Source organism: Streptomyces sp. NPDC050704 (assembly GCF_040654355.1).
Lineage (GTDB): Bacteria > Actinomycetota > Actinomycetes > Streptomycetales > Streptomycetaceae > Streptomyces.
This window is the reverse complement of sequence record NZ_JBFAHW010000011.1, coordinates 56854-113887: the sequence shown is the minus strand read 5'-3', so window position 1 is coordinate 113887 and position 57034 is coordinate 56854. Positions and strand designations below refer to the sequence as shown.

At 70.4% G+C, this 57034-nt stretch carries 48 protein-coding genes and 1 pseudogene (1 of these 49 cut by a window edge); 17 read left to right on the top strand and 32 right to left on the bottom strand.

Translation table 11 applies throughout. From position 1 onward, the window contains the following. From AB0I18_RS08755 to AB0I18_RS08720, 8 genes are all read right to left on the bottom strand, one after another. Positions 1–1809 carry the start of an amino acid adenylation domain-containing protein gene (locus tag AB0I18_RS08755; protein ID WP_363104671.1) on the bottom strand. It extends 2484 nt beyond the left edge of the window, so only the first 1809 of its 4293 coding nucleotides appear in the window; its start codon is at positions 1807–1809; its stop codon lies beyond the left edge, outside the window. Then, positions 1796–2053: a phosphopantetheine-binding protein gene (locus tag AB0I18_RS08750; protein WP_363104670.1), complete on the bottom strand. Its 258-nt coding sequence runs from the start codon at positions 2051–2053 to the stop codon at positions 1796–1798. Before AB0I18_RS08750 ends, AB0I18_RS08755 begins: the two co-directional genes overlap by 14 nt. A gap of 44 nt (positions 2054–2097) precedes the next feature. Beyond that, on the bottom strand, positions 2098–3690 hold the full coding sequence (locus AB0I18_RS08745; protein WP_363104669.1) for a long-chain-fatty-acid--CoA ligase: 1593 nt from the start codon (positions 3688–3690) through the stop codon (positions 2098–2100). 76 nt (positions 3691–3766) lie between these two features. Further along, positions 3767–4309: an FcoT family thioesterase gene (locus AB0I18_RS08740; protein ID WP_363104668.1), complete on the bottom strand. Its 543-nt coding sequence runs from the start codon at positions 4307–4309 to the stop codon at positions 3767–3769. Continuing rightward, positions 4306–5193 (bottom strand): TauD/TfdA family dioxygenase, encoded by an 888-nt coding sequence (locus tag AB0I18_RS08735; protein WP_363104667.1) that lies wholly within the window; start codon positions 5191–5193, stop codon positions 4306–4308. The genes AB0I18_RS08740 and AB0I18_RS08735 overlap by 4 nt, the downstream gene beginning before the upstream one ends. A 26-nt stretch (positions 5194–5219) precedes the next feature. Next, the gene (locus AB0I18_RS08730; RefSeq protein ID WP_363104666.1) at positions 5220–5456 is read right to left on the bottom strand and encodes an acyl carrier protein; all 237 of its coding nucleotides are present in this window, start codon (positions 5454–5456) and stop codon (positions 5220–5222) included. After that, complete coding sequence (locus AB0I18_RS08725) at positions 5453–6535, bottom strand: beta-ketoacyl-ACP synthase III (RefSeq protein WP_363104720.1); 1083 nt, start codon at positions 6533–6535, stop codon at positions 5453–5455. The genes AB0I18_RS08730 and AB0I18_RS08725 overlap by 4 nt, the downstream gene beginning before the upstream one ends. Before the next feature lie 120 nt (positions 6536–6655). Next, complete coding sequence (locus AB0I18_RS08720; protein ID WP_363104665.1) at positions 6656–8059, bottom strand: MFS transporter; 1404 nt, start codon at positions 8057–8059, stop codon at positions 6656–6658. Positions 8060–8933: 874 nt separating this feature from the next. On the opposite strand from AB0I18_RS08720, the gene AB0I18_RS08715 reads away from it, so the two are divergent. Continuing rightward, positions 8934–11279 (top strand): heavy metal translocating P-type ATPase, encoded by a 2346-nt coding sequence (locus AB0I18_RS08715; RefSeq protein ID WP_363104664.1) that lies wholly within the window; start codon positions 8934–8936, stop codon positions 11277–11279. Beyond that, the gene (locus AB0I18_RS08710; protein ID WP_363104663.1) at positions 11251–11781 is read left to right on the top strand and encodes a copper chaperone PCu(A)C; all 531 of its coding nucleotides are present in this window, start codon (positions 11251–11253) and stop codon (positions 11779–11781) included. The genes AB0I18_RS08715 and AB0I18_RS08710 overlap by 29 nt, the downstream gene beginning before the upstream one ends. Positions 11782–11798: 17 nt before the next feature. On the opposite strand, the gene AB0I18_RS08705 is transcribed toward AB0I18_RS08710, so the two are convergent. The 4 genes from AB0I18_RS08705 to AB0I18_RS08690 form a co-directional block, all read right to left on the bottom strand. Next, positions 11799–12551, bottom strand: coding sequence for an aspartyl/asparaginyl beta-hydroxylase domain-containing protein (locus tag AB0I18_RS08705; protein WP_363104662.1), 753 nt, complete (start codon positions 12549–12551; stop codon positions 11799–11801). Positions 12552–12747: 196 nt separating this feature from the next. After that, positions 12748–13386, bottom strand: a complete 639-nt coding sequence (locus tag AB0I18_RS08700) for a sigma-70 family RNA polymerase sigma factor (protein ID WP_363104661.1) — start codon at positions 13384–13386, stop codon at positions 12748–12750. 212 nt (positions 13387–13598) lie between these two features. After that, positions 13599–14282, bottom strand: a complete 684-nt coding sequence (locus tag AB0I18_RS08695) for a hypothetical protein (RefSeq protein ID WP_363104660.1) — start codon at positions 14280–14282, stop codon at positions 13599–13601. Positions 14283–14595: 313 nt separating this feature from the next. Beyond that, positions 14596–15036, bottom strand: a complete 441-nt coding sequence (locus AB0I18_RS08690) for a MerR family transcriptional regulator (RefSeq protein ID WP_363104659.1) — start codon at positions 15034–15036, stop codon at positions 14596–14598. A gap of 63 nt (positions 15037–15099) precedes the next feature. Between AB0I18_RS08690 and AB0I18_RS08685 the strand changes: the two genes are divergently transcribed. Then, complete coding sequence (locus AB0I18_RS08685) at positions 15100–16536, top strand: MFS transporter (RefSeq protein ID WP_363104658.1); 1437 nt, start codon at positions 15100–15102, stop codon at positions 16534–16536. A 669-nt stretch (positions 16537–17205) separates the two neighbouring features. Then, positions 17206–17451: a hypothetical protein gene (locus tag AB0I18_RS08680; protein ID WP_363104657.1), complete on the top strand. Its 246-nt coding sequence runs from the start codon at positions 17206–17208 to the stop codon at positions 17449–17451. Here the strand turns inward: AB0I18_RS08680 and AB0I18_RS08675 are convergent. The 5 genes from AB0I18_RS08675 to AB0I18_RS08655 form a co-directional block, all read right to left on the bottom strand. Next, positions 17436–18071, bottom strand: coding sequence for a response regulator transcription factor (locus AB0I18_RS08675; protein WP_363104656.1), 636 nt, complete (start codon positions 18069–18071; stop codon positions 17436–17438). The two genes, AB0I18_RS08680 and AB0I18_RS08675, sit on opposite strands and share 16 nt — an antisense overlap. Next, complete coding sequence (locus tag AB0I18_RS08670; RefSeq protein WP_363104655.1) at positions 18071–19291, bottom strand: sensor histidine kinase; 1221 nt, start codon at positions 19289–19291, stop codon at positions 18071–18073. Before AB0I18_RS08670 ends, AB0I18_RS08675 begins: the two co-directional genes overlap by 1 nt. Positions 19292–19359: 68 nt before the next feature. Beyond that, positions 19360–20022 (bottom strand): DedA family protein, encoded by a 663-nt coding sequence (locus AB0I18_RS08665; protein ID WP_363104654.1) that lies wholly within the window; start codon positions 20020–20022, stop codon positions 19360–19362. A gap of 430 nt (positions 20023–20452) precedes the next feature. Beyond that, positions 20453–21670 carry a multidrug effflux MFS transporter gene (locus tag AB0I18_RS08660; protein WP_363104653.1) on the bottom strand — a complete coding sequence of 406 codons (1218 nt, stop codon included), beginning with the start codon at positions 21668–21670 and terminating at the stop codon, positions 20453–20455. Positions 21671–22122: 452 nt separating this feature from the next. Continuing rightward, positions 22123–22812 carry a DJ-1/PfpI family protein gene (locus AB0I18_RS08655; RefSeq protein ID WP_363104652.1) on the bottom strand — a complete coding sequence of 230 codons (690 nt, stop codon included), beginning with the start codon at positions 22810–22812 and terminating at the stop codon, positions 22123–22125. A 97-nt stretch (positions 22813–22909) separates the two neighbouring features. Between AB0I18_RS08655 and AB0I18_RS08650 the strand changes: the two genes are divergently transcribed. From AB0I18_RS08650 to AB0I18_RS08635, 4 genes and pseudogenes are all read left to right on the top strand, one after another. Further along, entirely contained in the window at positions 22910–23878 is a 969-nt protein-coding gene (locus AB0I18_RS08650; protein ID WP_363104651.1) for a DJ-1/PfpI family protein, read from the top strand. A 148-nt stretch (positions 23879–24026) separates the two neighbouring features. Beyond that, a pseudogene (locus AB0I18_RS08645) lies at positions 24027–24234 on the top strand (site-specific integrase); the annotation flags it as partial. A gap of 539 nt (positions 24235–24773) precedes the next feature. Further along, the gene (locus AB0I18_RS08640; RefSeq protein ID WP_363104650.1) at positions 24774–25295 is read left to right on the top strand and encodes a hypothetical protein; all 522 of its coding nucleotides are present in this window, start codon (positions 24774–24776) and stop codon (positions 25293–25295) included. Next, positions 25292–26902: a multicopper oxidase family protein gene (locus tag AB0I18_RS08635; protein ID WP_363104649.1), complete on the top strand. Its 1611-nt coding sequence runs from the start codon at positions 25292–25294 to the stop codon at positions 26900–26902. Before AB0I18_RS08640 ends, AB0I18_RS08635 begins: the two co-directional genes overlap by 4 nt. 69 nt (positions 26903–26971) lie before the next feature. On the opposite strand, the gene AB0I18_RS08630 is transcribed toward AB0I18_RS08635, so the two are convergent. Further along, positions 26972–27787 carry an AfsR/SARP family transcriptional regulator gene (locus AB0I18_RS08630; RefSeq protein WP_363104648.1) on the bottom strand — a complete coding sequence of 272 codons (816 nt, stop codon included), beginning with the start codon at positions 27785–27787 and terminating at the stop codon, positions 26972–26974. Between the two features lie 278 nt (positions 27788–28065). On the opposite strand from AB0I18_RS08630, the gene AB0I18_RS08625 reads away from it, so the two are divergent. Then, the gene (locus AB0I18_RS08625) at positions 28066–28674 is read left to right on the top strand and encodes a response regulator transcription factor (RefSeq protein ID WP_363104647.1); all 609 of its coding nucleotides are present in this window, start codon (positions 28066–28068) and stop codon (positions 28672–28674) included. Positions 28675–28932: 258 nt separating this feature from the next. Here AB0I18_RS08625 and AB0I18_RS08620 read toward each other — a convergent pair whose 3' ends face one another. The 4 genes from AB0I18_RS08620 to AB0I18_RS08605 all read right to left on the bottom strand — a co-directional run bounded on the left by AB0I18_RS08620 (position 28933) and on the right by AB0I18_RS08605 (position 34255). Beyond that, entirely contained in the window at positions 28933–30114 is a 1182-nt protein-coding gene (locus AB0I18_RS08620) for a histidine kinase (protein ID WP_363104646.1), read from the bottom strand. Positions 30115–30208: 94 nt separating this feature from the next. Beyond that, on the bottom strand, positions 30209–31756 hold the full coding sequence (locus tag AB0I18_RS08615) for a SagB family peptide dehydrogenase (RefSeq protein WP_363104645.1): 1548 nt from the start codon (positions 31754–31756) through the stop codon (positions 30209–30211). A gap of 34 nt (positions 31757–31790) precedes the next feature. Beyond that, entirely contained in the window at positions 31791–34070 is a 2280-nt protein-coding gene (locus AB0I18_RS08610; protein ID WP_363104644.1) for a TOMM precursor leader peptide-binding protein, read from the bottom strand. Further along, entirely contained in the window at positions 34067–34255 is a 189-nt protein-coding gene (locus AB0I18_RS08605; RefSeq protein WP_363104643.1) for a hypothetical protein, read from the bottom strand. Before AB0I18_RS08605 ends, AB0I18_RS08610 begins: the two co-directional genes overlap by 4 nt. A gap of 393 nt (positions 34256–34648) precedes the next feature. Between AB0I18_RS08605 and AB0I18_RS08600 the strand changes: the two genes are divergently transcribed. Genes AB0I18_RS08600 through AB0I18_RS08590 form a run of 3 tightly spaced genes read left to right on the top strand, consistent with a single transcriptional unit; the run spans position 34649 to position 37080 of the window. Next, complete coding sequence (locus AB0I18_RS08600) at positions 34649–35008, top strand: SCP2 sterol-binding domain-containing protein (protein ID WP_363104642.1); 360 nt, start codon at positions 34649–34651, stop codon at positions 35006–35008. 5 nt (positions 35009–35013) lie between these two features. After that, entirely contained in the window at positions 35014–36621 is a 1608-nt protein-coding gene (locus AB0I18_RS08595) for an acyl-CoA carboxylase subunit beta (RefSeq protein WP_363104719.1), read from the top strand. A 27-nt stretch (positions 36622–36648) separates the two neighbouring features. Next, positions 36649–37080, top strand: coding sequence for a DUF3291 domain-containing protein (locus AB0I18_RS08590; RefSeq protein WP_363104641.1), 432 nt, complete (start codon positions 36649–36651; stop codon positions 37078–37080). 64 nt (positions 37081–37144) lie between these two features. On the opposite strand, the gene AB0I18_RS08585 is transcribed toward AB0I18_RS08590, so the two are convergent. From AB0I18_RS08585 to AB0I18_RS08545, 9 genes are all read right to left on the bottom strand, one after another. Then, on the bottom strand, positions 37145–37696 hold the full coding sequence (locus AB0I18_RS08585; RefSeq protein WP_363104640.1) for a hypothetical protein: 552 nt from the start codon (positions 37694–37696) through the stop codon (positions 37145–37147). Between the two features lie 4 nt (positions 37697–37700). Next, positions 37701–38447, bottom strand: coding sequence for an SDR family oxidoreductase (locus AB0I18_RS08580; protein WP_363104639.1), 747 nt, complete (start codon positions 38445–38447; stop codon positions 37701–37703). A 25-nt stretch (positions 38448–38472) separates the two neighbouring features. Continuing rightward, positions 38473–39348: a lysophospholipid acyltransferase family protein gene (locus AB0I18_RS08575; RefSeq protein WP_363104638.1), complete on the bottom strand. Its 876-nt coding sequence runs from the start codon at positions 39346–39348 to the stop codon at positions 38473–38475. Between the two features lie 7 nt (positions 39349–39355). After that, positions 39356–40375: a hypothetical protein gene (locus AB0I18_RS08570; RefSeq protein ID WP_363104637.1), complete on the bottom strand. Its 1020-nt coding sequence runs from the start codon at positions 40373–40375 to the stop codon at positions 39356–39358. 107 nt (positions 40376–40482) lie between these two features. After that, positions 40483–41391: a hypothetical protein gene (locus tag AB0I18_RS08565; protein WP_363104636.1), complete on the bottom strand. Its 909-nt coding sequence runs from the start codon at positions 41389–41391 to the stop codon at positions 40483–40485. A gap of 8 nt (positions 41392–41399) precedes the next feature. Then, complete coding sequence (locus AB0I18_RS08560; RefSeq protein ID WP_363104635.1) at positions 41400–44297, bottom strand: beta-ketoacyl synthase N-terminal-like domain-containing protein; 2898 nt, start codon at positions 44295–44297, stop codon at positions 41400–41402. Continuing rightward, positions 44284–45120, bottom strand: coding sequence for a 4'-phosphopantetheinyl transferase superfamily protein (locus tag AB0I18_RS08555; protein WP_363104634.1), 837 nt, complete (start codon positions 45118–45120; stop codon positions 44284–44286). Before AB0I18_RS08555 ends, AB0I18_RS08560 begins: the two co-directional genes overlap by 14 nt. Further along, positions 45092–49939, bottom strand: coding sequence for an SDR family NAD(P)-dependent oxidoreductase (locus AB0I18_RS08550; RefSeq protein WP_363104633.1), 4848 nt, complete (start codon positions 49937–49939; stop codon positions 45092–45094). Before AB0I18_RS08550 ends, AB0I18_RS08555 begins: the two co-directional genes overlap by 29 nt. A gap of 26 nt (positions 49940–49965) precedes the next feature. After that, the gene (locus AB0I18_RS08545; RefSeq protein WP_363104632.1) at positions 49966–51156 is read right to left on the bottom strand and encodes a pyridoxal phosphate-dependent aminotransferase family protein; all 1191 of its coding nucleotides are present in this window, start codon (positions 51154–51156) and stop codon (positions 49966–49968) included. Positions 51157–51413: 257 nt separating this feature from the next. Between AB0I18_RS08545 and AB0I18_RS08540 the strand changes: the two genes are divergently transcribed. From AB0I18_RS08540 to AB0I18_RS08520, 5 genes are all read left to right on the top strand, one after another. After that, the gene (locus AB0I18_RS08540) at positions 51414–52013 is read left to right on the top strand and encodes a sigma-70 family RNA polymerase sigma factor (RefSeq protein WP_363104631.1); all 600 of its coding nucleotides are present in this window, start codon (positions 51414–51416) and stop codon (positions 52011–52013) included. Positions 52014–52023: 10 nt separating this feature from the next. Continuing rightward, entirely contained in the window at positions 52024–53508 is a 1485-nt protein-coding gene (locus AB0I18_RS08535) for a DHA2 family efflux MFS transporter permease subunit (RefSeq protein WP_363104630.1), read from the top strand. A gap of 611 nt (positions 53509–54119) precedes the next feature. Beyond that, the gene (locus AB0I18_RS08530) at positions 54120–54329 is read left to right on the top strand and encodes an acyl-CoA carboxylase epsilon subunit (RefSeq protein WP_363104629.1); all 210 of its coding nucleotides are present in this window, start codon (positions 54120–54122) and stop codon (positions 54327–54329) included. Between the two features lie 272 nt (positions 54330–54601). Further along, entirely contained in the window at positions 54602–54949 is a 348-nt protein-coding gene (locus AB0I18_RS08525; protein WP_363104628.1) for a hypothetical protein, read from the top strand. Positions 54950–55521: 572 nt separating this feature from the next. Beyond that, positions 55522–55869 carry a hypothetical protein gene (locus tag AB0I18_RS08520; RefSeq protein ID WP_363104627.1) on the top strand — a complete coding sequence of 116 codons (348 nt, stop codon included), beginning with the start codon at positions 55522–55524 and terminating at the stop codon, positions 55867–55869. Positions 55870–55937: 68 nt separating this feature from the next. Here AB0I18_RS08520 and AB0I18_RS08515 read toward each other — a convergent pair whose 3' ends face one another. Next, entirely contained in the window at positions 55938–56318 is a 381-nt protein-coding gene (locus tag AB0I18_RS08515; RefSeq protein ID WP_363104718.1) for a pentapeptide repeat-containing protein, read from the bottom strand. Between the last annotated feature and the right edge of the window lie 716 nt (positions 56319–57034).

The window sequence follows — 57034 nt, the reverse complement described above, 5'->3', positions numbered from 1 at the left end:
TCGGCCGGTGGATCCCGAGGTGTGGATGACGTACGCCGGATCGTCCGCGGCGCCCGCGGCCGAGGCCGGTGCCAGGACATCGGCGTCCGGGGAGTCGAGCAGCAGCACGTCACGGTCCGGGAACCGGGCGGCGTACGCGCCGGTGGTGAGGACGAGGGCCGGTTTCGCGTCCTCCAGGAGCGCCGCCGTACGGGACTCCGGGGCGCCCGGGTCGAGCGGGCAGTACGCGGCCCCGGAGAGCAGGACGCCGAGGATCGCGGTGACGGCGTCGATGCCGCGCGGCAGGACGACGGCCACCAGCGCGTCCGGTCCGACGTGCTGGGTCGCGAGCCGCCGCGCGAGGTGCCGTGCGGAGCCGAACAGCTCCGCGTAGGTGATGTGCTGCCCGTCGTGTTCGACGGCGGTGGCGCCGCCCCGCCGGGCGGCGTGGTCGGCGATCAGGCTCAGCACCGGCCGGGCGGGCCGGGGGAGCGGTCCGCCGTCGAGCACGGTGACGGGCCGGTGCCCGCCGATCACCTGGGCCGGCGCGGCGACCGCCTCGCGCAGCAGGCCGAGCAACTCCTGTTGGTGTGCGGCCAGTTCCGCCTCGTCGTAGAGGTCCGGGTTGGCGTCGACGGCGATCCGCAGGCCCGAACCCCCCGCGCGGTCGTACACGTTGACCGCCAGGTCGTCGACCGGCCCCGCGGACACGTTGTGGACGGTGCTGCGGTGTCCGGCGAAGCGCAGGTCGTACTCGAACGGCATGATGTTGACGCCGGGCCCGGACAGCCGGCGCTTTCCGCCGACCAGCTTCAGATCGCGCCGCAACTGCTCGTAGCGGTACCGCTGGTGCGGCAGCCCGGCCCGCAGCTCGCCGGACACCCGCACCGCGAGGTCGCGCAGGCTGTCCTGCTCGTCGACGGCGACGCGCAGCGGCAGGATGTTGCGCACCATGCTCGGCACCCGCAGCGATACCGAGCCGAGGCGGCCCATGGCGGGCAGGCTGAGAACGATTTCGGGCGCTCCGGTGGCCCGCTGGACGTACGCCGCGGTGGCGGCAAGGACCACATCGGACCAGGACACCGAGAGCTCGCGGGCGACGGAGTGCAGCGCCTCCACATCACCCGGATCGAGGTCCGTGACACGGCGCAGGAAGTCCCGCCCCGGGAGTGCCTGTCCTTCGGCGAGGCTTGCCACCGCCGGGCGGTCCGCGAACCGCTCTGTCCAGTACGCCCGGTCTGCCGCGAAGCGCTTCGACTCGCGGTACGCGCGCTCCTCCTGCCGCACCGACTCCAGGGTTCCGAAGCCGCTGTCGCCGAGGGGCGCGCCTTCCACCAGGGCGGTGTAGACCTGCGCCACGCGCTGTGCGACCAGGGCGAGGCCGAAGCCGTCGAGTGCGATGTGGTGCACGCGGTGATACCAGAGGAACTCGTCGGGGGCCGTGCGCAGCAGAGCGTGGCCGAAGACGGGGCCGTGCTCCAGTTCGACCGGGCGGGCGATGTCGTCCGCCATCCAGTCGAGGGCGGCCTGGTGCGGGTCCGCGTCGGTGGTGAGGTCGGCGATGTGCGGGTGCCAGTCGATGCCGGGAACGCTCTGCTGCCAGGGCTGCCCGTGGCCGTCGACGACGAAGCGGACGTTCAGGGCCTCGACTTCGGCGACCGTGTGGCGCAGCGCCGCCTCGAAGGCGGCGGGGTCCACCGGTCCGTGGATCCGCACGTATTCGGCCGTGTTGTAGGCGGGGCTGCCCAGGTCGAGTTGCTGGCCGGTCCAGATGCCTTCCTGGCCGGCCAGCAGCGGGTGCCGCTCGCCGTGTGCGTCAGGCGTCGGCATGGGATGCTCCCGCCTGGCGTTCGGACAACAGTTGCCACCACTGGGCGAACGAGGTGCGTTCCGCGAGCTCCAGGAAGCTCACGTCCGCGCCGGCCTCCCGCCATCGTGCGGCCAGGGTGGTGATACGCAGCGAGTCCAGGCCCGCGTAGAGGGGGTTCTCTTCCAGGTCGACTTCGTCGGGTTGCTGATGCAGGAACTCCGCCAGGTCCGCACGGAAGCCCGCCGGCGTCAGGGGCTCAGACATGTCGCTCTCTCTTGGTCGGCTGGTGGGTCGCAGCTGTGTGCCGGTCAGTTGACCTTGCGTTCGGAGTCGTTCCAGAAGCGGTCGCGCAGCTCCCGGCGGAGGATCTTCCCGCTCGGGTTGCGCGGGACGTGGTCGATGAACTCGTACCGGGCCGGCAGCTTGAAACCGGCGAGCCGGTCGATGAGGAAGCGGTGCAGGTCCCGGGGGGCCGGTTGCTGTCCGGGAACCGCCACGACGAAGGCGTGGACGGTCTCTCCCCACTGCTCGTCGGGGGCGCCCACGATCACCGCCTCGGCCACGCCGGGGTGGTGCTCCAGCGCGTTCTCGATCTCGGCGGGGTAGACGTTCTCACCCGCGACGAGGATCGCGTCCTTGATGCGGTCGCGGATGAAGATGTAGCCGTCCTCGTCGACGTATCCGGCGTCCCCGGTGTGGATCCAGCCGTCGACCAGGGTCTCGGCGGTCTTGTCGGGCAGACCCCAGTACTCGACCATGTGGGCCGGGGTGGCCAGGCACACCTCGCCGATCGCGCCCGGCGGCAGTTCGCGGCCGTCGTCGTCGATCACCTTGCTGCGGACGCCGGGGTAGGGGTGGCCCGCTGCCTGCATGCGGGGGTGGCCGGGGACGTGGTCGGCCGGCGGCAGGCAGACGGCGGTGTTGCCGGTCTCGGTGAGTCCGTAGATCTGGGCGAACTCGGCTCCGAACATGGCCAGGCTCTCTTCGAGCAGTGCTTCGGAGATCGGCGACCCGCCGTACACGATTTTGCGGAGTGTCGTGAAGTCACCCGGTGCGGCCCCGGGTTCGGTCAGCATCATGCGGAGCATCGCGGGGACGACGCAGGCGGTGGTGATGCCCAGGTCGCGGATGAGGTCGATCGCGTCGCGGGCCGCGAAGGCGCGCATCGCCACGACGGTCACGCCGGCGTTGAAGTTCTGGGTGGCCCACCACAGACCGCCTACGTGGAATCCGGGTATGCCGACCAGGGCCGTGTCGCCGGTGCGCCAGTCGATCCAGTCGAGACCCGCACCCGCGAGGGCGTCACGGATCGCGAAGAAGCTGCGATGGGCCAGGACGACACCCTTGGGCAGGCCGGTGGTGCCGCTGGTGTAGAGCTGGGCGACCGGGGTGTCGGGGTCGGCGGAGGGTACGAGGTCGGTGTCGGGCCGGGCCGCCTTCCAGGCCGGGAAGCCGTCGGCGGAGCCCAGCCGGACGACCGTCTTCGGGGGCGCGGCCGGCAGTCGCTCCAGGACGGGCGCGAAGTCCTCCTCCAGGAAGAGCAGTTCGCTCCCGGAGTCCTGGAGGATGTGGCTGACCTCGGGAGCGGTCAGCCGCCAGTTGATGGGCACCAGGACGGTCTCGCTCTTGGCGCACCCGAAGAGGATCTCGTAGTAGTGCTCGGACTCCTTGCCCAGATACGCGATCCGGGCGCCCGGAGCCGCTCCCGCGGCGCGGATGGCGTGGGCGACGCGGTTGCTCTCGCGGTGGAGCTGTTCGTAGGTGAGGCTGCGCCCTTCGCAGAGCACGGCGGTGGCCAGCGGTCGGTGCTCGGCGTGGAAGTGTGCCGTGTCGACAAGGGTCTTCAGTTCCGGGTGGTGCAGTTCGCTGCCGGTCTTCAGCGGTGCTGACAGTTCGGCCATGTCCGGGCTCTCCGCTCTGGGTCGTCCGAAAGCGCGCCGCCAGGTGGCGGCGGCGCGCCGGGGGATCGGTTCCTGCTTACGGTCCGTTCACGACGGCGAGTTTCACTTCGCCGTCGCATCGGCCGCCCGCGCTGTCCCAGTAGCGGTAGGAGGTGTCGGCGACAATCAGCGGGTTTCCGCCGGGTGACCGCCTTTCCACCGACAGGAATTCGATCTCTCCGGAGAAGGAGCGGGCGTTGATGGGGCGCCGGAAATTACCGCCGAAGCGGGCGATGAGGATGTCCGGGAGCTGATGGCGCCAGTAGTCGTCAAGTGTCCACGTACTGAAGTCCTCCAGCAGACCCTCTTTCACCGACTTGGCGACGGCGTAGTACATCATCTGGTTGTAGCTGATGTTCACCTCGACGGCGTTGAGATGCCCGGTGTCGTCGATATAGCAGGATTCCGGGATGGCGAACTCGCACTGCGCCGTCACACGACCGGACTGCGAGCTGACCGAAGCGGATTTGAGATACTTGCAGTTCGCCTTGTACGGCCTCAGTACCTGTAACAGGAGTTCATCGTCGCTTTCGAATTCCCGTAACGGTGAATCCAGTTGGACGGCGGCCTTCGCGCTCATGCCGCGGCCTCTTCGTAGAGCTTGCGCTCGTCGTGCACGGTCAGCCGGAAGGAGACGGTCGGCTCGGGCGTGGTGGTGTGCCGGGCCCGGTGGATGAGGCTGCGGTTGTCCCAGACCAGCAGGTCGCCCTTCTCGAAGCTCTGCAGGTGGATGTTGCCGTGGGCGAAGGTGTCGTCGAGCTGCCCGGTGGCCTCGAAGAGCTGGTGGAGCAGGTCCGACTCCAGCGGCTTGCCGTCCTCGTCCTCGATGCCGACGGTGAAGCCCTCGCTGATGTAGAGGACCGTCTCGCCGGTCATGGGGTGGGTGAAGGTGGCCGGCTTGACGACGGCCGGGGTCTTCGTCTCGACCTCGTCGATGATCTCGGAGATCGGCCGGTACACATCATGCGGACGGATCTTGAAGTACTTGCGCACCGAGTGCCGGCAGTACGTTCCCGCGAGTTCCTTCCTGAGTTCCTCGGGGAGCCTCTCGTACGCCTTCCCCATGTCGATGAAGTAGGTGCCCCGGTTCTTCTCGGGTATCACCTGCGGGTAGATGAGGGTGAGGCCGAACGGGTCCGGCATGAACTGGTAGTCCGCGTGCCAGAATTTGCCTGTCTTCGGCACGCCTATCTGTTTGCCGTCCTTCGGTACATTCGAGGAGACGAATATCTCCTCGACCTCCGGGTGCTTGTACATGGGCTCGTAGTAGGTCTCCGGACGGCCCAGCAGCTCGCCGAGTTCGAGGAACTGCTGCGGCGTCAGGTCCTGGTTCTTGAGGACCGCGATCTTCTTGGTGTAGACCGTCTCCTTGAGCTTCTCGATGTCCGCCGGTGAGGCGGTGGCGTAGTCGAATCCCTCGACGGCGGCGCCGATTTCCTTGCCGGTCTGTGCCTTGATCTCCATGGTTCTCCGCTTTCTGCTGGTGACGGTTACCGGGCGAGTTTCGAGTCGATGAGCTTGGCGGTCGCGTCCAGCGTGAGGTCCTCCTGGAGTTCGTTGTCCTCGACGGTGACGCCGAGGTCACGTTCGATGCGCATGCTGATCTCGACCATGGTCAGCGAGTCGACGTCCAGCCCGGCGAAGGTGACATCCGGGCGGATCCGGCCGGCGGGCGCATCGTGCAACTTCGCGAGGATCGCGACCAGTTGGTCGTAGGTGGTGCTCATGATGCGAGTACTCCTCCTTTGTCGTACGGATGGCTGATCCGGGGGAGGTCGGGCCAGCTCAGGAGGCAGGAGCCCCAGGTGAGGCCGCCTCCGAACGCGGTCAGCAGGACGCGCTCCCCCGGCTGGATGGTCTGGTCGGAGGCCGCGTCGGCCAGCGCGAGGGGGATGGACGCGGCGCCGGTGTTGCCCACGGACCCGACGTTGGACACGCAGCGTTCCGGGGGCAGTCCGAGGTCTTCCGCCACCGAACGCAGGATGCGCAGGTTCGCCTGGTGGGGAACGAAGTGGTCGATGTCCTCGGCCTTGTAGTCGGCGAGGGCGAGTGTCGTGCGTGCCGAGGCCGTCATACGTGTGACCGCATGCCGGTAGACCTCTTTGCCGCGCATCGAGAAATGGTGGTCCCGCGGGCTCACCTCGCCCGGCGCCGACCGCTGCCGGGAGCCGCCGGCCGCCACCATGATCAGCTCTTCCCCGGTGCCGTCACTGCCGAGGTCGAAGTGGCCGACGGCGCCGGGCTCGTCGGGTCGTCCGGCCCGCAGGACGACCGCTCCGGCCCCGTCCCCGAAGATGATCGCGTTGGCGCGGTCCTGCGGGTCGACGATCGTGGAGTAGGTGTCCGCGCCGATGAGCAGGACCCGTTCGGCCACACCGGCCGCGATCAGACCGGCGGCCGTGGCCAGTCCGTACACGAATCCGGTGCAGACGGCGCTGATGTCGAACGCCGCCGCTCCCGTCAGGCCCAGTCTGTCGGCGACGAGTGGGGCGGTGGCCGGGCAGGAGCGGTCCGGGGAGGTGGTGGCGACGATGACCGCGTCCGCGGTCTGTGTGCCCGTGGAGAGCAGCGCGCGTCGGCCGGCCTCCACCGCCAGGTCGGAGGTCGCCTGGCCGGGCTCGGCGACGTGCCGCTGGTTGATCCCGGTCCGGGTTCGGATCCAGTCGTGGCTGGTGTCGAGCCGCTGGGACAGTTCCTCGTTGGTCACGACGTTCGGGGGGACCCAGCCGGCCAGCCCGCACAGGACGGCTGACCGCTCCGGCGGTGCGGGGGGCGGGTCGTAGGGGCTGAACGGGCGTGCGGACATGCTGGACACAGCGGTGTCTCCTCGTGGTCGTGCTCTGGGTGCGGATGTGCGGGTGCTCAGAGACAGGAGGGAGGGGGGCTGCGGGCAGGGCGGGGCAGGCCGGGTGCGGTGTGGCGGCCTCTACCGGTGGGAGTGCCTGCGGAGGGTGAGGATGGCCACGGCGCCGAGACAGATTCCGGCGGCGATGACGTACACGGCGTCACGGACCCCGTCGAGCAGGGCGGCGCCGGCGAGGTCGTGGCCTCCGGCGTTGGCGACGGCGACCAGCACGGCCAGACCCACGGCGCCGCCCACCTGCAGCGTGGTCGATGCCATGCCGGAGGCGATGCCCTGGTCGCCGGGGGCGACACCGGCCGCGGCCGCGATCCACATGCCGGTCCAGGCGGCGCCCTGGCCCAGGCTCAGCAGCACGATGCCGGGCAGCAGGCGCACGTACGAGCCGTCATCGGAGAGGGAGACGGCGAGCAGCAGCGCGCCGACGGCCCCCACGGCCATGCCGCCCAGCATCGTGGTGCGTACCCCGAGGGCGGACACGGCCTTCTCGCCCGCCTGTGTTCCGGCGGCGACGACGACGGCGGGCACGAGGAAGGCGAGTCCGGTGCCCAGCGCGCTGTAGCCGTGCACCGTCTGGAAGTACAGGGTCAGGAAGTAGGGCACGGAGCTGAACGTGGCGCTGAACAGCGCGGTCAGGGCCATGGCGCCGACCAGGCCGCGGTGGGCGAACATCCGGGCCGGTGTGAGGGGATCGCTGGTACGCGCCTCGATGCGGGCGAAGAGCGACAGCAGGGCGACGGAGAGGGCCGCGCAGATCAGGACGGTGCGGCTGCCCCAGCCGGCTTCGGGTGCGTGCACGAGGACGAAGACCAGCAGCGTGATCCCCGCGGTGGCGGTCAGGGCGCCCGGGAGGTCGAAATCCCGTTGCCGGGACAGCGGCCCGTCGGCGGGGAAGAGCAGTGCGCCGGCCAGCGCGATCCCGCCGGCCAGCGGGATGTTGACGAGGAACACCGACGGCCAGCCGAAGGCGTCCACGAGGACTCCGCCAAGCAGCGAGCCGAAGCACAGTCCGCCCGCTCCGGCGGCTCCCCATACGGCCAGTGCCCGGTTACGGCTCGGGCCCTCGTCGTAGAGCGTGTTGATCAGGGAGAGGGTGGCGGGAAACAGCAGGGCCCCGCCGATGCCCTGGACGGCGCGCACCGCGACGAGTACGCCGGCGGAACCGGACAGCCCGCCCACCAGTGACGAGACGGCGTACAGCAGCGCGGCGAGGACGAAGATCCGGCGTCTGCCGAGTAGGTCGGTGGCTCGCCCGCCGAGCAGGAGGAACCCCCCGGTGGCCACGACGTAGGCGCTGACCACCCATTGGAGGTCCTGGTCGGAGAAGCCGAGCCCGCTGCCGATGCCGGGGAGGGCGACGTAGACGATGTTGAAGTCGAGCGAGATGACCAACTGCGCTGTGGCAAGGACGAGCAGGGGCAGTCCGAGACGTTGGCGCGGTGGAGCGGATGGCGATTTCAGTGCAGACATTTCCGGACAATCCCCCTTGAGGTCCACCAGGCCGTGCGCGGTGGATCCCTTGCTTCACGTGCACCACCGCGATAGTTGATCGCGGTGGCAGCGACCCTGAACATGTGCTGCGCATCGAATTCGCCGGCTCGTGGGCTGTGAATGACTCGCCCGGAGCGCGGCTTGTTCTGGATCGTGGCTCACTCCGTGCACTGCCACAAGCCATCTCCCCCTGTTTTTGGACTGGCTCAGATTCCGGTTGCTGAACCGGTTCAGTCCTTTCTCGATGCCGGGAGCCGACATCCCGAGGACCCGGGCGCACCTGGTAATCCAAGGTGATCAGAGGTCGTATCGGCCGTGATTTTCCGGTGCGGCCCGTTGATGGCGATGACTCAACCAAACCCGCTATTTTCGGCCACGTGCGGGGTGGCCGGAAGTTGAATGGATGACCAGATCGATTACAAATTCGATCGAATTGGCGCCGTGTTGTAACTCACTCCCGATGCGAATGAAGAGGAACCCTTTTCTGGTAGTCGGACGGGAAGTCGTCCTGGTTCCCTGTGGTGCCGGGATTTTTCATCACACCGGCCGGGTGGAGATTCTCCCCGGTACCCCCGTACGGTATATCGCATGAGGAGTTCATGGCAGCACATGGAGGCACTCTGATGCCGTCGGCCGATACCCAAAAGGGAAGTTTCGTCGTACCCCCTGTTCTGCTGGGGTTTATCTTGCTCCTGTTCGCGCTGACGGCTGCTTCGTATGCCGTCGGACGCATGGCGGGCCCTGTGGCCCCGGGAATGCACCGGACCGTGGAAGACCCGGGAGGTGGCGGAGAGCCGGGAATGTCGGACATGCACGGCATGGGTGCCGTGGACCGCACAGCGGGGGAGAGCCGATGACGTCCGCGGACCACCGTCCGGCGCAGGACGAATCCCCGGTGACCACCGATCTGATGGTCGGCGGGATGACATGTGCCGCCTGCGTGGGGCGGGTGGAGAAGAAGCTGGGCCGGGTCGAGGGCGTGACGGCGACGGTCAACCTGGCCACCGGACGGGCCCGGATCTCCCATCCCGCGGCGGTGACCTCGCAGGAGCTGATCTCCACGGTCGAGAAGGCGGGCTACACCGCCGAACTGCCGCCCGCCGCACCGGAGAACCAGGAGGCGTCGGGCGAATCGCCGGAGGCCGCCGCCGGCGAGAGCGAGCGGTTCCGGCTGCGGATCACGATCATGCTCTCGGTGCCCGTACTGGTGCTGTCCATGGTCCCGGCCCTGCAGTTCGACTACTGGCAGTGGATCTGCTTCAACCTCACCACGGTGGTCGTGCTGTGGAGCGCCTGGCCGTTCCACGAACGAGCCGTGAAAGGACTGCGCCACGGCGCGGCGACCATGGACACCCTGGTCTCCCTCGGCGTGGTCGCGTCCTTCCTGTGGTCCGGCTACGCGCTGTACTTCGGGGGCGCGGGCAAACCGGGCATGCGTATGCCGTTCAACCTGCTGCCCGGCGCCGAGGCCGGTACCGCCCACCTGTATCTGGAAGCGGCGGTGAGCGTGCCGCTCTTCGTGCTGGCCGGCCGGTACCTGGAGGCGAAGGCCAAGCACGGAACGGGTTCGGCGCTCCGCGCGCTCGCCGAACTCGGGGCCAAGGACGTCGAGTTGAGGGAGGACGGCGACAGTCGCCGGGTCCCGATCTCCGAACTCCGGGTAGGGCAGGAGTTCGTGGTGCGGCCGGGGGAGAAGGTCGCCACGGACGGGGTTGTGGCCGAGGGCAGTTCGGCTCTGGACCTGTCCTTGGTCACCGGCGAGAGCGCCCCGGTGGAGGTGGGCCCGGGATCCGCCGTGGTGGGCGCCGCCGTCAACGCCGGCGGGCTGCTCGTGGTCCGCGCCACCGCGGTCGGTGCCGACACCCAGCTTGCCCGGATCACCCGGCTGGTGACCGACGCCCAGGCGGGCAAGGCCCGCATCCAGCGGCTCGCCGACTCCGTCGCGGGTGTCTTCGTGCCCGCCATCATCGCGGTGGCGTGCACGGTGCTCGGCTTCTGGCTCGGTGCCGGGGCGGACGGCGAGTCGGCCGTCACGGCAGCCGTGGCCGTCCTCGTCGTCGCCTGCCCCTGCGCGCTCGGCCTGGCCACGCCGACCGCCTTCCTGGCGGCCACCGGGCGCGGTGCGCAGCTCGGCGTGCTCATCCGGGGGCCCGAGGCGCTGGAGCGGCTGCAGCGCGTCGACACCGTGGTCTTCGACAAGACGGGCACCCTCACCACCGGCCACATGACGCTCCTGCAGACGACCGTAAGCGCCGCCGACCAGGACGCGGCGCGGGTTCTGCGGCTGGCCGGAGCGGTCGAGTACGGCTCCGAACACCCCATCGGCCGCGCCGTCGTCGCCGCCGCGCGCCGCGCCGCGGACGGCGCGCCGCTGCCACCGGTGACCGGTTTCCGGGCCGTGGCCGGGTCCGGGGTCCGCGGCCGGGTCGAAGGCCGCGAGGTCTCCGTGGGGCGCCCGCGGCCCGACACCGTACTGCCCGACACGCTGCGGCAGGCCCTGGAGCGTGCCGAAGCCGCCGCGCACACCGCCGTGGTCGTCGAAGAGGACGGCCGCCCCGTCGCCGTCCTCGCCGTCGGCGACAGCCTGCGGCCCTCCAGCGACCAAGCCGTGTTCCAACTGCAGGTACTCGGCATCGAGCCGATCCTGGTGACCGGCGACAGCCCGGCCGCCGCCCACGCCGTGGCCGAACAGGTGGGCATCGACGAGGTGCACGCCGGGATCACCCCGGAGGGCAAGGCGGACATCGTCGCGATGCTCCAGGCGGACGGACGGCGCGTGGCGGTCATCGGCGACGGAGTCAACGACGCCGCCGCCCTGGCCTCGGCCGACCTGGGCATCGCCATGGGCAGCGGAACCGACGCGGCGATCGGCGCGGCCGACATCACCCTCGTACGCGAGGACATGCAGGCCGTCGTGGAAGCGGTACGGCTCACCCGCAGGACCCTGACCACCATCCGGGCCAACCTCATCTGGGCCTTCGGCTACAACGTCGTCACCGTCCCGCTGGCCGCCACCGGCTGGCTCAACCCGATGTTCGCCGCCGTGGCGATGTCCGCCAGCTCCGTCCTCGTGGTCGCCAACAGCCTGCGGCTGCGGGCCTTCCAGGCCGCTCCACGCGACTCCGGTCACACGGAAGGCGCCGACGACACCCGTCCCCGGAAGGAATCCGATGACCTCAGCGTCAGCAGCGCCCGCTGACCGCCCTGCCCCGCTGTGGCGCCGACTGGCCGCATCCGGCGCCGTGCGCTCCGCGCTGATACCGACCGGCACGTGCGCGGCGGTTCTGCTGCTGCTCACCGCCTACACGGCGACCGGGGCGGCCGGCGATCCACCGCAGAAGATCAGTGTCAGCGACGGCCGTATCTTCCAGCCGGCCGACTCCGCCAACACCGCGGCCTTCTTCTACATCCGCAACACCGGTGGCGACAAGGACACCTTGGAGTCCGTCTCATCCCTGGACCTCGGGGTCACCGTGCTCGCCCGCACGGTCTCGGAGAACGGCGAGAGCCGTACGAAGTCCATCGACCCCGTCACCGTTCCCGCCGGCGGCAGCCTGCGCATGGACCCGTCGACCATCAAGGTGACGGTCCTCGACCCGCCGTCGCTGGAACTCGGGGAGAAGGTGCGCTTCGACCTGTGGTTCCAGAACTCCGGCCGGGTCAGGGTCACCGCGGTGACAGTGAGCCCGGGCCCACTGTGACGACGGACGGCGTTCGCTCAGGCCTCGCCCATCAACGTACGGATCTCGGTGATGAGCGCGACGAGCGCCGCCCGCTCGGGGACGGTGGTGTCCGGGTGCCAGAGGTCGACGAGCAGACACGTACGCGGGCGGACGCCGCGGTTCCACGCCTCGTGCTCGAACGAGTAGTCGAAGAGCAGGCACTTGCCCTCGTCCCAGGTACGGGTCTCGCCCGCGACCGTGATGCCGCACCCTTCCGGGATGTCGACGGCGAGATGCAGATTGATGCTGAAGTTCCACAGGTCGCAGTGCGGGGCGATCGCCGCGCCGGGCAGCAGGGTTGAGAAGTGGCACTCCAGGAGAGGGCAGAGTTTCTCCGTGTCGACGGCGTGTTCCTTCAGTACCTTGAACGCGGTGGGCACCGTGCCGGCCGACTCCTCGACCAGCGCGCCCTTGCGGAACAAATACAGGGCCTGCCAGTCCTGCTGGCGTGTGAGGTAGTGCTCGTAGTCCGAGAACGCGTTCCGGCGGGCCGTCCAGGCGGTTTCCAGTTCTGACTTGATCGAGGCGTGATTCGCCTCCAACGCGTGTACCACCGGGCTCAGTTCGGGGTGCCCGTACGGATCGTGCCAGGGCTGCTGAGAAATTCCCGGCATAACCCACTTGGCGCCCTTCTGGAGAGGATGCCGTTGCTGGGTCTTCGCCCCCACCATCTCCTCGACCCGCACGATCGATTCCGATCCGTACACGTCCCGAATCGCGGCGAAGGCGTTCTCTATCTCCGGTGTCACAGATATCTCCAGGATTCCGAGGTCCGAGGTCCGAATCTCCGCCCGGACAGCAAGGGGCGTACCCCCGCCGTCCGGGCGGAAAGCGCTTGCTGGCGCGGTAGTGGAGGCGCGGGCGGAACGGAACGCGCCCCGCACGCTCCCAGTGCTTCCGATTCTCGACAGGAGCCGGGAACCAGACGCCCCCGCGCCCCGACTACTAGTAGGGACAGTTGAATTCCCGCTCCTGACGTTCCGGCTCCCCGGATGCCTCCGCGGCCCACAGCAAGGCGTTCAGGTCCTCGCGGGCCCGGGCCACCCGGGAGCGGACGGTACCGATCGGACATCCCACGGCGGAGGCGGCGTCGGCATAGGACAGTCCGAGGAGCTGGGTCAGTACGAACGCCTCGCGGCGCGGGGCATCGAGCTCGTCGAGCAGGTCGAGCAGCGCCACGCCCTCCTCGAAACCCGGCAGACCGGACGGCTGGGTACTTTCGGCCGCGGTCCGCCAGTCGGCGGTCTCGGCGACCTGGGGGCGGGCGGAGGCGTACCGGTAGCGGTCGATGACCGACCGGCGGGCGATCGCCATGAGCCAGGTGCGGACGCCCGAACGGCCGGCAAACTGCGGCAGGCTGTTCAGGGCGCGCAGGAAGGCGTCCTGGGCCAGGTCGTCGGCGCCGTGCGTGTCGCCACTGAGGTGTGCCACGAACCGCCAGACGTCGCTGTAGGTCGCCCGGACGAAGCGCTCGACGGCCATGGGATCGCCGTTGCGGGCGGCCAGCGCCCAGTCGGTCACTTCTTCTTCGTCGTTCCCCGGACCGGATGGCCTCGGGGCAAGCCCGGCAAGGGCAGGGATCATCGCAAAAGGTCCTTCGGGATGCTGCCGGCGCGCGCCAGGGAACGACGGGACGCGGCCCGGCAGTCGGGGCACTCCGGACGCGTCGCGTCCACGGCGGGTGGGCACGCCGGAGCGCCATGGGCCAAGGGCCGGCGTGCGGTGCGGTTCGGTGCCGCCGCACGGTGCGTGCGGCAGACGGGCACGCCGGTACTCCGTCCGTCAGGGACGGACGGTCAGCAGTGGGCCACGTACCCCGGAGGACCTCTTCGCGAGACGACGTGCTGCAGCAGTGCCGCCCGTAGCTTGCGTGCCGGGCGTGGGGTCACCGGACGTTCGGGCGGCTGCGGACGGGGCACTGGACCCGTGATCCGCAGAGCCAGCCGCAACGGTACGAACACCGCGGCGGCGAGTACGCGGCCGAGCCGGAACGCCGCGGATTCACCGCGCCATAGCCACAGCCCGCACACCAGGGCGGCAAGCGAGTGCGCCGCGAACATGGGGGTGGAGGTGTGACCACCGGGCGCCATCATGCCCATGGAACTCATGTCCATGCCGCTCATGCCACCCATGCCGCTCATGCTGTCCATGTGCTCCATGAGCTGTTCGTGACTCATGCGCTTCATGAGCTCGACGTGCTCCATGTCCGACACGGAGGCCGTCGGAGCCGGCCGCAGCAGACCGAACAGGGAGTGCAGGCCGAGTTGGGCCACGACCGTTGAGCCGGTCACGACCAGGGCCCCGCGCTCACGCCCGGCAACCCACCACGCGGCCGACGCCATCCCGATGAAGGCGCTCCCCAGGACGAACCACGACGGAGAGACACCGGACGCCCAGGCATGCCCCAGAGCCGCCGTCAGCACGCAGACGGCCGCGAAGATCGCGGCTCGTGCGGCGCGAGACGCGAGCCCGGTAGTCATACCGACATGGTGTCATCAGACAGCTGTACGAGGGGGTGTCATCCGACAACCGCGCAAGGGCAAGGCATGAGTGATGCCCTTGTCAGGATGCTCCGCGGGTGATGAACGAGCCCGCAACAGGCGTCCTTGCGGCGATCCCGCCCAAGGCGTCGGCCGGCAGGGCGAGTTGGTTCCCGTGCCGCGGCGGGAGATTCCTCACGTCTGCTGCGGGCGTGTTGCGGAGCAGGCGGGTGCCGGGTGCCGGGGGCGCGTTCGGGGCCGTGTCCGCAGGACGCCGCGGTGCGGGTGCTGGTCCAACTCGACCAGCGGGCGGTCAACTTGGCGGCGTGGGTACGCGGCCGGTGGCGAGGTAGGTGTCGATCTCCTCGGCCAGGTACGGGCATTGGCCGGTGGGGTGGTCGCTCGGGCAGGACAGCAGGTGGGTGAGGTAGGCGCGGGCGGCGGTCAGGCGGGCGAGTTGTGCCTCGCACTCGTCGACGCGTGCGCCCACCGCCGTGCGCCAGTCCTGGTCCTTGCTCGTGCCGTCGAGCAGGGCCGAGATCTCCGGCAGGCTCAGCAGCGCGGTCTTCTGCAGGAGCTGGATCACCGCGATCCGGCGTATGTCGGCGTCGTCGTACACGCGCCGTCCCGAGACGCGGGCCGGGCTGAGCAGACCGCACCGCTCCCACCAGCGCAGGGTGGAGACGGCGACGTCGAAGCGGTCCGCGACCTCTCCGATGCTCCGGGCAGGGGACGCCGGGCCGGTGGTTGACATGAAGCCGACTTTAGGTCGGACGCTGGACGCCTCGCAATGAAAACCGTTGTCGAAGGATGGTTCATGTCTCAACGCCCCGGACGGCAGCTGCCCCTGGGACTGATGCTGGGCGCGTTCATCGCCCTGCTGGACGTCTCGATCGTGACCGTCGCACTGCCCGATATCGAATCCGACCTGAACACCGGCACCTCGGGCATGCAGTGGGCCGTCGACGCCTACACCCTGCCCCTGTCCGCGCTGCTGCTGGCCGGCGGAGTGCTCGGCGACCGGTACGGCCGCAAGCGCACCTACCTGGCCGGTGTCGCCGTCTTCACCCTCGCCTCGCTCGGCTGCGCCCTCGCCCCGTCCATCGGCGCCCTGATCGCCGCTCGTACGCTCCAAGGGGCCGCGGCCGCACTCATCTTCACCGGCACGCTGTCGAACCTCGCCCAGGCGTATCCCGAGCCGTCCGAACGCGCCCGCATCATCGGCCTGAACGGCGCCGTCGGCGGATCCGCGATCTTGATCGGGCCGCTGCTCGGCGGCGTACTGGTCGACAGCGTCGGCTGGCGGGCCATCTTCCTGATCAACCTGCCGGTCGGCCTGCTCATCCTCTGGCTCGGCGCCCGTTCCCTGCCGGAGACGTCCGATCCGGACCACGCCCACCTCGACCTCGCCGGCCAGATCCTCGCCCTGGTGCTGCTCGGCACGCTCACCTACGGACTCATCGAGAGCCACGCCCGCGGCTGGGCCTCCGCGCACACGGTGGCACCGCTGTGCACGGCCCTCGTCGCGCTGGTGCTCTTCATCCGGTGGGAACGCCGCAGCTCCCGCCCGATGCTGCCGGTACGGCTCTTTCGCGAGGCGCGGTTCACCGTGCCCAACGTCTGCTCCTTCGTCCTCGGCTTCGGCACCAGCGCGGTGTTCTTCCTCCTCTCGCTCTACCTCCAGCAGGTCCAGGGGCACTCGGCCATCCAGACCGGGCTGCGCTTCCTGCCCCTGACGCTGTCCATCTGCGTCGTGGCACCCGTCGCGAGCACCCTCTGCGCGAAGTTCGGATCGATCCGCGTCATGGTGGCCGGCTACCTGGTGTCGGCGGCGGGGCTCACCGGTCTCCTCCTGCTCGACGTCGACACCGGGCTCGGCACCCTCACCGGGGTCTCCGTGGTCCTCGGCGCGGGCATGGGTGCGGCCATCGGTCCCACGCAGCTCGCCGGGGTGGCCGCACTGCCGGTGCGGCAGTCGGGGCTGGCCGCCGCGACGATCAGTACGACCCGGCAGGCGGGCACCGCACTGGGAGTCGCCGTCCTCGGGCTCATCGTCGCCACCACCGCCGGCGGCAGTCCCGGAACCGAGGGTTTCGCGGACGGCTTCGTCCATGGGCTGCACATCTCGGGCGCGGTCACAGCAGCCGCAACACTTGCCGCCGCCATGCTCCTCATCCCCCTGGCACGCCAGAACCAACGGACCGCCGGCTCCCCGCCCACCGACCACAGCCGCCAGGCCAAAGTCTCGGGATGAGGGCGGGCGTGGTCGGGGTCCAGTGGCGTTCTTCGCGGTGCTCTGCGCGGTGCTCCACTACGCAGGTCTCCGGCCCGCTGAGGCGGTCGGGCTGCGGCTGTCCGACTGCCACTACGGTGCGGCCCGCCAGGGCTGTGCGTGCGCCATCACGGCTTCCGGGAACGAGCGGACAGGCCCGAGAAGAAGAAGTGGGTGGCGAGTCTGCCGGCTGTCGTCGGCAGCCCCGAGACCGAGGAGTTCGTACGCCGTGGCGAGGCCGCCGGAGACGACCGTTTCGGCTTCCGTCCGCTGGACGACAAGCTTCAAGAAGGCGGCCAAGCGCGCGAACTGCCGGGCCGGTTGTCGGCGCGACAGGCTGTATGGCCACGAGGCCCAGTTGCGTCCTCCGGCGCCGACCACGGTGCACGGCCCGGCGCGCGCACCGGGCGGGCTGTGCGGTCCGGCCGATGCCGACCCGCCGGCGCTGGTCGATCCGAAGGAACCGGCCACGGCAGCGCGAGTGTTGACGGTGGCAGCGGGTCAAGGCGAGGACGAACTGCTCGTCGGTTACGTGGGAGGGCTTGTCGGCGCGAACGACGAACTTCGCCTGGCCACCGGAGCGACCGAGGATCCGGGGCGGACCTCATCGGCAAGTTCGAGGTCCCCAAGGCAGTCCTGGAGCCGGCTTTCGTGGCGCCGGACCACGTGGTGCGGGCGCTGCGGGAGGGGGAGTGCCGGCAGCTGGAGGCGGGTGACCTCGGCCCCGACCTGATGACCCTGTGCGCCGAGCCCGGGACGGCGGCCCGTCAGCGGGACCGTACGACCGTCTTCGACTCGACGGGCTTCGCGCTCGAGGACCATGTCGCCCTCGATGTGCCGCTCGAACTCGCCGAGGAGGCCGGCATTGGCGACCGGGTCGTTCAGGACTCCAGATAGCGGAGCACGGCCAGGATTCTGCGGTTGTAGCCCGTCGTGTGCGCGAGTTCCAGCTTGTCGAAGATCGCGTTGAGGTTCTTCTCGACCGTACTCATGGAGACGTGCAGCTTCTCCGAGATGGCCGCGTTGGTGTACCCCTGGGCCAGGGTCTCGAGGACGCTGCGCTCGCGAGGAGTCAACCGGGCCAGCGGGTCGCTGTGCGTCGACCGGATCACCAACTGCCGTACGACCTCCGGATCGATGGCGGCGCCGCCCGCCTGGATACGCTTCAGCGCGTCGAGGAACTCCTCCACCTGGGCGACCCGGTCCTTGAGCAGATAACCGACCCGCTCCACGTTCGAGGTCAGCAACTGCGCCGCGTAGTTGCGCTCTATGTGCTGGGACAGCACCAGGACACCGACCTCGGGCCACCGCTTGCGGATCTCGAGCGCGGCGCGCAGCCCCTCGTCCGTGTGGGTGGGGGGCATCCTGATGTCCACGACGACCATGTCCGGCGGCCGGGCCTCGACCTCCCTCAGCAGGGCGACGGCGTCACCCACCGCGGCCAGGACTTCGTGGCCCTCCTCGATGAGCAGCCGGACCAGCCCCTCTCGCAGCAGGGTCGAGTCCTCGGCCAGCATTACGCGCACGGTAGCTCCGCGGTGATCGTGGTGGGCCCCCCGGAGGGGCTGTGGACCTGCAGTCGGCCGTCCAGGGCGCCTACCCGGCTGTGCAGCCCGGTCAGTCCGCTGCCGGACGGATCGGCACCGCCGACGCCGTTGTCCTCGACGCGTACGACGAGGACGGACCCGTACCGCCGTACGCATACGAGGATCTCCGTCGCGGCCGAGTGCTTGGCGGCGTTGGTCACGGACTCCGACACGACGAAGTACGCGGCGGTCTCGACGGAAGCGGGCAACGGCCCGGTGAGGGCGAAGTCCATCCGGATGGGGATGCCGCACCGCTCGGAGACCCCGGCGAGCGCCTCCTGCAGCCCCAGGTTGTCCAGCGCTGTCGGATAGACCCGCCAGGCCACTTCCCGCAGCTCGGTCAGCACGTCCTGCGACTCCTTGTGGGCCTGCTCCACCAGGCTGTCCGCCTGTTCGGGCGTACGGCCGCCCCGGCGGGCACGCCCGAGGAGCATGGCCAGCGCCACCAGACGCTGCTGCACCCCGTCGTGCAGGTCTCGCTCGATGCGCCGGCGTTCGGTGTCCACCGCCTGCAGCACCGCCGCCCGGCTGGCGGCCAGTTGGTCGATGCGCTGCTGCATCAGCTCGCGCTCCGACGGACCGAAGCACTCGCGGGACAGCCGCGCGTCCAAGGCCTCCAGCGAGAACAGGCCCTGCACGTTGAGGAAGAGCAGCACCCCGCCGAGCAGTCCCTGAGTGACCAGTTCCCGCCAGCTGAGCGTGCCCCGTACGAGGCTCGCGACGAGCAGTCCCGCCAGCAGGACGCCGAAGACGAGCAGGCCGACCACGACGCCGGTGAGCAGGCCGACGTACGTACGGGTGGCGAGGTAACGCAGGATCCGCTGCTCGGGCACGGGGCGGTCGGGGAAGCGGTCCCCGAAGAAGACCGAGCGGCGCCGGCGTTCCAGCGCCGTCAGCCGACGAGCCCCGGCGGTCAGGACGACGAGGGCGTACCGCCGGGTGCGCGGCCACAGCAGAAGGGGACCCAGCAGGGTGCCGACGACGGCGAAGTACAACAGTCCCAGTAACCCGGTCAGACAGCCGAGAAGGACTCCGATGGCCCGCAGCGGCAGTGCCGGAGACGGCGTTGCCGGAGGCTCACCTCCCGGTTGCGCGGGTCCGAGCGCCGTCGGGAAGGGCTGGGTCGTGGTGTCCGGCGACTGCCCCTGCACGGTCACTGAGACTAGTCGGGCGGCACAGCCTGGACAAGATCGTTCGACCGGTGCGAGAACGGGGCTGGTCACGACGTACGGCGATGCTGGGCGGAGCCGCGGGACCGCAGGCGGACCACGACGTAGAGGATCAGGGCCGCGACGACCAGGACGAGGACGCCCTTGCTGATGACTCCGACGTACGTCTCGACGACGTCCCACTGGTCGCCCAGCCAGTAGCCGGACAGGACGAGCACGGAGTTCCAGATCAGGCTGCCCAGGGTGGTGAGCAGCAGGAAGACCGGCATCGACATGCGTTCCAGGCCGGCCGGCACGGAGATCAGGCTGCGGAAGATCGGCACCATGCGGCCGAAGAAGACGGCCTTGGTGCCGTGCTCGGCGAACCACTCCTCCGTCCGCTCCAGGTCGGACGACTTGACCAGCGGCAGCCTGGTCCAGAGCGCGTGCATGCGCTCGCGGCCGAACAGCATGCCGATCCAGTAGAGGACTGCGGCGCCGACCACCGAGCCGAGTGTGGTCCAGAACAGGGCCGAGAAGAGGCTGATGACGCCCTGCCCGGCCGCGAAGCCGGTCAGCGGCAGGATCACTTCGCTGGGCAGCGGTGGGAAAAGGTTCTCCAGGGCGATGGCGAGGCCCGCGCCGGGGCCGCCCATGGCGTCCACGAGGTCGGCCGCCCACCCGGCGATACCGTCGGCGGGTTCCTGGGGCAGAGCCAGGGTCATGAGGTCCATGCGAAGTCTCCAGCTGCGGGGCGGTCGCCGCGGGCAGGTGCCGCGATTCACCGACCACGCTAGAAACCGCAGATCAGTGCCGGTATGAGGTTTGCCGTCGACCTTGTACGGTTCTCCGCACCCTGGACCCTGCGGTTTTCCGCAGGGTCCAGGGTGCGGGGATGTTCCGGACGGCCGGAACTGGCGGCAACGTGCCCGTGGCCCACCGCTCTGTGGACGAGGTGGCCGCCCAGGTGCCCGGCGCACTCTCGGCCTGGGAAGCGGCGGAAGACGGCCGGGGACGCGCCCCGATCCTCCGTCGACGCGGAGTCCGACGAGCCGGAGCCCGCTCAGGTCTGACCCGGAGCCGGCTCAGATCTGACCCGGAGCCGGTTCGGCTTCAGCCGGCCACATCGGAACTCGGCTTCAGCGGGCCACATCGGAGTCGGCTTCAGCCGGCCACATCAGAAGGGGCGTCCCTCTCCGCGAGTGGAGCCCCTTCCGTCCGCGCACCATGCGTCAGCCGCAGCGCGAGCACCGCGAGCCCACTGCACAGCGCCATCCCGCAGAACAGCGGCACCGCGGTGTGCTCCCCGCCGAGTCCCACCAACGGCGCGACGACCGCGCCCAACGCGCTCTGTGCGGTACCGAGCAGCGCGGACCCGGTGCCGGAGGCGTGCGGCACCCGGCCGATCGCCAGGGCCGCCGAGTTGGCGATCACGAACCCGAAGCCGCCGTACACCAGCGCCATCAGGGCGAGGCACACCACGGTCGTCAGCAGCCCGGCGACCGTGACGGCGAGCAGCGCCACCGTGCCCGCGAGCATCGCCAACAGCCCGCTCCGCAGCAGGACTTCGGGCGCGATCCGCCCGACGAGCCGCGCCCCGGCCGCGCTGGAGAGCGTCGCGATCACCGCCCCGCCGGAGAAGGCGACGGACGAGGCTCCGACGCCCATCCCCAGCACGTTCTGCAGCAGGAACGGCGACCCGGCGATATAGCAGAAGAGCATGCCGAACCCGAAGGTGAAGGCCAGCGTGTATCCCACGTACACCCGGTCGCCGACGACCTCCCGTACCGCCGCCGCCGTCCGGCCCGCCCCACCCGTGTGCCGGCGTTCCTTCGGCAGGCTCTCCGGTACGCCGGCCACGACGGCCAGTGTCACCAGGAACGAGACCGCGGCGAGCACCCAGAACACACTCCGCCAGCCGGCGGCCTCGATCACGGCACCGCCCACCAGCGGCGCGAGGATCGGCGCGATGCCGGTCAGTGTCATCAGGACCCCGAACAGCCGTGCCGCGGCGGCCCCCTGGACCACGTCCGAGACCACGGCCCTGCTGATCACCACCCCCGCGGCCCCGCTGAACCCGGTCACGAACCGCAGCGCGACCAGCCACCCGAGGGAGGGCGCGACGGCGCACAGCGCGGTGCCCACGGTGCAGACCGCGGCCCCCACGAGCAGGGGTCCACGCCGCCCGTACCGGTCCGAGAGCGCCCCGAAGACGAGATGACCGAGTGTCATGCCGACGAGGAACGCGGTCAGCGTGAGCTGCACCCCGGAGGCGTCGGTGTGCAACTCGTCGGCCATCCGCGGAAAGGCCGGCAGATACATGTCGGTCGACAGCGGACCGATGAAGGACACCAGCGCGAGCGCGGCGGTCAGTAAAGGCATGGCAGGACCTCTCCCGGTGAATGGACGAGTGAAAGGCGGGGATCCTGGCGCGCATGCTCGGCATCCACATCCAAGCCGCCGGCCAGTGGCAGAAGGCCTCCGCCGGCGACTGGGCCGCGTAGAGCCTGTTTCTGAACCCCCGTCGTCCGCGCGGAGCGCGGGCGCAGCGGCGGTCGGTGCGTGCCCTCGGCGTGCGGCGTCGCAGGTCATGTGGCGGAGCGACCTGTCCTGGGGCGCGTGCCGGGCGTCGGGGCGCAGGCGGGGGTTCAGAAACAGGCTCTTACGCTGCCGGCGCCGGCCGACGGGCCGGCAGCACGGACCGTGAAGCGCGTCTGCGACGCCATGCTCGACCTGCGCCGGGGTGGCCGCGCGACCGTTCACGCCCCATGGTCGCGCGTCCGGTTCGACGCGGTGCGGCAACTGGGCCGGGGGCCTTCGCCGCCGCGCGGTGCTCAGGTTGTCAGGCGGGTCAGGAGCGCGGGATGGTCTGCCAGGGCCGATTCCATCATGGCCCGGGCGCGGGGCCTGAAGAAGTCGAGGTCGACGGACTCCCAGTCGATGGCGCCCAGGGGCGGCTGCGGGTCGTACTCGATGATGAGCTGGACCGTGCGGGCCGTCTGCTCGCCCGCGAGGCGTTCGACCAGGTGGAGGGCCATGTCGATACCGGCCGACACTCCGGCGGCGGTGAGCACGGGACCGTCCTGGACCCAGCGGTCGGCGACGGGGGTCGCGCCGAACTTGGCCAGCAGGTCGCGGAATTCGAAATGGGTGGTGGCCCGACGGCCGTCGAGCAGGCCGGCGGCGCCCAGGATCAGTGAGCCGGTGCACACCGAGCCGACGACCACAGCCGTTCGCGCGGCCTTGCGGATCCAGTCCAGCAAGGGCTCGTTGGCCAGGGCGACGAGGGTCGGCCCGACCCCTCCGGGCACGATCAGCGCGAAGGGCTCGGTGACCTGGTCGAACGTGTGACTCGGCGTCAGCTTCAGCGGAGTGTCGGTGTCCACGGGCGCGAGGTCCTGGCCGACGACGGCCACCTCGAACGACGGGTCGAAGTGGGCCAGCGTCGACAGCACCTGGAGCGGCCCCACCATGTCGAGCGGGGTGATGCCGGGATAGAGCACGAAGGCGAGCGTCTTGGTCATGCCGTCACCTTCAGCCCCTGGCCATGGCAGCGCCAAGGGCAGGAAGCGGCAGGTCGGAATTCTTGGGATACACGTCATTCCGACATAGGGTCCGGTCATGAAGGAACGAGTGGTGGTCCTCGTCGGATACGACGCGGCCGAGTTGCTGGACATCGCCTGCGTGACGACAAGCCTGACCACCGCCAACCGGCTCGGAGCCGGCCCTTCCTATGCCGTGAGCGTGGCTACCCCGGGAGGCCGTGCGATCACCTGCGACTCGGGACTGACGCTGCAGGGCCAGCGATCCCTGGAGCGGTTCACGGGGCCGCTGGACACGCTGATCATCTCGGGAGGCTCCGGCCACCAGGCCGCGGGCGACAACCCGCGGATCGTCGGCCATGTCCGCCGCCTGGCCAGGGAGAGCCGCAGAGTGGCCTCGGTCTGCACAGGAGCGACCGTGCTGGCTGCCGCCGGCCTGCTCAACGGGAAACGCGCCACCACGCACTGGTCGTACGCCGAGCACCTGGCGTCCGCCTACCCGGAGATCACCGTGGATCCGGCGCCGATCTACATCCGCGACGGAAGCGTGTCCACCGCGGCGGGCGTCACCAGCGCCCTGGACCTGACCCTGGCCTTCATCGAGGAGGACCACGGCGCGGAGCTGGCGCGAGCAGTGGCCCGCAGCCTGGTCACCTACCTGCAACGGCCCGGCAACCAGGCCCAGATGAGCATGTTCACAGCCACCCCGGCACCCACGAACGGGCTGGTCAGGCGAGTCGTCGACCACATCGCCAGTCACCTGGCCGACGACTTGACCGCAACCGTGCTGGCCGCCGACGCGGGAGTGAGCGAACGCCACCTGACCCGCCTGTTCATCGACCACCTCGGAAAGGCGCCAGGCCGATTCGTGCGCGACGCGCGCACCGAGGCCGCCGCTCACCTCCTGACCTCCACCTCGCTCCCCGTGACGAACGTGGCCGCACAATGCGGCTTCGGGACCGCTGAAACGCTCCGCCAGGCATTCGTCAGCCGCTACGGGACACCGCCATCACGCTACCGAGCAACACAAAGCACATCAGCTACCTGACGACATCAGCAGCACTGCACTCTCCCGACCAGGAACCACCACCGACCAGGAACCACCACCGGCCAGGAAGCCGGCGTTGAGCACCCCACCCGAAGTCCAGCCCCAGGCATTCGGAACACTCCCAACACCCGACTCCACCATCAGTAATCGGCCGGTCCCGATCCCCCCGCCGCTGGTGGCCATGCTCCGCGCCCACCTGGAGGAGTTCGGTACGGCCAAGGAGGGCGGCTCTTCATGAACGAACGGGGCGGCCTGGTTGGCAGCAGTACCTATTGGCGTGTGGCGGGCCGCTCGGGGGTACGCCCTCCCGCCGGACCTCCTGGCGTCCGTCCCCGAGGGCGTACGACCTGCGGCACACCTGGTGTGTACTGCTGTTCTCGCCGTGGAGCCGGGCGGCCGGATGGAAGGCTTGCGACGGGGAGCCAGACCATCTCTTCGAAGCGCATCGGGAACCTGGGGGATGACCACCTGCTCTTCGGGGTGCCCATCGGCCAGTTGTCCGTAGTACCGCACCCGTGCGGCACGGAAGCCTTGAAGCGCTACCTGGAGCATGTCTGACCGTGACGTCACGTGGGCAACGGTACGGCCCTACAACAGCTCTATCGCGATCAGTGCCGAGCAACGACAAAGAGCCAGGGCTGACCAGCGGTTTCTTGTTGGGTGGCTGGTGGTGGAGGGGCGGTTTCGGGGGGCCAGGACGGGGGCGTAACGGGGGCGGAGGTCGGCCCGCACGGTCAAACAGACTGGACTGACGGCTTCCGGACAGATCCCTGACAGCTGATCAGTGCCGTGTCGTCGCCGCCCCGCACGTGGTCAAGTCGGGGTCCAGTGGCCCTTGTCAGACTCGGGGCGGCGCGGCGGCTGCGGATGCCGTCGGCGATCCGGAGTGATGCAGATGTCCCGGTCACCGGACGCGGCGCCCGGCGCCGAGACGGCGGAACCCGAAGCCAAGAGAGCGGAGCCCGACGCCATGGCATCGCGGCCCGGCGTCACGACAGCGCGGCTCGGCGCCAAGCCGACGCGGCCCGTGCGTCGCTGGCCGCTCGTCCTGCTTCGCGTGTGCACCTGCGTCCTGCTGTTGCTGACGCTGGCCCAGCCCGTGCTGGCCGGGATGTTCATCACCGGCGACACCGATCTACTGGACCTGCACGCGCTCAACGCCACCCTCGTGTCCACCATGAGCTGGCTCACGGTCGCCGCCGCCGTCACGCTGTGGCGTCCGGGTGGCGGTCCCGCCTGGCCGATCGGGCTGACGCTGCTGGTCGCCGGGCTCGTCGAGGCGCAGAGCGGCTTCGGGTACGCCCGTGACCTGGCCCTGCACATTCCGCTGGGCGTCGCGCTCGTGGCCGGCCTGACCGCGCAGACGTACTGGGTGTTCGCCCACCGGACCGGCCGTGCGAAGGGCGGGAACCGATGACCGTGCGGCCGAGCCGACGGACCCTGCTCAAGGCGGCCACCGCGACCGGGCTCGCCGCGGCGGGCCTCGGTGCCGCGGGGTGCGGCGCGCTGACCCGGGAGGTCTCGGGCGAGCAGCTGACCAGCCGGGCGCGGCTGCCCGCGCCGTTCCGGGTGCCGCTGCCCGTGCCTGCGGTGGCGACTGCCACCAAGGGGCCGGACGGCGGCGACCACTACGAACTCGTCCAGCGTGCGGCCCGGTTGGAGATCCTGCCGGGTCTGCGGACCGAGGTGTGGGGCTACGACGGCCGGTTCCCGGGGACCACCCTGGTGGGCCGTTCGGGCCGCACGACCACGGTACGGGTGCGAAACGAGCTTCCCGTGCCGACCTCCACTCATCTGCACGGCGGGGTACAGGCCCCGGACTCGGACGGCTCTCCGCTGGATCTCGTCGTCCCGCCGGGGTACGGAGGCCAGGGCTCACTCGCCGGGCACGGAGCGCAGTCCGGCGACAGCGCGCACTCCGGGCACATGCGGACGCGGCCCGGTGACTGGACGTACGCGAAGGGCGCCAAGACGTACACGTATCCGCTCGGGCAGCCCGCCGCGACGCTCTGGTACCACGACCACCGGATGGACTTCAGCGCACCGCAGGTGTGGCGGGGGCTGGCCGGGCTGTTCCTCGTGCACGACGCGGTGGAGGACGCGCTGCCGCTGCCCAAGGGCGGGAAGGACATCCCGCTGATGATCTGCGACCGGGCCTTCGAGGAGGACGGTGCACTGCGCTATCCGTCCCTGGACCCCTCGCTCACCGGCGAACCGGGCGTCGAGGACGCGTACATGGAGGGCGTCACGGGTGACGTGATGCTCGTCAACGGGGCGCCGTGGCCCGAGTTGGAGGTGTCCGCCACCCGCTACCGGTTCCGGATCCTCAACGCTTCCAACGCCCGCCGCTACCGGCTGGCCCTGGAGCCCGATCCGCGCGAGGGCGCCGGGTTCGTCCAGGTGGGCAGCGACGCGGGGCTGTTGGAGCGCCCTGTCCGGCACGACGCGTTGCCGGTCGCTCCCGGCGAACGGTACGACGTGGTGGTCGACTTCGCGGCGTATCCGGTCGGCTCGACCGTCACCCTGGTCAACACTCTGGGGACGGGAGGCACCCGCTCGGTGATGCGGTTCCGGATCGTGCGCCGCGAGCGGGAGACCAGCAGGGTCCCGGACCGGCTCGCCGGGGTCGAGTCCGCGCGGGTGGGACGACCGGTGGCCCAGCGGCGGTTCGACTTCCGGCTGACGTCCGGCGGCGGCGGGGAGGTGTGGACGATCAACGGACAGGCCTTCGACAGCACACGGGTGCTGGCCAGGCCCCGCCTGGGCACCGTCGAGCGGTGGCGCTTCAGCAGCGACTTCCACCACCCGGTCCATCTCCACATGGCGCACTTCCAGGTGGTCGCCCGGGGCGGTGGTGCCCCGCTGCCGAGTGACGCGGGGTGGAAGGACACGGTGGACGTCAGGCCGTACGAAGTGGTGGACGTGCTGGTGCGGTTCCGCGGCCACCGGGGGCGGTACATGGTCCACTGCCACAACCTGGAACACGAGGACATGGCGATGATGGCGAACTTCGAGGTCGTGTGAAGTCCGGGTGGGGCCGGACTTCCGACGGCTCACGAACTCACGGGCTCACGGGCTCACGGGCTCACGGGCTCACGCTGCGAACATGTCCAGCACCCGGCGGCCCGGACCCCGCTGCGGGTGGTCGAGCAGCAGGTCCCCGCCGAGGATCGCCCGCTGGATCCGCTGGAGCCGGGGCGAGGGGTCCAGGCCCAGGTCCTCCACCAGGCGGCTGCGCAGCTTGGTGAAGGCCGCCAGGGCCTCGGAGGGGCGGCCGGAGCGGTAGAGGGCGATCATGTGCTGGGCGTGCAGTCCCTCGTGCAGGGGCTGCCGGGCGGTCAGCACGACCAGCTCTGTGAGGAGTTCGGCGTGACGGCCCAGGGACAGTTCGGCGTCGATCCGGCGCTCCAGCACTCCGAGCCGGCTCTCCTCCAGCCGCACTCGCTCGATCTCCAGCAGCGCGCCGCAGCGGATGTCGGCCAGCGCGGGGCCGCGCCACAGGTCGAGCGCCTCGCTGAACACCTTCACCGCGGCCTCGTCATCGCGCGCCTCGAAGAGCCGCTGGCCGTCGGCCGCGAGCCGGTCGTACTCCAGTACGTCCACGCAGCCCGTGGGCACGATGAGGCAGTAGCCGCCGTGCCGGTACACCAGGATCTCCTTGGCGTCGCAGCGTCCGCGGACCGAGGCTTCGATCAGCCGGCGCAGCCGCAGGATGTACGTCTGGAGAGTGGTGGACCCGGTGCGCGGCGGAGAGTAGCCCCAGAGTTCCTCCATCAGCATCGACACGGAAACCACTCGGTTGCCGTGGAGGGCCAGCAGGGCCAGGATCTGGCGCATCTTGGCTGCGGACGGCAGAACCGGAGCGCCGTCCTTGTCCGCGTTGAGCGGCCCCAGCAGGGTGATATCCATCAGGTCCCCAGGTGGCTAGGAAGGGACGTACGAGCGCTCGGTACCGACCCGTACATTTCGAAGTACCTCGACGGTCCCATGGGCCGGACCTCGGCCAACAGTGCATGCGTCCCCGGTCGGCGGTGACTCCGTCAGGGCGCGGAATATGAAGGATTCACGGCTCATTCCCGTGTGGGCGACGAGAGTCGGCCCGGTGGGGGTGACTGTTCGAATACGATGCGTGCGGATGCTGGCGGATATGTGCGCCGCAGGACGGCCGTTCGAACGGGGGAGTTCGATTGATCCGCATCGTGATCGCGGAGGACATGCACATGGTGCGCGGCGCCCTGGTGGCGCTGCTCGAGATGGAGCCAGATCTCAAGGTGGTCGCCCAGTTCGACTCCGGGGACCAGCTTGTGCCGGCCGCGCTGGAGCTGCGCCCGGACGTGGCGATCGTGGACATCGACCTGCCGGGTCTGGACGGGCTGAGCGCCGCCGACCAGCTGCGTACGGCGCTGCCGAGTTGCCGGGTGCTGATCCTGACCAGCCTCGGCCGGCCGGGTACGTTCCGGCGGGCCATGGCGGCGAAGGTGTCGGGCTTCCTGCTCAAGGACGCCCCGCCGGACCAACTCGCCGACGCGGTACGCAAGGTGGCGCAGGGCGGCCGGGTGATCGACCCCCAACTGGCGCTGGCCGCCTGGGAGGTCGAGGAGAACCCGCTGACCCGGCGCGAGGTCGAGGTGATGAAGCTGGCCGCCGACGGGGCGGAGGCCATGGAGATCGCCACCCGGCTCTTCCTGTCCCTCGGCACCGTACGCAACTACCTCACCAGCGCGGTCACCAAGCTCAACGCCCGAAACCGGGTCGACGCGATCCGCATCGCCCAGGACAACGGCTGGCTGACGTGAGGGCGTTCGGGACAGCGGCCGGCTGACGCCGTGATACCCGGGTGGGCGCCGCGGCGAGGGGAAAATCCCGTGGACCCACGCCGTCCGAACGCCCCGGGCAGAACAGCGGGGCGGCCCGATGGCCCAAGTCCGTTCACGACAAGGGGCCGACTGGGCCAAGGCCGGTTCACGACAACGGCCCGCCACCCCAAGGCCGCCCCCTCAGAGCCTGTGTCTGAACCCCCGCCTGCGCAGCGACGGGGGTTCAGACACAGGCTCTCAGGACAACGGCTGCCCAACCCGTGGCGCCGGAGTCCGCGGCACCTCCGCCACCAACCGGAACCACCCCGCGTCATCGGCGGCAGCCGTCAAGTGGCCGCCTATTTCCTCGACTCGGGTGCGGAGGTTGCCGAGGCCGCTGCCGCCGTCCTGGGAGCCGGTGCGGTGGGTTTCCTCGGCGCCGTCGTTGGCCAGGACCAGGCGGACGAGGGCGCCGTCCGGGCCAGTGGTGGCGCGCGCCTCGATGACGCAGCGCTGGGCCTTGCTGTGCCGCAGCACATTGGTGACGCCCTCGCGGATCACGGTGGCCAGCACCGTTCCGGCGCGGGTGGACAGCGGCCCGCAGTCCACATCGATCCGTGCCTCGATCTCGGCGGCGGTCAGCACGTCCTCGGCGGAGGCGGCCTCGGTGTCGAGGGACATCTCGCGGTAGCCGCGGGCCACCGAGCGCACGTCGGCGAGGGCCTGCCGGGAGATCTGCAGGATCGCGACCAGTTCCTCCCGGGCGCGTTCGGGCCGGGTGGCCACCAGGCGCAACGTCAGCTCGCTCTTCAGGGTGATCGCGGACAGGCCGAAGCCCAGCAGGTCGTGCAGGTCACGGGCGAAGCGGAGACGCTCCTGGGCCACCGCCATCTCCGCCAGCTCCTCGCGCGCCCGGTGCACCTCGGCCACCAGGTTCGACAGCCGGGTCAGGCCGTAGACGATGAGGCCGGTGAGCACGGTGGAGACGACGAGGTAGGAGCTGTCCACCCAGTCGGTGCCCTCCAGGACCGCCACAAGACCCGTCACCGCCACGACCGCGCCGAACGCCACCCAGCAGATCGGCGCCGCGATGATCAGCAGGCACGATCCCGCGAGGAAACCGCCCATGCCGCCCCAGGTGACACCGAAGAACACCATGGGGACGTACGTCAGGACGGCCTGGGCGCCGAGTGTCCAGGGACCGTACCGGAGCCTGAACCGCTCGGTGTTCGGTGCGCTGTGCACCGTCTGGATGGCGAACAGCGACAGGCTGGAGAGGAGGCAGCACGCCAGCAGCCAGGGTCCCGGATCCGTGCCGATCACGTTGAGCACGGCGATGAGGACGAATCCGCACAGGACCATCAGGACGATGGCGAAGGCCAGTTGGGGTGGGAGGGTGTCACGCTGCTGTCTATCGGAACGCAGAAATCCGCGCGGCATCCACACACTCCCCCGTTGATGCTCACATCCGTGCCGTCATAGTAGACGGCCGGGGGCCGCGGTGGTGGGTCTGGTCCGGTCCTTTCCCCGCTGTTCAGCTGCCGTGGGCCGCCGTCGAACGCTCCGGCCAGTCCTGTCCGTTGACGGGAAGGTGGTGACCCGGCCGGCGTTCGCCGGGCGTGCGGGCGTCGGCGGGAAGCGGGCCCAGGACGAAGGACCCCACCGGTGACTCGGTCCGCCAGTCGAGGCCGGCCGCCCCGGCGAACGCGGCGATGTCCTCGCTGCACACCGCGCACGTGGCCAGGCCCATCGCCGAGCCCACCAGGTAGAACGTCTGGATCAGGGCCCCCACGTGCTTGAGCACCAGGGCGTACGCCAGCCCGCTGTACTTCCACGAAAGCCGCTGGAAACGCGAGGTCAGGGTGATGAGCACCGGCGGCGGCGCGGACAGCGCGGCGGACGCCATGGCACCCGCCGACAGTTCGGCGGCGGCCGCGAGGTCCTCGCTGACCAGCACCAGGCAGTGGCCCTGCGGATCGTAGTAGTGGATACCGGCGGGCAGTTCCGGGCAGTCCCGGACGGTGAGATAGAGCTCCAGGTCGTAGGCGGCCCCGCCGGTCGGGTACGGGCGGTCGCTGGACGGGTAGGCCGTCTCTCCGGTGCCGGCCGTGCCGAGCGAGCGGACCCGGGCCGTGCGGTAGAGGAACTCGCCGAGGGTGCGCAGGGTCAGGGCGGAGGCGCCGTACTCGCGCACCGAACTGCGGCCCTCCAGCACGGTGGTGAACGGCGGGTCCCGGTCGAGGAGTTCGCCCAGTTCGGGCCTCGGCAGCGGGACGACCGGACCGTGCGGCCGGTTCTTGACGGCGGGCTGTGGCTTGATCTGCGCCACGTGTGCGAAGGTCGCGCCGTAGTCGCCGTCGTCGCGGCCCATGACGGAGCGGGTGTGGAAGAGCATGTCGTGGGCGGACCAGGTGCGCAGGGCGGGGTCCTGGTCCTCCTCGAAGTCGCCGTCGGTGGTCTGCGCGACCAGCACCATTCCGGTGCCGATGAGATATCCGAGGATCTCGCGCACCACCTCCCCGGCCAGCGGGAGGCCGTCACCGGCCTTCGACGCGGCGACGGGCCGGCCGAGGGCCGCGACCACCCACTGGGCCTCGGGCCGGTGCAGCAGCACCCGGTGCAGCGACAGCGGCGACTCCAGCTGGAAGAGGTCCCCCTCGCGGCGCAGCACCGCGAACCGGGAGAGCTTCAGCAGGCCGCTCTCCGGCGGGGGTTCGGGGCTGAAGCGCGCGGCGTGCGAGAGCGGGACGGCGGACAGGAGCACCTGCCCGCTGTCGGCGAAGGCGAGCGAGCGGACGACCAGGTCCTGGAGGCGCAGCAGCGCGCCCTGCCAGGACCTGCGGCCGGCTCCGGTGTCGCCGGGCGACACGTTGTCCAGGCTGACCGGCCCCAGGTTCATCCGGCGCAGGGTCTCCACGAGGCCCGGTTCCGGGTTGCGTACCCGCAGGTCCGACCAGCGGCCGTGCAGTTCGACTGCGTCGCCGTCCTCGGCCGTTTCGACACGGACGTCCTCGCGCAGGGACCACAGGGTGGTGGTCGCCTTCCGACGGTCGTGTTCGTCGATGCGGGCTGGCACTGACACGGTGAGCTCCTGGGGACGAAAAGGGGGGCGAGGATCAGACGAACAGCGGCACCGGGTTCAGGTCGGCGCGGGCGACGGGCTCCGGCAGACGGCCCAGGGCGACGGGGACGTCGTAGAGCCTGCCCGGGGCGAATCTGGCCCAGAACGAGCGCAGTCCGGGGACCAGGACCTTGACCACGGGCAGTCCTACGTCGGGACGGGTCTGGTCGAGGACGAGCAGGTCGAGTCCGCGCTCGCGCACCGCCCGGGTGACGGCGGTGAGGTCGTCGCGCAGATCGGTGCTCGTGGGGAAGGAGAAGTCGGCGAGGCTGCTCGCGGCCGTCTGTGCCGGGCGGAGATAGGGCTGGTTCTCCATGGTCGCGCCGCGCCACCAGTGCAGCAGTTCTGGGTCGGTCAGGGCGTAGCCGCCGCCGTCGTCCCGGGCGTCGACCGCCGCCGGGAGCAGCTGGTTGAGCTCGGTCAGCGCCCGGCGCAGGGCGATCCTCGGGTCGAGGTGCGCGCCGAAGCCGAAGACGATGTCCTCGGCCGCCTTGTCGGTACGGCGGGACAGTGCGGCGAAGACCGGGATGCCGAAGTCGGAGGTGAGGTCGAGCGCCCACACCTCGCGGCCGAGGCCGCGGTGGACGTCGATCAGCTCCTCGGTCCACAGGTCGCCCGCCGTGTGCAGGTCGACGGCGGGCCGGGGGGTGCGGTTGTACCACCACAGGGCCACGGCGTCGCGCTCGACGAGTTCCAGGAAGCCCTGCAGGACGGCGTCCTCCAGGCTGGCGCCGGCGGCGTTGCCGTTGGAGTCGGCGTGCACGAAACGGCGGCCCGCGACGGGGTTGTGCCGTTCGGCGGCGGTGGAGAAGTACAGCAGACCGGTGGGCAGCAGCCGGTGGCGCTCGCCGGTGAGGGACCAGACGGGGGTCCAGTCGACCTCCGCTTCCTCGTCGAAGCGTTCCGGGACGTGGTGGAAGCCGGAGTGCGCGGGGTTCCAGTTCTCGCGGCCGGCGTACTGCTCGTCGGCGTACAGCTGGCAGGCGTCGGGGTGCACGGCGAGGCCGTCGAGGTCGCGGTAGCGCCCCCGGATCCGGTACTCGTCGCCGTGCAGACAGCCGGAGTAGCGCTCAACGGCCTCGCACAGCGCGCTGACCTCGGCGTCCAGGGCGGTGACGCCCTTGCCTCCGTTGACGTGGCGCAGGCCGCCCAGCAGGCCGGTGAGTCCGGGGGCGCCGGAGACCGGGTTCGGTCCTGAGCTGAAGCTGTTGAGGAAGGCCGGGCCGCCCTCGACCCGGGTGACGTCGGAGACGACACCGGTGACCGGGCTGACGAGGTGGCCGTAGGTGTCGAGCATCTGCTGGGCGGAGCGGGAGCGGTGGCCGCCGCTGCCGCCGGGGGCCTTGGGTCTGGAGCGCGGGACGACGGGGGCCAGGGCGCGTTCGGCGCTGAGGCCGGTGTTCCCGCAGGCGGGGCACTGCGGCCGGCGGCGCACCACGTGGTGGCGGGATCCCAGCGTCAGGGTGTCGAAGGTGAGCACCCGGTCCTGACCGGGATGGTGGCCGGCCAGCCATTTGGCGGCCTCGATCGCCGCCAGGTGCAGGCCCGCGCCCAGGGTGCAGGGGATGCCCGCGGCGGGTCCGGGCATGGGGCCGGTCCGTCCGAGGGCGGCACCGACCTGGGACTCGACGCCGCGGTGCAGGCGTACCGGATGCGCCAGGCAGGCCCAGCACGCTCCGGTGCCCGGGCGGAAGACGGGACCGACCCAGACGGTGGCGCCGCTGGGCTTGGCCAGCAGCCAGGGCCGGCCGCTCGCCCGGTGTTCGGCGTCGATCACGGCGAGTTCGGGCGCGAGGTAGTCGTCGCAGACGACGATGGTGAGGGCGGCGCCGGGCGCGGTATCGGCGGTGACGGCGAGGCCGGAGGCGCTCAGGGCACGGGCAGCGTAGGCGGCGTCGAAGTCGCCGACGGTGCGCAGTTCCACGGCGCTGGAGGCGGCCTTGATGCGGGTGCGGCGGCCTTCGAGTCCGGCCAGCTCCCAGTAGGCCTCGGCGCTGTGGTCCGCCGGCTCGGAGCACAGGTGCTCCCGGTACTCGATGAACCCGGCGTCGGCGAGCTGTGCGAGGAGGGCGGTCAGCCGCTCGGCGGGCAGCGGCTCCGGGCTGTCCCGCAGCAGCGCCGTCAGGTCACGGCTGCCGTCGAGGAGCGGGGCGACCGATTCCAGATGAGGCGCTCTGAGGGCGGTGATTCCGTGTTCGGAAATCAGATAGGTCGCGTCGTCCGGCACCACCTCCGCACGGAGGTGGCGCCGGAACCCGATCAACACGGGATTCATGAGGCGGAGTTGCTCGCATAGCAGAGGGAGAACATGGCGGGCTGGCCGGTGGGTGCGGTCAGCACCTCGATGACCAGTTCCATGGGCTCGTCCTGCCCGGTGTAAGGGAGATAGGACTCCTGGTGGTGCTGCGGGGTGAGCGTGGAGCGGCTTTCCTGCGTGACGACCTGACTGATGTGCGTCATGGGGAAGGACTCCTGTTTCGAAGGTGAGTTGCCCGGTGCGGACGACATTCAGCATGCGGCGCGGACGGCATCCGGGCACAGTCACGACCTCACCGGCCCCCTGTGAGGAATTCATACGTCCTCACGACCGGCGTTCGGTCCACCGCCGGTCCAGCCGCCTGCCAGGCACACCCGGCATGGTCGACGCGAAGGCTTCAGAGCCTGTGTCATATCCCCGGTCGGGCGCGCGGCGTCTGGCACGCACGCTCGCCGCGTTGCCGAAAGGCCCTAGTAGCTCCGCTACGAGGACCTCCCGGCGCCTTGCGATCGCACGCACCAGACGCCGCGCGCTGATCCGACCGGGGATATGACACAGGCTCTCAGCCCCGAGATGCGCAGAAGGAGGGAAGACCCATGGTGGCCGCGGACCTGAGAAACGATGCGGAGCGGTCTCTCGACCAGCTCTTCGAGTGGTGCTGCGCGGGCGCACGGGCCCGGCCACCCGGCCGGGCCGGTGTGTTCCGCTTCGTCGTGGAGACCCCGACCGGCACCCGCACCCGCTATGTGACCATCACGGACGAGGGCTCCTCGGTCGTGCCGGTCGCCCCGTACCCGCCCAACTCCACCGTCACCCTGAGCCAGGAGGACCTGACCCTGCTCGCCCTCGGTGAGCTGCGCGGCTCGCTCGCCTTCGCCGCGGACCGGCTGCGTGTCGAGGGAGACGTCTTCCTCGCGATGACCTGGATCGACCAGCTGAGGAGGGGCCCGCGGTGACCGTCCTGTCCCACGAGACCGCCGACGAGACGGCCCAAGCCCCTGCGGAACCGGGCCAGTTGAGCGACGGCAGCGGTCGGCTGGCCCAGCTGCGGCACATCAAGCAGCAGGCGCTGGCCGGGCCCGACCCCAAGGCGACCGAACGGCAGCACGCGCGCGGCAAGCTGACCGCGCGTGAGCGTATCCAACTGCTGCTGGACGAGGGCTCGTTCACGGAGATCGAGGGGCTGCGCAGGCATCGCGCCACCGGGTTCGGCCTGGAGGCGAAGAAGCCGTACTCGGACGGTGTGATCACCGGCTGGGGAACGGTCCACGGGCGCACCGTCTTCGTCTACGCCCATGACTTCCGTATCTTCGGCGGCGCGCTGGGCGAGGCCCACGCCGAGAAGATCCACAAGGTGATGGACCTCGCCGCCTCCGCCGGCGCCCCGCTGGTCAGCCTCAACGACGGGGCGGGCGCCCGGATCCAGGAGGGGGTGACGGCGCTGGCCGGCTACGGCGGCATCTTCAGCCGCAACACCCGCTCCTCCGGCGTCATCCCGCAGATCAGCGTGATGCTCGGTCCGTGCGCGGGCGGGGCGGCCTATTCCCCCGCCCTGACGGACTTCGTGTTCATGGTCCGGGAGACCTCGCAGATGTTCATCACAGGACCGGACGTGGTCCGCGCGGTGACCGGCGAGGAGATCAGCCAGAACGGGCTCGGCGGCGCCGACACCCATGCGTCGATCTCGGGCGTGGCGCATTTCGTCTACGACGACGAGCCCTCGTGTCTGGAGGAGGTGCGCTACCTGCTGTCGCTGCTGCCGCAGAACAACCGGGAGCTGCCGCCCGTCGAGACGGGCGGCGACCCCGACGACCGGGTCTGCGACGCGCTGCTCGACCTGGTGCCCGAGGACGCCTCCCGGCCGTACGACATCCGGAAGGTGATCGAGGAGATCACCGACCACGGCGACCACTTCGAGGTTCAGGCCGCGTGGGCCGGCAGTGTGGTGTGCACGCTGGCCCGGCTCGGCGGGCAGGTCGTGGGCATCGTGGGCAACCAGCCGCAGTCCCAGGCGGGGGTGCTGGACATCCACTCCTCGGAGAAGGCCGCGCGGTTCGTGCAGACGTGCGACGCCTTCAACATCCCGCTGGTGACGCTGCTGGACGTGCCGGGCTTCCTGCCCGGGGTCGACCAGGAGCACGGCGGCATCATCCGGCACGGCGCCAAGCTGCTGTACGCGTACTGCAACGCCACGGTGCCGCGGATCCAGGTGATCCTGCGCAAGGCCTACGGCGGGGCGTACATCGTCATGGACTCGCGGTCGATCGGCTCGGACCTGTCGTTCGCCTGGCCCACCAACGAGATCGCGGTGATGGGCGCGGAGGGCGCGGCGAACGTGGTCTTCCGCCGGGAGATCGCCGCGGCGGACGATCCGGACGCGGAGCGGGCCCGGCTGATCGCCTCGTACAAGGACGAGCTGATGCACCCGTACTACGCGGCCGAGCGCGGCCTGGTGGACGACGTCATCGACCCGCGGGACACCCGCAGGCTGCTGATCGCCTCGCTGCGGATGCTGCGCGCCAAGCACGCCGAAGTACCGGCCCGGAAGCACGGAAACCCACCCATGTGACACCGCCACACTCATGAAGGAGATCCGATGAGCCACACCCTCCCCTGGTCCAACGGGCCGGCGGCCGGGGCCGGCGGCGGTCAAGTCGTCGTGATGGCATCCCGGTTGAAGCTGAAGTCCCTGCTGCGTGTCCCGCGCTTCTTCATCCTGTCCGGCGGTGTCTACCGTCAGGCCCAGAACACCCCTGGGAACGTGGGGGTCTCGCTGCGGGCCGACCCCTGGCACAAGACGTTCTGGACGCTGTCCTCCTGGGAGAGCCGCGAGGCGCTGCAGACGTACATCCGCACCGATCCGCACCTGTCGGTGATGACCAAACTGAAACCGGCGATGCGCGAGTCGCTGTTCACCTCCTGGAAGCAGGACGTCACGCTGCCGCCGAGCTGGGACGAGGCGGACAAGCGGCTGACCGCACAGGAGCAGGCGCAGGCGCGTGGGGCGGCGGACCCGCAGCGGGGCTGACGCGCCACCGCGCGCGCGGACGACGACGGCGGGGCCCGCTCAGGGGCCCCGCCGTCGTGTTCTGTCACGCGTACTGCGGCCGGGGCGCCGGCGTGAACAGGTGGCCGACGGCGTCGGCCAGCCGGCCCGCGCCCAGGGCGGTTCGCTGGGTGCGCAGGGCGAACCTCAGATACGGCCGGTCCGGGTCGGCCTCGTCGGTCAGCAGCGGGGGCAGCAGCGCGGCCGGGGTTCGCCGCACCGCCTCGGCGCCGGTGTGCAGGAACGCGAACCCGTGGCGGCGCAGCGGGGCCGGCAGCCAGTCGAGGACCGGGATGCGGACGTCGACGGGCTCGCCCGGGTCGGCGCCGCGCACCAGCCGGCGCACGGACGCGGGTGCCTCGGCGAGTTCCTCGGCCAGCAGGCTGACGGTGTGTTCCGTCTCGTCGAGGACGACCAGGACGTTGCGCCGGGCGGCGAGGTGGGCGGCGAGCTCCGCGGCCTCGGTGGCCCCGGGCCAGATCCCGACGGGTCGCCAGCGGCCGGGCTCCGGCCTGCTCCACAGCATGCGGCGGCTGCCCTCGAAGACGACCAGGGTGCTGCCGTACCGCTCAGTGGCACAGGTCTGTACAGGAGTCATGGGCTCACACCGACTTCGCGACGACGGCGAGCGGCAGACGGCGCAGCACCACGCCCGCCGGGGCCCACGGCCAGGCGGGCACGAAGGCCCTGGCCGGTTCGCGTTCCATGGCGCGGACGAGGAGTTCGCAGCCCTTGTCGGTGTCCATGATGAACGGGGTCTTGGCCAGGCCCTCGTTCATCTCGGTGCGGATGTATCCGGGGAACAGCGCGGTGACCTTCAGCGGGGTGCCGATGACGTCGGCGCGGATGCCGTCGGCGAGGGTGGCGAGGCCGGCCTTCGAGGCGGCGTACGCCGTCAGGTGCCGGGGCAGGCCGCGGGCGGCGCTGACCGAGGACACCACGACGAGGTGGCCGGTGCCCTGGTCCCGGAAGGTCTCCATGGCGGCCTCGCACTGGGCCAGACCCGCGAGGAAGTTGGTCTCGGCGGTGGCCCGGTTGACCTCGTAGTGGCCGGTGCCGACGGAGGCGCCCGAGCCGAGGCCGGCGTTGACCACGATCCGGTCCAGGCCGCCGAACTCCCGCCGCACCGAACGGAAGGCGGTCGTGGTGGCCTCGTAGTCGCGCACGTCGAGTTGCCGCACGGTGACCCGGGTGTCGGGGTAGGCGCGGGTCAACTCCGCGCGTACCTCCTCCAGTTTGTCGGTGCGGCGGGCGCACAGTGCCACGTTCCGGCCGCGGGCGGCGAACTGGCGGGCCATGCCGCGGCCGAGGCCCGAACTCGCCCCGGTGATCAGGATGTTCTTACGCATGTGTACCTCGTTCCTCGGGCCGGGTTCAGCCGGTCACTGCGGCAGGTGCGGGAGCGGGTGCGGGAGCTGGGGTGTCGGCGGCCGAGGCCCGGGCCAGGCTGTGCAGTACGGCGATCCGCCGCCGGGCGGTGCGGTCGAGACCCTGGCCCCGTACGCAGGCGGCGACGGCGATCTCGTCGGCCCGGCGCCGGATGAGGCGGGCGCTCTCCTCGTCGGGGCTGCCGTAGGTGCGGCGGGCCCGGTCGCCGAGCTGCTCCATGCGGGCCCTGGCCCGAGTGCGCAGGTCGGCGATCTGGGCACTGCGCGACCGGCCGCCGGGCATGCTCGTCAGCCGCGCGCCGAAGACCAGGCGGGCGGTGGCCCGGCGCGGGCGGACCTCGCCCTTGGCCAGGATCCGGTCGGCGCCGTGGATCATCACCGGGACGACGGGGACACCGGTGCGTACGGCGAAGTAGAACGGGCCGTCGTTGAACGGCGCCAGGCCGCCGCCGGTCCAGCGGGTGCCCTCCGGGTACATGCACAGCACGTCGCCGCCGTCGAGCACCTCCTTCAAGGCGGCCAGGGAGTTGCGGTCGGGCCGGTCGCTGTCGAGCGGGATGCAGCCGACGCTCAGCCGGGCCAGGCGTTTGACGGGGTGGTTGAAGTGCGCTGCCTTGGCCGGGAAGTAGACGTGCCGGCCGCGCGCGCCGTGCAGGACGGTCTCCAGCAGGTAGTGGTCGAAGAAGCTGAGGTGGTTGGAGACCACGATGAACGGGCCCTCGGCGGGGATGTGGCACAGGCCCTCCACCGCGTCCACGTGGTTTCTGGCGACCCAGTGACGGAACGACGTGGAGATCGTGTCGTTGATCTTGAAGCTTCCCTTGTGCGGGTTGTGCGGGCTGTACGCGCTCTGCGGGTTCATCGACAGGTCATCCCTTCCCTCGTGCCCCTGAGGAGGCACTGCGGCTCAGCTGGAGGGCGCGGCTCATCCGGATCGCGGACTGGCGGCGCCGCTCGGTGCGGGGGTGGTCGGCGGGGGCCTCGATGACCCGCTCCAGGGCGGACAGCGCGGCGGTGGGCCGGTCGACGGCCAGGAGTGCCTCGGCGTGGCCGAGTGCGTAGCGGGTGTCGCCCCGGCCGAGCCGTTCGGCGGCCTTGAGGTGGGCGACGGCGAGGTACCGGCGGCCGCCCAGGAGGCCGGGGGCCGACAGGTGCCAGCGGCCGAGCAGGTAGTTGGCCATGAGGTGGTTCGGGTCCTGGCGCAGCGCCTCCTCGGCTCCGGCCCGCAGCCGCCACAGCGCGGCGGCCTTGACGGGCCGCGGCCGGGTCTCGTTGCGCAGGGCGGTCAGCCGCAGCCGTCCGACGCGCAGGTCGATGTTGTGCGGGTCGCCGAGCCGGCCCAGGTCGAGCAGGAGCACGGCCTGCGCGTACAGCGTGCTGTCGGGCAGCGGGTCGGTGCGGCTGAGGAGCGCCTCGAAGACCCGGTCGAGCTGGTCGGCCGCGGCCCGTGCCGAACAGGGGCCGGCGGACCATTCGGGGTTCCTGGTCCGCTCGACGAGGGCGGTGAGCGCCGCGCCCCCGGACCGGACGCGGTCCCGGGTCGAGTACCGCACCGGGTCGTGGGGCAGCACCGGCCCGACGGCGATCCGGGTACCGCGGCCGGCCGGCCACAGCGCGACGGGCAGGACCGGCGCCGAGGCCCGGTCCGCCGCCGCCATGGCGTCCTCCACGCCCCGGACCACCACGGCCTCGTCGTGGGCGAGGGCGTGCAGCGCCTCGGGGCCGTCGAGCCACCGGGTGGGCCGGCCGCGCACCGCGAACAGGGCGGTGTCCAGCGGTCGTCGGCCGTCGCCGCCGGCCAGCACCACGAGCGGGCCCCGGTCGGGGATGTGCTCCAGGCCCTCGACCGCCGCCGGTAAACCACGTACGGCGTGCTTCTGCTTGAGCATGACCGACCTCCCTGATCCGAGCGGCGCTACGGGTACGAAGTACGGGTGTACGGGTGTACGGGTGCGTCGGCCGCCGGGGTCTGCTCCGGACCCCGGCGACCGTGCCGTCAGGCGCGTGCGGGCTCCTCCTCACGCACCTTCCGCTCCGCCTCCAGCGCCTCCGGCAGCGCCATGTAGCGGCCCGTCAGGCCGGCCACCAGCAGGCCGACCAGAACGACGATGTAGACCCAGGTCAGGGCATTGCCCCAGCGGACGTCGTCGGCATACAGGCCGAGCGCGGCCAGCGACAGGACGCTGAGCGTGACGTCCGTCAGGAAGCCGGCCCGCATGCGGTGCAGGTCGTGCTCCCACAGCGCCTGCCAGGCGCCGGCGCCGAAGGCGAAGAACCAGGCGCCGAGCATCCGGGCGTCCAGCGGCTCCAGTTGCCAGGCCCAGGCGTCGCCGACGGCCTCGGGGGCGATCCACAGAGCGAAGGCGAGCCCCCACAGGACGGCGCCCATGATGGCCGTCGGGATGCTGACGTCGGCCTTCATCGGGGCGGGGCCGCGCGGGTCGGCGGTCTTGGGGCCGGTGTTGTGGACCTTGTAGACGAGGAAGCAGGTCACCTGGAACACCGCCAGGGACGCCAGCCACAGCCAGGCGAAGGCACGGGCGAAGGCCGGTCCCTCGGTGAAGTGGAAGTCGTCGGCGTAGACACCGGCGAGGATCAGGGCGGACAGTAGCAGGGTGATCGGGGCGAAGACGGTGCCGCGGGCGCTCGTCCAGTCCTTCTCCCGCAGCGTCAGCAGGAACATCGTGCAGGCTCCCGCGTAGCCGGCTCCCAGGGCTGCGGCGCTCAGCGACGAGCCGGTCTCCCAGGCGAAGAAGTCGCCGGTGCGCGAGCTGAGGAAGTACAGCGGGACGAAGCTGAGGCCGCAGTGGATGAGTACCGGCCAGAAGAACAGGCTGCGCAGCCAGGGGTGGACGGGCCGGGCGATCCGCTCCTGGGAACGGACCGGTTCGGTGATGGTTGCCATGGGAGAGGTCACCTCGTGACGGTGGGGTGGGTGGACGGGGCGGCGGAGCTGTCGGGACGGAGCAGACGCACGGTCAGCTGGGCCTTGCGCGCGAGGTCGACCCACGACGCGTAGCTGAACCCGAGCCGGTATCCGCCCGAGGCCGGGGAGTCGATGCGGTCGAGCGGGACGAGCTCGCCCCGCGCCAACTGCTCCAGTTGGGCCAGGAGTTGCTCGTAGGTGGGGGCGGTCAGGAAACCGGTGCCGGGGTCGTCGGGCGAGGCGGCGGGCTGCGGCGCCCGCTCCTGCTCCTCGGGTACGGCGGGTTCGTCGTCGTCGACGACGGAGTCGTCGCGGCGGACGCGCAGCGAATAGCCCCAGCCGCTCTCGACCTGCGGGAGCTTGACCCGGACGAGGTCCAGCCGGGCGGCTTCGGCCTTCTCCTCGTCGGCCCGCATCCGCGCGATCACCTCGACGGAGCGGATCGCGCCGTCGGCGCCGTAGAAGAAGGGGACACCGGGCAGGGCCACCGGGATGTCGGCGTCGGCGCAGCCGACCCCGTCGATCACGGCGAGGACCTTCTCGTCCTCGGTGACCTTGTCGAGCGGCTTGACGACCATGAAGGCGGCGCCCTCGGCAGGAGTGAGTCCCTCGACGTCGTGCCCGGCCTCCTTGAGCCGGCGCTCGAACAGCCGGGTGAACTCGGGGGTGAGGTTGGCGTGCACGCCGCCGACCAGGGCGACGTCGCACTCGCCCTGTTCGAGATTGCGCTTGGCGAGCCCGAGGGCCGTACCGAAGGAGCACAGGTCGTCGTCGATGACGACGCCGGGGCCGCGCAGGTCGAAGATGTTCTGGATACGACCCGCGGTGATGTTGTCCATGTAGCCGGGCAGCGCGTTCTCCCGGGTGGGCGGGATGTAGCGGTGCACCTCCTGGGTGTAGCTCTCGACCAGCGCCCTGCGAGTCGTCTCGTCGAGCGCCTGGTATTCCGGTACGTCCTCCAGGGCCCGCTCGAACTCCACGAGCCGGATGCGGAAGTTGCGGGTCAGACCCGATTCGAGGCCGCAGGTCGCGCCGACGAAGACGCCCGCGTCGACCCGGTCGGCCATGGGCGCGCCGTACTCCTCCAGGGCCTGCCCGGCCGCCATCACCGACAGCAGCTGCGCCCGGTCGAGGTCCTCCAGCACGTTCGGCGGGATGCGGTACGTCTTCCAGGGGAAGTCGAGGTCGGTGACGACCCCGCCGCGCCAGGTGCCTTCGGGGTCGTAGATCTCGGCGGCGTCCGGGTGCCAGCGGCCCTCGGGGAAGCCGGTGACCCCGGCGCCCGGCGCGCGGTCGGCGACCAGGCCGGCCGTGTCGCGGGCGTAGGGGGCCACACAGCCGATGCCGAGCACCGCGAGCGGGGCGTTGGCCGAGCTGCGGCTGCGGTCGGTGTGGCTCTGCTGCTCCAGGGCGGCATCGGCGTGGTGCACGGGGTCGTACTGCTCGACGATGACGCTGGTGTTGACGCCGCCGAACCCGAAGGCGTTGGTCAGCGCCCGGCGCGGCCGGCACTCGTCCGGCGCCTGCCACGGCTCGGACGCGACGGGCACCCGGAAGGGCGAACCGTCCAGCTTCATCGCGCTCGGCGCCCGGGTGAAGGCGTGGGTGGGCGGCACGGTCTCGTGCTGGAAGGCGAGCAGGATCTTCAGCAGGTTGGCCATGCCGGCGGCGGAGAAGGTGTGCCCGATCTGGGCCTTGACCGAGCCGAGCCGGATGGAGCCGGGCGCCGTCCCGCTCCCCTCGTACAGCTGCTGGAGGGAGCTGACCTCGACGAGGTCGCCGGTGGAGGTGGCGGTGGCGTGGGTCTCGATGTAGTCGAGCTCCCCGGGGGCCGCGTCGGCGAGTTCGAGGGCGCGGCGCATGGCGGCGACCTGGCCGCGCGAGGACGGCGCGTAGATGGCCTTGCCCTTGCCGTCGCAGCGGGTGGCGACGCCGCGGATCACTCCGGCGATGGTGTCGCCGTCGCGCACGGCGTCGCTCAGCCGCTTCAGCAGGACGGTGCCGGAGCCCTCGCCGTTGATCAGGCCGCTGGCGCTCTCGTCGAGCGGGGTGCTGCGGGTGGCGGACAGGCCGCCGATCTTCGCGAAGCAGACGTTGCCGGTGATGTTCATGTTGCCCTGCACACCGGTCGCCAGGACCATGTCGTGGCTGCCGTCCTGGAGGTACTTGACGGCGGTGTCGATCACGGTGAGGCCGGAGGCGCAGGCCGCGTCGCCGATCGCCGCCGGGCCGGGCAGCCCGATCACCCGGGCGACCGCCTTGGCGACGCTGACCTGGAAGACATGGGCGGCGGGCCCGGAGTCGGCGTCGTACAGCCGGTTTCTGACCGCGGCCGGGAAGCCGCTCTCGATGGCCGCCCGCCGGTCGGTGTCCAGGTCCTGGAAGGCCTCGCTGTTGCGCAGGTGGTGCAGTACCTCGGTGGAGCGGAAGGTCAGCGAGGACTCCATGACCTGTTCGTCGCCCAGCATGTTGCCGACGAACAGCGCGGTGTCGGTGGTGCTCAGCCGGCTCGGGCTGTAGCCGGACATCCGCAGGGTCTGGAGGACGGTGTCGAGCACCATGAGCTGGGTGCGGTTGAGCTCGGACACGGCGTCCTGGCCGATCCGGGTCAGCTCCTCCAGGCCGGAGGGTCCGGCGTAGTCGTCGATGAAACCGCCCCAGCGGCAGTACGTCTTGTCGACGACGCCCTTGTCCTCCTCGTGGTAGTCCTCCCAGTTCCAGCGGTGCCGCGGCGGTGAGCCGATGGCGATCCGGCCGCCGAGGATGTTCTGCCAGAACGTGTCCGCGTCGTACGAGTCGGGTGGGAAGACGCAGCCGTATCCCACGACGGCGATGGGGTCGAACCCTGCGAACCCCTCGGAACCCTCGTTGTCAGTCCCAGGCACGGAGCTGCCCTTTCTGCTGGTGGCCGTCCTGCGGCCGGGAGGCCACGGAGGCGATGGCGAAGATGTGGTCGGTGACCCGGCCGTAGCGGACCGAGACCCGGTGCCCCGGGTCGGCCTCCGCGGGGAGGGCGATGTCGAAGACGGCGGCGGTGGCGTCGGCCGCGCGCAGCCGGGCGGTTCCCCAGCCGTGCGCGAAACCGATGCCGTACGCCTTGAGCAGTGCTTCCTTGACCACCCACAGCGCGGCGGAGCGGTGGCGGGTGTCGAAGGCCGGGAACGCGGTCCCGGCCAGGGCGACTTCGTGCTCGGTGAAGACCGTGCGCCGCAGCGCGGGGCTGAAGCCGCGCAGCGGCTCCACGTCCACCCCGACCCGGCCGCTGTGGGCCAGGGCGCACACCGCGAACCGGAGGGTGTGCGCGAGCGAGATGTCCGCGGCGTGCCGGCCTACGGAGCCGGCCAACGCCGTTGTACGCCAGGACAGTTCGGGCTTGCCCGCCCGGCTGCCCGGCTTGTTGCCGAGTACGGCGAGTTCGCCGGGCCGCACGGTCAGTCCGGCCCTTTCCAGGACCAGGCACACCAGACGCTTGGCCGCGACCCGTCCGGCCAGCCACTCCACCTGCCGCTTGGGCGCGGCGATGCGAGTGAGGACCGGGAGTTCGGCCGGGGCCAGGTAGTGCGCCGGGTAGGCCGAGGGGGCCGCCGCGTAGTCCCCGCGGACCTGCGCGATGGGGAGCCATTCGGTGGTCACGGTGCCGCCCCCGGGCAGCGAGGTTCCGCTGCCCGGCAGGGCGGACTCAGTCCAGGAGACGCGTATCGCCCTCATCACGCCCCACCTGTGTCACGACGAGGTTCTGGATCTCGCAGAGCGGGTGGCCGGCGGCGTCGACGATCCGGGTGTCGATTCGCAGGTCTCCGGGCTTTCCTTCCCGCCTCGCCGCGACGGTCGAGTCGGTGTGCACGGTCTCGCCCGACAGCGGTACGCGATGGAAGCGCATCGCCGCGATGGACACCGGCACGACATGGCTGCCGAGGTGGTGGTAGGCCCACAGCAGGGTGGAACGCCAGGCGTTGTCGATGACGATGGGCAGGGTCCGCAGCCGGGGTGTCCGGGTGGTGGAGAGCAGCCCGCGGCCGGCGTCGACCACGATCTCGCTCACCATCCGCCCGTCCTCGATGTCCCCGACGAACCCGACCCGCCGTACCTGGCGGAAACCGGGGCCGAAGGTGATCTGGTCGGCGGCCCGCTCGTAGAACCGGTCGAGGCTCAGCTCGGTCGACTTGTCGACGAGTTCGGCGAGTTCCGGGTCGGGCGCGGGCGGGGTGGCCGGGTGCGGTGCGAAGACGTACGTGCCGCGCGAGTGCACCCGGTCGGCCTCCAGGACCCGGCCGTCGGCGGTGACGAGGTCGGAGCGGATCTCGGCGCGGATACGACGGGTTCCGTCTTCCTGCTCATCACCGGCCTCGGCCTCGAAGCGCAGGTCGAGCGGGAAGGCCGGCAGGTGTTTGACGAACTTCAGGAACTCGATGTTCTCCGCGCCGACGACGGTGTGCTCCGGCACCAGCAGCCCGGCAGCCTGCACCTGGCCCTCGATGTGCAGGACGCCGGGGAAGGTGCCGGCGCCCTTGACCCGGTGGTCGTCGAGGTAGCGGTCGGTGCGCGGATCGAGCCGTTTGGCGGCCCGGACCCGGGTGTCGGTGACCTCGGAGACGGTGTCGAGCAGGGGCAGCGCGATCCGGTCCCGGACGCTGCCCTCGGGGCCGACGGGGACGGCGACACCGGTGCGGGGGGCGTCCATCGAGGCGTCCTGGCCGCCGTAGCTGTTCTTGCCGATCTCTCCGAAGACCAGTACCTCGGGGTCGTCCCCGCCCTGGAAGACCTCCCGGGCGAAGTGCTGCACGCCCTCCTCGACGCCCAGGTAGCGCAGTCCGCGCACCTCCTCCTGGACGCGTCGTACGGCCTCGGTGGCGGCCATGCCGACATCGGCCCAGCCGGTCCAGCACAGGGTGAAGACCTTGGTTTCGGGGTGCCGGCGGGCGAGCATCGCCGAGAGCTTGGAGACGAGGTCGGCGCCGGCCGTGTAGTCGACCTGGCCGTCCATGCCGAAGCGGCCGAGGAAGGAGCCGAAGAAGCCGAAGAACTTCAGGTGGTCGTTCTTGACGGCGTGCCAGAGGTGGTGGGAGCCGTCGGCCTTCACCCGGACCACGTGCCGGGCGTGGTCCAGGGACTTCTTCGGCACGGCGGCGACCGAGTCCAGGCCGGCGGCGTGCACGACGCCGTCGATCCGGCCGTAGCGCTGCCGTACGGCGTCGACGGCCGCGGTGACCTGGTCACCGTCCGAGACGTCACAGACCTCGTAGACGGACAGCGGGTTGATGGCGCGCAGTTCCTCGATGTTCCGGCTCAGCTCACGGGAGTTGGCGAGGGCCGCGAACTGCTTCTTGGCCTCGACCGGAGTGATGGCCGGGTTCTCCTTCTTCGCCCGGGGGAACCAGCTCCGGCCGAGTTCGGCGAAGGAGTCGTCGTCCAGCGCCATCCAGTCCTCGGTGCCCTCCGCCGGGCGGGTGCGGCCGAGGATGACGACCCGTACGCCCTCCAGGCGGGCCAGTTCCTTCGCGCATTCGTACGTGATCCCGCGCGAGCCTCCGGAGAAGACGACGACGCTGCCCGGGTCGAGGCTCAGCGGCTGCTGCCGTTCGTGGGAGGCGATCTCGTGCGGGAGCACCTGGACGATCTTGCGCAGTCCGCGCAGGTAGCCGACTTCTACGGTCCGTTCCGCCCGGGTGGTGATCTCCGCGAGGAGAGTGTCCGCCGCGGCGGTCGCATCGCCCTCGGTGAAGTCGACGACCTTGACGCGGGTTTCCGGGAGTTCCAGGTCGAGGCTTTTGGCGAAGCCCGCGGTGAGGCCGCCCAGGGGGTCCATCGCACCGTCGGCCTCCAGGCCGAAGACCCCGCCGACGGCGGTGGCCGCGAAGTAGCCGCTCTCCCGGCCCGCCTTGGCGAGGTCGGCGAAGTAGGCCTTGGCGGCGAGGAGGTTGACGGTGAAGTGCTGGTCGGCCGCGGCGCTCCAGTCGTCGGCGGGCCGGTCGAAGGAGGTGGTCGCGGCGACCGGGTCGGGGCCGGGGCCGTAGGGATGCAGATTGACGACGACCTGGACCTCGGCGTCGGCACGGGCGGTCGCCAGGGCCCGGGCCAGGGAGTCGGGGTCGGTGAAGTCGGCGCGGGCGACCGGCCAGTCGTCCAGAGCGGCGCTCCGAGGTGCTACGGCGTACGGGCGGGCGCCGCGCCGGGCAAGGCGCGGGAGCAGCTCACGGGCGAGGGCCGTGTCCTGTCCGGTGATCACCACGACCGCCTTGCCGTCCAGGGAGAACGGCCGCGCGCCGGGATGGTCGAGCGGACTCTCGACCGCGAGAGGGACGTACCGTCCGGCGATGCGGTCGATCGTGCGCTCCAGGACAGGCGGCAGCACCGGCCGGGCGGGCGCCGCCTCGCGTATGTGACTGTCGTCGGAGCCGTCGCCGCCCGTGTCCGAGGTGCCGCCGCCGCGCGGGCCGCGTCCGGTGGCGGCCTGGAGGCCGGCGACGAACTCGGCGATCCGGTTGAGGGTGTTGAGTGATGCGGAGTCGATGTCCTCGACCACCGGCAGGCCGAGCACTTCACGGACCTCGCCGAGGATCTCGGCCTGCTTCACCGAGTCGATGCCCAGGTCCGCCTCCAGATCCAGGTCCGCCTCCAACAGGTCGGCCGGGTAGCCGGTCTTGGCCTCCGCGACCTCCCACACCACACGCTCCGCCTCGGCCAGATCCTCGCCCGAGGCCTCGGCGGGCTCCACCACGACAGGCGTCTCCTGGACAGGCGTCTCCTGCTGTACGGGGTGGGTGGCGGCCTGGAGGCCGGCGACGAACTCGGCGATCCGGTTGAGGGTGTTGAGTGATGCGGAGTCGATGTCCTCGACCACCGGCAGGCCGAGCACTTCACGGACCTCGCCGAGGATCTCGGCCTGCTTCACCGAGTCGATGCCCAGGTCCGCCTCCAGATCCAGATCCGCCTCCAACAGGTCGGCCGGGTAGCCGGTCTTGGCCTCCGCGACCTCCCACACCACACGCTCCGCCTCGGCCAGATCCCCGGCCGAGGCCTCGGCGGGCTCCACCACGACAGGCGTCTCCTGGACAGGCGTCTCCTGCGCAGGCTCCGCGGCGGTCTCCCGTACCGTCGCGGCGGGGGCGGCGCCCGCGCCGCGGGAGGCGTCGGCGAGCTGGTCGAGGAGGTGGCCGAGCGGGGCGTCCGACTCGGTGGAGACGGTCGTGTCCGTCAGGCCGAGGTGCGCGGCGAGCGCGGTCGCCAGTTCCTCGCGGACCCTGGTGCTCAGCCCGAGTCCGGCGCCCATCAGCTGGCTCGGGTCGAGGAGTCGTACGGGATAACCGGTGTAACGGGCCGCGACCTTGAGCAGGTCCTCGCGGAGTTGCGCGGTGGTCGGAGCGGCGGTCTCCGCGGCCGGCTCCTGCGGGGCGGTCCGCTGCCGCGGCTCGCTCCGGGGCAGCCCGTGGACCTCGACGAAGGCCGTGAACCGGCGCATGCTCTCCACCGCACCGAGCGACTGGATGTTGGTCGGGGTGACCAGCGCCTCCTGGTCGGCGAGGATCCGCTCGGTGAGGCCGGAGAGGATCGACTTGGGGCCGACCTCGACGAAGCTGTTGACGCCGTCCGCGTACATCCGGCCGATCAGCTCCTGGAAGCTGAACGGCGTCACCAGCTGGCGGGCCAGCAGCAGGGGCAGGTCCTGGACGTCCTGCTCGGTGTAGTAGTCGCCGATCACCGTGGAGAGCACGGGGATCCGCGGCGCGTGCCAGTCGAGCGAGGCGAGCGTGCGCTCCAGATGCGGCACGGCCTCTTCGAGGAGGTCGGAGTGGAAGCCGTGGGAGACCCGCAGCCGGGTGGCCTTGATGCCGCGCGCGCGGCACAGCTCGGCGGCCCGGTCGATCGCGTCCGAGTCGCCGGAAAGGACGGTCTGGTCGGGCGAGTTGACGAGGCTCTGGATGAGATAGCCGTTGCCGCCGCCGCGCAGCAACAGCAGCAGCCGGGAGAGCTGTTCGCGGCTGCGGTCGCTGTCCGTCTGCAGGCTCAGCATGCCGCCGCGCCGCGCCGCGGGGATGGCTTTGACGGCCACACCCCGCCCGTACACCGCGCGGACGCCGTCCTCCAGGGAGAGCGCCCCGGCCGCCACGAGCGCGCCGATCTCGCCCAGGCTGTGCCCGATGTGCGTCTCGGCGATGACGCCCTGGCTCTCCAGCAGCCGGTGCACGACCATGCTGCCGGCGAAGATCGCGGGCTGCATGACCACCGGGTCCTGGAGCTCCTTGACCGGGTCGTTGCCGCCGGAGCTGAACATACGGCTGGTCAGGGTGTGCCCGGCCAGCTCGCGGTAGGTCTCGTCGATCCGCTCGAACGTCTCGGCGGCCACCGGGTTCTCGGCGGCGAGGTCGGCGAACATGTCCGGGTACTGCGCCCCGTGGCCGGGGAACAGGAAGGCGGTGCGCAGGTCGACACCGGTGGTGCCCAGATAGACGCCCTGGGCCTGGAGGGCTCGCCGGCTGGCAGCGGTGATCTGCTCCCCGCCGCGGACTTCGGTCTGTGTGATGGTCACTTCTGTATGTCCCCTCAGGCCAGTACTCAGGCCAGTACGTTGTGCCGCCGGGCGGCGTCACCCAGGAGTTCGACGGCGCGGTCCACGTCCTCGGTGGTCATGGCGGCGGTGACGGTCGCCCGGAAGCGGGCCCGTCCTTTGGGCACGGCCGGGAAGATCGCGCCGGAGATGTAGAGGCCGTCGTCCACCAGTTCCCTGGACATGCGCAGCGCGGTCTCGTCGTCGCCGATGAGGATCGGGATGACGGGCGTGACACTCCCCAGCACCTCGAAGCCGGCGCGGATGAGTCCGGAGCGGAAGCGCATGGTGTTCTCCCAGAGCTTCTCGGTGCGCCAGGGCTCGCGGCGCATCAGCTCCAGGGCCTTGATCACGCCGGCCACGGTCGGCGCGGGCAGGCTCGCGTTGAACATGTAGGCGTGCGCCGAGTGGCGCAGGAACTCGACGATGTCGTGGCTGGCGGTGACGAAGCCGCCGACGCCGCCGAGGGTCTTGCTGAAGGTGCCCATGGTGATGTCGGGGACGATGCCGAAGTGCTCTCCGGCGCCGCGGCCGGTCTCGCCGAGGAATCCGGTGCCGTGGGCCTCGTCGACCATGAGCATGGCGCCGTACTGCTCGGTGAGCCGGTGGATGTCGGTCAGCGGCGCGATCTCGCCGTCCATCGAGTACACGCCGTCGACGACGACGAACTTCTTCTTGGCATCCGCGTTGCGCTTGAGTACGTACTCCAGCTTCTCCATGGAGTTGTGCGCGAAGATCTTGACGCTGCCCTCGGCCAGCCGGCAGCCGTCGAGGATGCTCATGTGGTTGATCTGGTCGGTGATGACGATCGTGTCGCTGTCGCACAGCGCCGAGATCGTGCCGAGGTTGGCCATGTACCCCGAGCTGTAGGTGATGGCCGCCTCGGTGCCCATCCACTCGGCGAGCTTCTCCTCCAGCTCCAGGTGGAGCACGGTGGTGCCGTTGTTGAGGCGGGCCCCGCAGGCACCCGAACCGTAGGTGTCCAGCGCGTCCTTGACCGCCTTGTTGATCTCCGGGTGTCCGGCCAGACCGAGGTAGTTGCCGCTGGTCAGCATGATGACCTCGCGGTGGTCTATCTCCGACCGGCCGCCGGGAGCGGCGGTGAAAGGCATTTCGAAGGTGTAGTTGCCGCTGTCCTTGAGGTCCCGGATCCGGTCGTTGACGGACGCCAGGGTCCGGGCGTACTCATCCGTGATCATTAGTGATTCCCCTCTCGGTACGTCGCGCATCCCCTCCGGCGAGCCGGACGGGCGAGCGACCGTCACCCGACAGAGGCCGCGAAACGGCGTACGGATACCGGCCACACGCGCCGTTTCACTCCCGCCCGCCCCAGCGCTACCCCGGGTGCAGCTCCGGGCGACCACTGGTCCAGTGGCCTGCGACTCGGCCATGGGACAAGGGAGTTCGACAGGTCCTCAGGCAGGGGCCTGCAAGGGAGGACCGAAGGAGGTTCGACGTGGCCGGTACGACCGGGGTCCGGGGGGCCGCAGGCGAGGTCCCGGGGACCGCAGTGTCCGGGTCGCCCGCCGAGCTGGTGGCGGCCTGCCGCGCCGGGGACCAGGCGGCGTGGGGACGCCTCATCCAGAGGTACCGCGCCGTCGTCTGGACGGTCGCCCGCTCGCACGGGCTACGGCCCGCCGACTGCGAGGACGTCTGCCAGCTCACCTGGCTGCGCGTCATCGAGAACATCGGCGCGATCGACGACCCGGCCAGGCTCGGCGCCTGGATCGTCACCACGGCCCGCCGTGAGGCGCTCAAGGTGTCGGGCAACGGCGTCAAGTACCACCTCGTCGACGACCTTTCGGAATTCACCCACGAGACCGGGCACCAGGCCACCCCGGAAGAGACCGTCCTCAGCAGGGCGGAGGGCGACCTCGCCCGGACGGCCATCCGGCATCTGCCGGCACAGCATCAGGCTCTGCTGGGGTTGCTGCTCCGCGATCCCCCCATGAGCTACGACGCGATCAGCGCGGCGCTCGCCATGCCGCGCGGCTCCATCGGCCCCACCCGCAACCGCATTCTCCGGCAAGCCAGGGATCTCCTGCGCGACATGTGAGAGGACGACCATGAGTGCCCAGACACAGGGCCATCCCGTTCGGACATTCGTCATCGCCGCCGTGGCGATGTTCATCACCTCCCTCGACAACCTCGTGGTCACGACCGCGCTGCCCGCGATCCGTGACGACCTGAACGCCGGGCTCGACGAACTGGAGTGGACGGTCAACGCGTTCACACTCACGTTCGCCGTCTTCCTGATGACGGGCTCCGCACTGGGCGACCGCTTCGGCCGCCGCCGACTGTTCATGGTCGGCATGTCGATCTTCACCCTCGCTTCGGCCGGGGCGGCCATGTCGGAGACCGCCGACCAGCTGATCCTGGCCCGCGCGATCCAGGGCATCGGCGGCGCGATCGTGGTCCCGCTGACGCTGACGCTGCTCTCCGCGGCCGTACCGCCCGCCAAGCGCGGTGCGGCACTGGGTGCCTGGGGCGCGGTCGCCGGTCTTGCCATCGCGCTCGGCCCGGTGGTCGGCGGCGCGATCGTCGAGGGCGCGTCCTGGCAGTGGATCTTCTGGATCAACGTGCCGCTGGGCGTCGTACTCATTCCCCTGTCCAAGATCTGGCTCGCCGAGAGCCGGGGCGCCGACTCCAAGCTCGACCTGGTCGGCACCGCATTGCTCAGCCTCGGTCTGTTCGGTGTGGTCCTCGGTCTGGTCCGCGGCGGCGCGATCGGCTGGACCTCCGGTGAGGTGCTGGCCGGCTTCGTCGTCGGCGGCGCGCTGATCCTCTCCTTCCTGGCCTGGGAGAACCGGATCAAGCACCCGATGCTGCCGCTGGGCCTGTTCCGCGGCCGGGCCTTCTCGATGACCAACCTGGCCTCGCTGCTGATGTACTTCGGCATGTTCGGCGCGATCTTCCTGGTCGCGCAGTTCCTCCAGACCGCCCAGGGCTACTCGCCGCTGGAGGCGGGCCTGCGGACACTGCCGTGGACCGCGATGCCGATGCTCGTCGCCCCGGTCGCGGGCATCCTCTCGGACCGCCTCGGCGGCCGGACGATCCTCACGATCGGCTTCGTCCTCCAGGCCATCGGCCTCGGCTGGTTCGCCCTGGTGGCCACTCCGACGGTCGGCTACGGAGCACTCGTACCCCCCTTCGCCATCCTCGGCGTCGGCATGTCCCTGTTCTACGCGCCGGTCGTCAACATGGTGTTCTCCTCCGTCCGCCGTGACCAGGAGGGCATCGCCTCCGGCGTCAACAACGCGGGCCGCGAACTCGGCGGCGTCCTCGGCGTGGCCGTCCTCGCCGCGGTCTTCGCAGCTCAGGGCGGCTACGAGACCCCGCAGCATTTCGTCGACGGCCTGGTCCCGGCGGTCTGGGTCGGCGCGATCGTGGTCCTCGCGGCGGCCGTCGCGTCGATGATGATCCCGGGCGGTCTGCGGCCTGTGGGGGCGGATGCGGATGCGGATGCGAGGGACGCTGCGGCAGCCGGGTCCGGTACGACGCCGACGGCCCAGGATGCTGGTGCGGCATCGCAGGTGCCGGTGGCGCACTGAGCGCTGCGGGGGTGGTGGGGGCGCGGGACGGGCGGACCTGGGGCCCGGTGGACCCGGTGGGCCGCTGGCCCAGGCGGGCCGCTAGGACCGGGCCCGCTGGGCCGGGTGGGCCGATAGGGCCGGGCCCGCTGGGCCGGGTGGGCCGATAGGGCCGGGCCCGCTGGGCCGATAGGGCCGGGTGGGCCTGTAGGCAAGCAGGCCCGGTGGGACCGGTGGACCCATGGACCGGTGCCGGCATCGCCGGTGCCGGTGCCGGTGGCGGTGGCGGTGGCGCACTGAGCGCTGCGGCCCGCCAGGTCCGTGGGCCGCCAGGCCGCCAGGTCCGTGGGCCGCGGAACAACGTGACGCCACAGGCGCCAGTGGCTTCTGAGCCTCCCGGCCCTCCCCGGCGCCCAGGAACCCGTTGCCACCCCCCCCGGCCACAAGAACCCGTTGCCCCCGACCTCCGCCTACCGCCCGCCACAGCGACCCGTTCCCCTCCCGACCCCCGCAGCACCACATACGCCGGAGGCTTTCCGCTCCCGGCGTTCACCGAGCCGGGCGGCCGGTCCACTTCCCCCGGGACCGGCCGCCCACGCACATTCCCGTCCCTTTCCCGATCGGAGAATCCGATGTCCGTCGAAGAGACCCTGTGGAAGATCGTCGCCGGCTCCCCGACCCCGGAGGAACTGGCGGCCGTGACCGTCGTGCTCTCCACCTTCGTCCGCCGCGCCGAGGAGAACTCCACCCCGGCCCCCGTGATCCCCCTCGCCCGCTGGAACCACCCCCCGGCCCCGCGCACGGCCGGTTCCTGGCGTGCCCCGGACCGGATCGCGTCGTAGCGGTCACCGGCGCACCCGCTTCCACGATGTCCCCACAGAAACGGAGGGGACATGGCTGTGGACGCGTTCGTGAGTCGATGGCTCCAGACGCTGGAGGGGAGCACGTGACGTAGCAAACCGACGACGGGATCGAGCAGAACAACGGCTCGGCCCCGGAGGGGTTTTCGCGCGATGTGCGTCTGTGGAAAATAGCCAAGGCGCAGAGCAAGACCCGTCCCTACCAGCTCCGTTGGAAAGTCGGAGGGAAGGTCGGTAGCGTTACCTTCGCCGCGGTGGCTCTCGCGGAGAGTCGCAGATCCGAACTGTGGCAGGCAATGCGCCGTGGCGAGGCATTCCGCATCACTGACGGACTGCCTGAATCCGAGGTACGCGCCGAGGCCGCTGCGGAGCAAGTCAGTGAGGAACTTCCCTGGTTCGCGTTCTGTCGCGGGTACATGGCGATGCGTTGGCCAACCGCCGCGACCAAGACCCGTGAGGGCATCGCCGGCGGGCTCGCCGCGGTGACGCCGGCTCTGGTGGAGCAGGAACAGAAAATGCCATCGCCGGAAGAGCTGCGTCTGGCCTTCCGGTGGGCGATCATCCCAAGGAACGCCGACCTTGACCCGCCGGAGGAACTTTAAGACGCCTATGGATGGATATCCAAGAAATCACTTCTCGTCTCTTCGCGGGAAGACCCGAAGACTCTTCGTGATGTTCAGTATCGGATCTCCTTCAAGCTGGACGGTACCTGCGGCGAGGGAGACGTCGCGTCGTCGGCGCGCGCTCAACACGGCTGTTGAATACGCCATCGAGCGTCAACTTCTGACGGAGAAACCGCTCACCGCCATCAAAGAGATGAAGAGTTTCTCATCGGACCGTGTGGACCCCCGCGTTCTCGTGAACAAGACGCAGGCTGCTCAACTCCTCTCCTCGGTCTCGTACGTTGGGAAATGGGACCGCAAGAAGGGCCGGCGCCTGGTGGGCTTCTATGCGGTCATGTACTTCACCGGACTCCGCCCGAGTGAGGCTGTGGGCCTCAGCAAGGCTGATTGCTTCCTGCCGGAGAAGGGGTGGGGCATTCTGACCCTTCGTGACACACACCCCGTGTCGGGCAGGCAGTGGACAGACAGCGGAGAACGCCACGACAAGCGCGGCCTGAAATCGAGAGGCCAAGGAAGACCGACCAGCCCCGATCCCCCCGCCGCTCGTGGCCATGCTCCGCGCCCACCTCAAAGAGTTCGGTACGACCAAGGATGGGCGACTCTTCACGAACGAGCGGAGCGGTCTCGTGGGCAGCAGTACCTATTGGCGCGTGTGGCGGGATGCCCGGGAGTATGCACTTCCGCCGGACCTTCAGGCGTCCATCCTCGAGGGGCGGCCGTACGACCTGCGGCATACCTGCATCACCACATGGCTGAACGCTGGAGTGCCTGTAGCCGAGGTGGCGCGGAGGGTCGGTAACTCACCTGAGGTGATCCATCGTGTCTACGAAGGGTGTATCTACGGTCAAGAAGAGGTGATGAACAGGAAGATCGAGGCGGAGCTTGCCTGGCAGGAGTGATCATCGAGTTCAAAGCGCGGAGCGTCTATCTGACGCAGACGGCGTCAAATAGATGCCGAAGTTGATAGTTACGGCTGTGGCGTTGGCGGAGGGCAGGTTTTCGTATGGTTTCCCTCCGCCCACGCCGCACAGTCAGCTAGCCTGGCGGCCACCCAGGAATCATGCGCCAAATGGTCAGGTAGGCGGGTCTCCGCATCGATGAATGCTGAGGAAAGCTGCTGAGCTGTCAAGCCACTCGTTTCCCGCAGGTCGGCCCCGTCGAGGCTCGTTTCGACAAATGTTGCTTTGTTCAGCATGGCGCCACGTAGGTCAACTCTGTACATGCCAGCCCTGTCGCATCGTGCGTCGGCAAGCCACGCAAAGCACATATCTGCGGTGTTGAGAATGCTGCCCTTCATGACCACGCCTCGTAGATCAGCATTCCGAAGGTCTGCTGCGGTAAGGAACATCCACTCCAGGCGCGGGGCAGATTCGAATTCGAAGTGGCGCAGACTGAGCCTGGCCAGGTTGGCATGGCGGAGATCGAGGCGTCGGGCTTCAGGCCGCTTTGGGCGGCGAGCCAGAACCTCAACCGCAGCTTGTATATCTGCGGACAGTTCAGGGTTGCTCCGATCGGGGGCGGTCTCAAGCGCGTTCCGTTCCTCAGGAAGAGTTGGAGGTATGCCTGTCGTGCCTCTATGGGTGTTGTGCCTTACGAACCCTGCCAGCACTCTGACGATCGCTTCATGGTCCACCGCAGACTCGGATAGCACATGTTCGAGGCTGTAGACGGCTCCCAGACGCACCTCCAGCTTATCCGAGGCGAGGTTCTCGACTGCCGCCCGATATCTTTCAGTAACTTGTCCTCGACGCGACAAGAGATATGTGCGTGCTGTGTAGGCAAGGCCGGCAAAGACCGTTGCGCCGGCTACGGCGGCTAGGACTGTTTGCCGGACCGCGTTTATCGCATCAGCCCGATCGGTTCCGGACAGGTGCTGCACCGTTTTGCCAGCAACGAACCACGAGACCGGACCCAATATTAGTAATAGGGCACCCACTGTCAGGAGAACTATGGCAACGGCTACGGCCGCCCATCGTCGGCTTCTCACCCACCGGGCTTCGACGGCCCGAACCACCACTGACCTTGCCCGCACCGTCGGACCCCCTCGCAGCAAAGATTCGCCGT

Coding starts and splice junctions, on each gene's coding strand:
- AB0I18_RS08750 (WP_363104670.1), bottom strand. CDS start 2,053: ATGTCTGAGCCCCTGACGCCGGCGGGCTTCCGTGCGGACCTGGCGGAG.
- AB0I18_RS08745 (WP_363104669.1), bottom strand. CDS start 3,690: ATGGCCGAACTGTCAGCACCGCTGAAGACCGGCAGCGAACTGCACCAC.
- AB0I18_RS08740 (WP_363104668.1), bottom strand. CDS start 4,309: ATGAGCGCGAAGGCCGCCGTCCAACTGGATTCACCGTTACGGGAATTC.
- AB0I18_RS08735 (WP_363104667.1), bottom strand. CDS start 5,193: ATGGAGATCAAGGCACAGACCGGCAAGGAAATCGGCGCCGCCGTCGAG.
- AB0I18_RS08730 (WP_363104666.1), bottom strand. CDS start 5,456: ATGAGCACCACCTACGACCAACTGGTCGCGATCCTCGCGAAGTTGCAC.
- AB0I18_RS08725 (WP_363104720.1), bottom strand. CDS start 6,535: ATGTCCGCACGCCCGTTCAGCCCCTACGACCCGCCCCCCGCACCGCCG.
- AB0I18_RS08720 (WP_363104665.1), bottom strand. CDS start 8,059: ATGTCTGCACTGAAATCGCCATCCGCTCCACCGCGCCAACGTCTCGGA.
- AB0I18_RS08715 (WP_363104664.1), top strand. CDS start 8,934: ATGACGTCCGCGGACCACCGTCCGGCGCAGGACGAATCCCCGGTGACC.
- AB0I18_RS08710 (WP_363104663.1), top strand. CDS start 11,251: ATGACCTCAGCGTCAGCAGCGCCCGCTGACCGCCCTGCCCCGCTGTGG.
- AB0I18_RS08700 (WP_363104661.1), bottom strand. CDS start 13,386: ATGATCCCTGCCCTTGCCGGGCTTGCCCCGAGGCCATCCGGTCCGGGG.
- AB0I18_RS08695 (WP_363104660.1), bottom strand. CDS start 14,282: ATGACTACCGGGCTCGCGTCTCGCGCCGCACGAGCCGCGATCTTCGCG.
- AB0I18_RS08690 (WP_363104659.1), bottom strand. CDS start 15,036: ATGTCAACCACCGGCCCGGCGTCCCCTGCCCGGAGCATCGGAGAGGTC.
- AB0I18_RS08685 (WP_363104658.1), top strand. CDS start 15,100: ATGTCTCAACGCCCCGGACGGCAGCTGCCCCTGGGACTGATGCTGGGC.
- AB0I18_RS08675 (WP_363104656.1), bottom strand. CDS start 18,071: ATGCTGGCCGAGGACTCGACCCTGCTGCGAGAGGGGCTGGTCCGGCTG.
- AB0I18_RS08665 (WP_363104654.1), bottom strand. CDS start 20,022: ATGGACCTCATGACCCTGGCTCTGCCCCAGGAACCCGCCGACGGTATC.
- AB0I18_RS08660 (WP_363104653.1), bottom strand. CDS start 21,670: ATGCCTTTACTGACCGCCGCGCTCGCGCTGGTGTCCTTCATCGGTCCG.
- AB0I18_RS08655 (WP_363104652.1), bottom strand. CDS start 22,812: ATGACCAAGACGCTCGCCTTCGTGCTCTATCCCGGCATCACCCCGCTC.
- AB0I18_RS08650 (WP_363104651.1), top strand. CDS start 22,910: ATGAAGGAACGAGTGGTGGTCCTCGTCGGATACGACGCGGCCGAGTTG.
- AB0I18_RS08640 (WP_363104650.1), top strand. CDS start 24,774: ATGTCCCGGTCACCGGACGCGGCGCCCGGCGCCGAGACGGCGGAACCC.
- AB0I18_RS08635 (WP_363104649.1), top strand. CDS start 25,292: ATGACCGTGCGGCCGAGCCGACGGACCCTGCTCAAGGCGGCCACCGCG.
- AB0I18_RS08630 (WP_363104648.1), bottom strand. CDS start 27,787: ATGGATATCACCCTGCTGGGGCCGCTCAACGCGGACAAGGACGGCGCT.
- AB0I18_RS08620 (WP_363104646.1), bottom strand. CDS start 30,114: ATGCCGCGCGGATTTCTGCGTTCCGATAGACAGCAGCGTGACACCCTC.
- AB0I18_RS08610 (WP_363104644.1), bottom strand. CDS start 34,070: ATGAATCCCGTGTTGATCGGGTTCCGGCGCCACCTCCGTGCGGAGGTG.
- AB0I18_RS08605 (WP_363104643.1), bottom strand. CDS start 34,255: ATGACGCACATCAGTCAGGTCGTCACGCAGGAAAGCCGCTCCACGCTC.
- AB0I18_RS08600 (WP_363104642.1), top strand. CDS start 34,649: ATGGTGGCCGCGGACCTGAGAAACGATGCGGAGCGGTCTCTCGACCAG.
- AB0I18_RS08590 (WP_363104641.1), top strand. CDS start 36,649: ATGAGCCACACCCTCCCCTGGTCCAACGGGCCGGCGGCCGGGGCCGGC.
- AB0I18_RS08585 (WP_363104640.1), bottom strand. CDS start 37,696: ATGACTCCTGTACAGACCTGTGCCACTGAGCGGTACGGCAGCACCCTG.
- AB0I18_RS08580 (WP_363104639.1), bottom strand. CDS start 38,447: ATGCGTAAGAACATCCTGATCACCGGGGCGAGTTCGGGCCTCGGCCGC.
- AB0I18_RS08575 (WP_363104638.1), bottom strand. CDS start 39,348: ATGAACCCGCAGAGCGCGTACAGCCCGCACAACCCGCACAAGGGAAGC.
- AB0I18_RS08570 (WP_363104637.1), bottom strand. CDS start 40,375: ATGCTCAAGCAGAAGCACGCCGTACGTGGTTTACCGGCGGCGGTCGAG.
- AB0I18_RS08565 (WP_363104636.1), bottom strand. CDS start 41,391: ATGGCAACCATCACCGAACCGGTCCGTTCCCAGGAGCGGATCGCCCGG.
- AB0I18_RS08555 (WP_363104634.1), bottom strand. CDS start 45,120: ATGAGGGCGATACGCGTCTCCTGGACTGAGTCCGCCCTGCCGGGCAGC.
- AB0I18_RS08545 (WP_363104632.1), bottom strand. CDS start 51,156: ATGATCACGGATGAGTACGCCCGGACCCTGGCGTCCGTCAACGACCGG.
- AB0I18_RS08535 (WP_363104630.1), top strand. CDS start 52,024: ATGAGTGCCCAGACACAGGGCCATCCCGTTCGGACATTCGTCATCGCC.
- AB0I18_RS08530 (WP_363104629.1), top strand. CDS start 54,120: ATGTCCGTCGAAGAGACCCTGTGGAAGATCGTCGCCGGCTCCCCGACC.
- AB0I18_RS08520 (WP_363104627.1), top strand. CDS start 55,522: ATGCTCCGCGCCCACCTCAAAGAGTTCGGTACGACCAAGGATGGGCGA.
- AB0I18_RS08515 (WP_363104718.1), bottom strand. CDS start 56,318: ATGTTCCTTACCGCAGCAGACCTTCGGAATGCTGATCTACGAGGCGTG.